The 57,671-nt window shown below is 52.6% G+C and carries 47 protein-coding genes and 1 tRNA gene (1 of these 48 only partly in view); 22 read left to right on the forward strand and 26 right to left on the reverse strand.

Annotated elements, in window-relative coordinates; genetic code table 11:
• Positions 1-491, reverse strand: partial view of an ABC transporter substrate-binding protein gene (locus tag C5Y83_RS25010; RefSeq protein WP_105332539.1) — the 5' portion only. 934 nt of this gene lie to the left of the window's left edge; only the first 491 of its 1,425 coding nucleotides appear in the window; it begins with the start codon at positions 489-491; its stop codon lies off the left edge, out of view.
• A gap of 224 nt (positions 492-715) precedes the next feature.
• On the opposite strand from C5Y83_RS25010, the gene C5Y83_RS25015 reads away from it, so the two are divergent.
• Positions 716-1,483 carry an SDR family NAD(P)-dependent oxidoreductase gene (locus tag C5Y83_RS25015; protein WP_105332540.1) on the forward strand — a complete coding sequence of 256 codons (768 nt, stop codon included), beginning with the start codon at positions 716-718 and terminating at the stop codon, positions 1,481-1,483.
• Between the two features lie 13 nt (positions 1,484-1,496).
• On the opposite strand, the gene C5Y83_RS25020 is transcribed toward C5Y83_RS25015, so the two are convergent.
• On the reverse strand, positions 1,497-2,000 hold the full coding sequence (locus C5Y83_RS25020; protein WP_199195130.1) for a TrmH family RNA methyltransferase: 504 nt from the start codon (positions 1,998-2,000) through the stop codon (positions 1,497-1,499).
• A 124-nt stretch (positions 2,001-2,124) separates the two neighbouring features.
• Between C5Y83_RS25020 and C5Y83_RS25025 the strand changes: the two genes are divergently transcribed.
• A complete protein-coding gene (locus C5Y83_RS25025) occupies positions 2,125-2,730 on the forward strand; it encodes a TlpA family protein disulfide reductase (protein WP_105332541.1) in 606 nt (201 codons plus the stop codon).
• Positions 2,731-2,828: 98 nt separating this feature from the next.
• On the opposite strand, the gene C5Y83_RS25030 is transcribed toward C5Y83_RS25025, so the two are convergent.
• Positions 2,829-3,320 (reverse strand): ArsR/SmtB family transcription factor, encoded by a 492-nt coding sequence (locus C5Y83_RS25030; RefSeq protein WP_233207357.1) that lies wholly within the window; start codon positions 3,318-3,320, stop codon positions 2,829-2,831.
• A 498-nt stretch (positions 3,321-3,818) separates the two neighbouring features.
• Between C5Y83_RS25030 and C5Y83_RS25035 the strand changes: the two genes are divergently transcribed.
• Genes C5Y83_RS25035 through C5Y83_RS25055 form a run of 5 tightly spaced genes read left to right on the forward strand, consistent with a single transcriptional unit; the run spans position 3,819 to position 10,045 of the window.
• Positions 3,819-5,816: a peptide ABC transporter substrate-binding protein gene (locus C5Y83_RS25035; RefSeq protein ID WP_105332542.1), complete on the forward strand. Its 1,998-nt coding sequence runs from the start codon at positions 3,819-3,821 to the stop codon at positions 5,814-5,816.
• The gene (locus C5Y83_RS25040) at positions 5,813-6,736 is read left to right on the forward strand and encodes an ABC transporter permease (protein WP_105332543.1); all 924 of its coding nucleotides are present in this window, start codon (positions 5,813-5,815) and stop codon (positions 6,734-6,736) included. Before C5Y83_RS25035 ends, C5Y83_RS25040 begins: the two co-directional genes overlap by 4 nt.
• Positions 6,737-6,760: 24 nt before the next feature.
• Positions 6,761-7,936 carry an ABC transporter permease gene (locus tag C5Y83_RS25045; protein ID WP_233207358.1) on the forward strand — a complete coding sequence of 392 codons (1,176 nt, stop codon included), beginning with the start codon at positions 6,761-6,763 and terminating at the stop codon, positions 7,934-7,936.
• A gap of 8 nt (positions 7,937-7,944) precedes the next feature.
• Positions 7,945-9,003, forward strand: coding sequence for an ABC transporter ATP-binding protein (locus C5Y83_RS25050; RefSeq protein ID WP_105332544.1), 1,059 nt, complete (start codon positions 7,945-7,947; stop codon positions 9,001-9,003).
• A gap of 22 nt (positions 9,004-9,025) precedes the next feature.
• Positions 9,026-10,045, forward strand: coding sequence for an ABC transporter ATP-binding protein (locus tag C5Y83_RS25055; protein WP_105332545.1), 1,020 nt, complete (start codon positions 9,026-9,028; stop codon positions 10,043-10,045).
• Between the two features lie 45 nt (positions 10,046-10,090).
• Here C5Y83_RS25055 and C5Y83_RS25060 read toward each other — a convergent pair whose 3' ends face one another.
• The 8 genes from C5Y83_RS25060 to C5Y83_RS25095 form a co-directional block, all read right to left on the reverse strand.
• Entirely contained in the window at positions 10,091-10,612 is a 522-nt protein-coding gene (locus tag C5Y83_RS25060; protein WP_105332546.1) for a hypothetical protein, read from the reverse strand.
• A gap of 51 nt (positions 10,613-10,663) precedes the next feature.
• Positions 10,664-11,038, reverse strand: a complete 375-nt coding sequence (locus C5Y83_RS25065; protein WP_105332547.1) for a hypothetical protein — start codon at positions 11,036-11,038, stop codon at positions 10,664-10,666.
• Positions 11,038-12,393 carry a M20 family metallopeptidase gene (locus tag C5Y83_RS25070; protein ID WP_105332548.1) on the reverse strand — a complete coding sequence of 452 codons (1,356 nt, stop codon included), beginning with the start codon at positions 12,391-12,393 and terminating at the stop codon, positions 11,038-11,040. Before C5Y83_RS25070 ends, C5Y83_RS25065 begins: the two co-directional genes overlap by 1 nt.
• Positions 12,394-12,529: 136 nt before the next feature.
• Positions 12,530-13,165, reverse strand: a complete 636-nt coding sequence (gene rdgB, locus C5Y83_RS25075; RefSeq protein WP_105332549.1) for an RdgB/HAM1 family non-canonical purine NTP pyrophosphatase — start codon at positions 13,163-13,165, stop codon at positions 12,530-12,532.
• A gap of 132 nt (positions 13,166-13,297) precedes the next feature.
• Complete coding sequence (locus C5Y83_RS25080) at positions 13,298-14,422, reverse strand: hypothetical protein (protein ID WP_105332550.1); 1,125 nt, start codon at positions 14,420-14,422, stop codon at positions 13,298-13,300.
• A gap of 164 nt (positions 14,423-14,586) precedes the next feature.
• Positions 14,587-15,543, reverse strand: a complete 957-nt coding sequence (locus C5Y83_RS25085) for a chemotaxis protein (protein WP_105332551.1) — start codon at positions 15,541-15,543, stop codon at positions 14,587-14,589.
• Positions 15,544-15,672: 129 nt separating this feature from the next.
• Positions 15,673-16,962, reverse strand: a complete 1,290-nt coding sequence (gene mtaB, locus C5Y83_RS25090) for a tRNA (N(6)-L-threonylcarbamoyladenosine(37)-C(2))-methylthiotransferase MtaB (protein WP_105332552.1) — start codon at positions 16,960-16,962, stop codon at positions 15,673-15,675.
• An 81-nt stretch (positions 16,963-17,043) separates the two neighbouring features.
• Entirely contained in the window at positions 17,044-17,403 is a 360-nt protein-coding gene (locus C5Y83_RS25095; protein WP_105332553.1) for an ATP-dependent Clp protease adaptor ClpS, read from the reverse strand.
• Positions 17,404-17,591: 188 nt separating this feature from the next.
• Between C5Y83_RS25095 and C5Y83_RS25100 the strand changes: the two genes are divergently transcribed.
• Together C5Y83_RS25100 and serS are read left to right on the forward strand one after the other, a co-directional pair.
• Positions 17,592-18,962, forward strand: a complete 1,371-nt coding sequence (locus C5Y83_RS25100) for a dipeptidase (RefSeq protein WP_105332554.1) — start codon at positions 17,592-17,594, stop codon at positions 18,960-18,962.
• 24 nt (positions 18,963-18,986) lie between these two features.
• Entirely contained in the window at positions 18,987-20,267 is a 1,281-nt protein-coding gene (gene serS / locus C5Y83_RS25105; RefSeq protein ID WP_105332555.1) for a serine--tRNA ligase, read from the forward strand.
• Between the two features lie 78 nt (positions 20,268-20,345).
• On the opposite strand, the gene glmM is transcribed toward serS, so the two are convergent.
• Positions 20,346-21,689 (reverse strand): phosphoglucosamine mutase, encoded by a 1,344-nt coding sequence (gene glmM / locus C5Y83_RS25110; RefSeq protein WP_105332556.1) that lies wholly within the window; start codon positions 21,687-21,689, stop codon positions 20,346-20,348.
• 212 nt (positions 21,690-21,901) lie between these two features.
• On the opposite strand from glmM, the gene C5Y83_RS25115 reads away from it, so the two are divergent.
• Positions 21,902-23,719: a phospho-sugar mutase gene (locus C5Y83_RS25115; protein WP_199195131.1), complete on the forward strand. Its 1,818-nt coding sequence runs from the start codon at positions 21,902-21,904 to the stop codon at positions 23,717-23,719.
• A gap of 105 nt (positions 23,720-23,824) precedes the next feature.
• On the opposite strand, the gene C5Y83_RS25120 is transcribed toward C5Y83_RS25115, so the two are convergent.
• From C5Y83_RS25120 to C5Y83_RS25135, 4 genes are all read right to left on the reverse strand, one after another.
• Positions 23,825-25,399: a sulfatase gene (locus C5Y83_RS25120; RefSeq protein WP_105332558.1), complete on the reverse strand. Its 1,575-nt coding sequence runs from the start codon at positions 25,397-25,399 to the stop codon at positions 23,825-23,827.
• 282 nt (positions 25,400-25,681) lie between these two features.
• Positions 25,682-27,355, reverse strand: coding sequence for a TolC family protein (locus C5Y83_RS25125; RefSeq protein WP_158262509.1), 1,674 nt, complete (start codon positions 27,353-27,355; stop codon positions 25,682-25,684).
• The gene (locus tag C5Y83_RS25130) at positions 27,259-28,623 is read right to left on the reverse strand and encodes an HlyD family secretion protein (RefSeq protein WP_158262510.1); all 1,365 of its coding nucleotides are present in this window, start codon (positions 28,621-28,623) and stop codon (positions 27,259-27,261) included. Before C5Y83_RS25130 ends, C5Y83_RS25125 begins: the two co-directional genes overlap by 97 nt.
• Before the next feature lie 31 nt (positions 28,624-28,654).
• Positions 28,655-30,820 carry a peptidase domain-containing ABC transporter gene (locus tag C5Y83_RS25135; protein WP_105332561.1) on the reverse strand — a complete coding sequence of 722 codons (2,166 nt, stop codon included), beginning with the start codon at positions 30,818-30,820 and terminating at the stop codon, positions 28,655-28,657.
• A gap of 388 nt (positions 30,821-31,208) precedes the next feature.
• Between C5Y83_RS25135 and C5Y83_RS25145 the strand changes: the two genes are divergently transcribed.
• The 5 genes from C5Y83_RS25145 (at position 31,209) to C5Y83_RS25165 (ending at position 38,243) form a co-directional block, all read left to right on the forward strand.
• Entirely contained in the window at positions 31,209-32,090 is an 882-nt protein-coding gene (locus C5Y83_RS25145) for a DUF1028 domain-containing protein (RefSeq protein ID WP_199195132.1), read from the forward strand.
• A 278-nt stretch (positions 32,091-32,368) separates the two neighbouring features.
• Positions 32,369-33,670 (forward strand): PotD/PotF family extracellular solute-binding protein, encoded by a 1,302-nt coding sequence (locus C5Y83_RS25150; RefSeq protein ID WP_233207359.1) that lies wholly within the window; start codon positions 32,369-32,371, stop codon positions 33,668-33,670.
• Between the two features lie 23 nt (positions 33,671-33,693).
• Positions 33,694-36,096, forward strand: coding sequence for an ATP-binding protein (locus tag C5Y83_RS25155; protein WP_158262511.1), 2,403 nt, complete (start codon positions 33,694-33,696; stop codon positions 36,094-36,096).
• A 288-nt stretch (positions 36,097-36,384) separates the two neighbouring features.
• Positions 36,385-36,774, forward strand: coding sequence for a RidA family protein (locus C5Y83_RS25160; protein WP_105332564.1), 390 nt, complete (start codon positions 36,385-36,387; stop codon positions 36,772-36,774).
• The gene (locus tag C5Y83_RS25165) at positions 36,771-38,243 is read left to right on the forward strand and encodes a sodium:solute symporter family protein (RefSeq protein WP_105332565.1); all 1,473 of its coding nucleotides are present in this window, start codon (positions 36,771-36,773) and stop codon (positions 38,241-38,243) included. The genes C5Y83_RS25160 and C5Y83_RS25165 overlap by 4 nt, the downstream gene beginning before the upstream one ends.
• A 61-nt stretch (positions 38,244-38,304) precedes the next feature.
• Here the strand turns inward: C5Y83_RS25165 and C5Y83_RS25170 are convergent, their stop codons facing one another.
• On the reverse strand, positions 38,305-38,691 hold the full coding sequence (locus C5Y83_RS25170) for a nuclear transport factor 2 family protein (protein ID WP_105332566.1): 387 nt from the start codon (positions 38,689-38,691) through the stop codon (positions 38,305-38,307).
• A gap of 345 nt (positions 38,692-39,036) precedes the next feature.
• On the opposite strand from C5Y83_RS25170, the gene C5Y83_RS25180 reads away from it, so the two are divergent.
• Positions 39,037-40,125, forward strand: coding sequence for a sialate O-acetylesterase (locus C5Y83_RS25180; protein ID WP_199195133.1), 1,089 nt, complete (start codon positions 39,037-39,039; stop codon positions 40,123-40,125).
• Positions 40,126-40,155: 30 nt separating this feature from the next.
• Here C5Y83_RS25180 and C5Y83_RS25185 read toward each other — a convergent pair whose 3' ends face one another.
• Complete coding sequence (locus C5Y83_RS25185) at positions 40,156-41,229, reverse strand: redoxin domain-containing protein (RefSeq protein WP_158262512.1); 1,074 nt, start codon at positions 41,227-41,229, stop codon at positions 40,156-40,158.
• A gap of 452 nt (positions 41,230-41,681) precedes the next feature.
• On the opposite strand from C5Y83_RS25185, the gene C5Y83_RS25190 reads away from it, so the two are divergent.
• From C5Y83_RS25190 to C5Y83_RS25200, 3 genes are all read left to right on the forward strand, one after another.
• Entirely contained in the window at positions 41,682-43,076 is a 1,395-nt protein-coding gene (locus tag C5Y83_RS25190) for a hypothetical protein (protein WP_105332569.1), read from the forward strand.
• Between the two features lie 288 nt (positions 43,077-43,364).
• Complete coding sequence (gene msrB, locus C5Y83_RS25195; protein ID WP_105332570.1) at positions 43,365-44,588, forward strand: peptide-methionine (R)-S-oxide reductase MsrB; 1,224 nt, start codon at positions 43,365-43,367, stop codon at positions 44,586-44,588.
• 48 nt (positions 44,589-44,636) lie between these two features.
• Positions 44,637-45,446, forward strand: coding sequence for a copper homeostasis protein CutC (locus C5Y83_RS25200; protein ID WP_105332571.1), 810 nt, complete (start codon positions 44,637-44,639; stop codon positions 45,444-45,446).
• A 74-nt stretch (positions 45,447-45,520) separates the two neighbouring features.
• On the opposite strand, the gene C5Y83_RS25205 is transcribed toward C5Y83_RS25200, so the two are convergent.
• The 5 genes from C5Y83_RS25205 to C5Y83_RS25225 all read right to left on the reverse strand — a co-directional run bounded on the left by C5Y83_RS25205 (position 45,521) and on the right by C5Y83_RS25225 (position 48,959).
• Positions 45,521-46,312, reverse strand: a complete 792-nt coding sequence (locus C5Y83_RS25205; RefSeq protein ID WP_158262513.1) for an EAL domain-containing protein — start codon at positions 46,310-46,312, stop codon at positions 45,521-45,523.
• Between the two features lie 791 nt (positions 46,313-47,103).
• Positions 47,104-47,176: transfer RNA gene (locus tag C5Y83_RS25210), tRNA-Asn, on the reverse strand.
• 148 nt (positions 47,177-47,324) lie between these two features.
• Complete coding sequence (locus C5Y83_RS25215) at positions 47,325-47,750, reverse strand: ATP-binding protein (protein ID WP_105332573.1); 426 nt, start codon at positions 47,748-47,750, stop codon at positions 47,325-47,327.
• Positions 47,751-47,912: 162 nt separating this feature from the next.
• A complete protein-coding gene (locus tag C5Y83_RS25220) occupies positions 47,913-48,272 on the reverse strand; it encodes an STAS domain-containing protein (RefSeq protein WP_105332574.1) in 360 nt (119 codons plus the stop codon).
• Between the two features lie 270 nt (positions 48,273-48,542).
• Positions 48,543-48,959 carry a hypothetical protein gene (locus C5Y83_RS25225; protein ID WP_105332575.1) on the reverse strand — a complete coding sequence of 139 codons (417 nt, stop codon included), beginning with the start codon at positions 48,957-48,959 and terminating at the stop codon, positions 48,543-48,545.
• A 263-nt stretch (positions 48,960-49,222) separates the two neighbouring features.
• Here C5Y83_RS25225 and C5Y83_RS25235 point away from each other — a divergent pair, with 263 nt between their 5' ends.
• Positions 49,223-50,155, forward strand: a complete 933-nt coding sequence (locus C5Y83_RS25235) for a hypothetical protein (RefSeq protein WP_105332577.1) — start codon at positions 49,223-49,225, stop codon at positions 50,153-50,155.
• Positions 50,156-50,523: 368 nt separating this feature from the next.
• On the opposite strand, the gene C5Y83_RS25240 is transcribed toward C5Y83_RS25235, so the two are convergent.
• Both C5Y83_RS25240 and C5Y83_RS25245 read right to left on the reverse strand, forming a co-directional pair.
• The gene (locus C5Y83_RS25240) at positions 50,524-50,922 is read right to left on the reverse strand and encodes a hypothetical protein (protein ID WP_105332578.1); all 399 of its coding nucleotides are present in this window, start codon (positions 50,920-50,922) and stop codon (positions 50,524-50,526) included.
• 448 nt (positions 50,923-51,370) lie between these two features.
• Positions 51,371-51,673, reverse strand: a complete 303-nt coding sequence (locus C5Y83_RS25245) for a hypothetical protein (protein ID WP_105332579.1) — start codon at positions 51,671-51,673, stop codon at positions 51,371-51,373.
• A gap of 305 nt (positions 51,674-51,978) precedes the next feature.
• Here C5Y83_RS25245 and C5Y83_RS25250 point away from each other — a divergent pair, with 305 nt between their 5' ends.
• The gene (locus C5Y83_RS25250) at positions 51,979-52,374 is read left to right on the forward strand and encodes a response regulator (RefSeq protein WP_105332580.1); all 396 of its coding nucleotides are present in this window, start codon (positions 51,979-51,981) and stop codon (positions 52,372-52,374) included.
• A gap of 205 nt (positions 52,375-52,579) precedes the next feature.
• Positions 52,580-56,419 carry an MFS transporter gene (locus C5Y83_RS25255; protein ID WP_105332581.1) on the forward strand — a complete coding sequence of 1,280 codons (3,840 nt, stop codon included), beginning with the start codon at positions 52,580-52,582 and terminating at the stop codon, positions 56,417-56,419.
• A gap of 68 nt (positions 56,420-56,487) precedes the next feature.
• Here the strand turns inward: C5Y83_RS25255 and C5Y83_RS25260 are convergent, their stop codons facing one another.
• Positions 56,488-57,552: a hypothetical protein gene (locus C5Y83_RS25260; RefSeq protein ID WP_105332582.1), complete on the reverse strand. Its 1,065-nt coding sequence runs from the start codon at positions 57,550-57,552 to the stop codon at positions 56,488-56,490.
• Positions 57,553-57,671: the final 119 nt, after the last annotated feature.

Raw genomic sequence — 57,671 nt, forward strand, 5'->3', positions numbered from 1 at the left:
GTCCAGGTCTTGGGAACTTCAAGATTCAGTTGCTTAAGTAGATCGGTGCGGGCCATCAGCATCAGTACGGGGCTACCGAACGGCAACGCGTAAGTCTTTTCGCCCCAGTGAATCTCAGTTTGGCGAATTCCCTGTACGACATCGTCCAGATCGAGATCCTCTGACGACAAGATCGAGGATGGGACGGGAGTGAGCCAAGATCGCTCGATTAGTTCTCCCATCATCGCCGGAGGATAGATCAGAATGTCCTTCGTTTGTCGCTTCTGATCAAGAAACGTAGCGCGGGGAACCGTCTCAACCGTGATGGCCTCTTCTATGCGTGCTGAGAGCTCGAGACGAATTCGCTCCGCCAAGGCTTCGTCTTCGACAACCGCAATCGAGAGTGGGGGAGTTTCGATCTTCGGTCGATCTGACTTGTTGGTCTGCTTGCTGTTACAGCCAGTAAAGATCAAACCGAAGAGAAGCAGAATTAGCGTTTGGCGACTAGTCATGAGGCTCACGTGGAAGACGCTCGAGAAGGATTAGTATGGCTCGATGGAACCCGCATGGTAGTCGGATAAAGGGTATGCGACAATTAGCAAACGCGAGGTAGTAGGGCTGAGTTGGCAAGAAAACAATTCGCTCGAACCAACTTGCTTGTCGGTGCGTAGAACATGTTTGGTTCTACGCCGAAGACTCTTCGTTTCTGGCCGATGATTCAGCGAAAGTGGCGGATATGCGTTTTCAAGACAAGGTGGCAATCGTCACTGGTGGAGCCAAGGGGATTGGGGCTGGTTGCGTCAAAATTCTGAGTAAGGAGGGAGGAAACGTCGCGATTCTCGACATCGACTCCCAAGCATCTGAGCAACTATGTCACGAAATCAACGAACAAGGTCGCGGACGCGCCTTCTTTATCCCGTGTGATATTTCCAACCGAGAGCAGTTGAAGGGGGCCATCGATGAGGCTGCCAATCAATGGGGACGCCTCGATTGCCTGGTCAACAACGCCGGGATTCATCCGCCCGCGACAACCCTGGAAGCGACCACACCAGAACTCTTGCACAAGGTGTTTCAGGTGAACTTCGACAGTACGTTCTTCGCTTGCCAGTTCGCGCTCCCTCACTTGAAGAAATCTCGCGGCACAATCGTTAACATGAGTTCGATGACCGCTGTGCTGGGACAAAAGCACTCGACGGCCTATGCTGCCAGTAAGGGAGCACAGCTTAGCTTCACTAAGGCATTGGCGATTGAACTTGGCCCCGATGGGATCCGCGTGAACGCCGTCCTGCCGAGCAATGTCGACACGCCGTTGATGCGTGAGTGGGCCAACACACTGGAAGATCCAGACTCGGCCTTGCAGCAAATTGCCGATCTTCAGGTCTTTGGGCGAATGGCGTCGATCGAAGAAATCGGCCGTGTCGTCTTATTTCTCGCGACCGAAGACTCTAGCTTTGTCACAGGGCAGGGGATCGAAGTCGAAGGCGGAGCAAGCCTCGATTACTGATCCCTTACTGAGCTTAACCCTCAGGGAACTGTCGACAAAACTCGTAGAGCGCCATACAAGTGGCTGTGGCGACGTTATAGCTGTATGGCATGCCATACACGGGAATCTCGACAACTGCATCCAGCAGCGATAAGACATCTTCGGTGATGCCGAGGCGTTCGTTGCCGATTACCAGGACCGTTTTTTTTACGAAGCTGAAATGGTGCAGGTTCTGCGAGTTGGTCGTCTGTTCCAATCCGACCAGGGTGTAACCTTCCCTCTTCAGGTCTTTCAGCACTGGCGGCAAGCTGCGGTGACGCGAGATCGGCAGCTTTTCGGCACCATCACGGGCGATCTTGGGATCAATCTTTACATTGCCGCACATCACCACTTTGCTGACGGCACAGCACGATGCGGCTCGGACGATGCGCGACAGATTTACGTTGCTTCGCATGGGGCAACAGGCCACGATCAGTTCACGCGGTTCGTCCAAGGCCGATAGGGGCTTGTGACGCAGATGTTCGAAATCAGATTCCATGGGGCGTGGTTCGTTCCGGCTGACCGACTTGATCGGCCCTGCCTGACTGCGATACAAAATAGGAAAGAAATAGCAATCTCGTATCGTAATACGTGATCTTCCAATAGGAAAAGGCGGTCCCCTGATGAATATGCGCTGGTTAGCAGTCGGTCTCTTGCTTCTTTTTGGGGGCTGCACCGATAGCTCGGAGACCGATACCGCAGTGCCGGCTCCGGAAATTGAACTGACTCCGGAAACGGAATCCACGGAAGTCACGACTAAAGTGATGGATTACTCGGGGATTCAGATGCTGATCGAGTCATACCGAGGAAAGGTTGTGGTCGTCGATATCTGGTCGACCCAGTGCCCACCTTGCATCAAAGAACTGCCTGGCTTGGTCGCTTTGGACAAAGCTTATTCTGGTAAGGATGTGAAGTGTATCACCGTCAGTCTCGATTACGGTGGTCTCCCGGACGAAACGCCTGAGCAGTACCAAGATCCCGATGGCGTGCTCATGAAGATTTTGACCGGTATCGGCGTCACGTGCGATAACGTGATCGCGGCGGATGACTCCGAAGCGATGCTCAACAAGCTCGAGTTGCTCGCTCCACCGGCTGTTTATGTTTACGGACGCGATGGCAAACTGGCGAAACGCTTCGATAACGAAGGAGAAGGGGTGACGGAAGAGACCGCGTTTACCTACGAAGACATCAAGCCTTTAGTTGCCAAGTTGGTTGAACAGAAGAATTAGCAACTTCGGCTTGAGCAAGAAAAAAAAACGAAGGCCGTCCCAGGACACGAATGGACGGCCTTCATGCGAGCCTCGTAATCGAGGTGGAGGAATTCGGATTAGTGGATCGCAACAACCGGCGATTCGTGTTCCACTTCCAGGCGAATCGAGGCCTCGCCAAAATCGATTTTGTCTTCTTCGAGGCCTGGTACCTGACGGAACAATACTTCGGCGAAGCGACCGAACTGTTCCGGCATAACACGATAGAAATTATTCTTTCCGTCGCGTCGCGATTCGATCAAACCACACGTCTTGAGCAATGCTAAGTGGTGGCTTACTGCAGGCTGGCTTTGATCGAGAAGATCACACAGCGAGCGAACATTCAGTTCGCCTGCCTGCATCAAGTAGCTGAGGATCTTCAGCCGAGTTTCGTCGGCCAACAATTTGAAGATTTGAACGAGTTGACGAGCAACGTCTTCGTTCAGGGATTCGTAAGGGGAAACTTCCTTACCTGCTAGAGCAGGTTCGGAAACGTGGCCGGAACTATCGTTATCACGATAGTACCCATTGGACAGCGTGTGCCCATTGGCTGGAGTAGCCAAGAACATCATGGCAGTTCTTCTCCGTGATAGTAATGCTTGGGGCCCCTACCTGAAAAGTTGAGTCTAACTGGCCCTCAAAAAAGGATAAGTCCGACACTACGGAGATAGCTTACGCGGCCGAATGCATACCCCCGAGGTTGGCGAGAGAGGCCGACACGGAGAAAAGCAAGTTCCAACGAAGACGCGTTAAGTTACATCGAGTGACGTCGAGCGAATCCCAGTTTCAGGAGATCCAAGCGCTAAAGGCTCTTCCAAAACTGAGCCTCGCCCCAACCTACGATTGCCGGTGCGAAGCGGTTCGCTCATTTTTGGAGTATCGAACAATTCGTTCGCTACTGCAACGTTTTCCCTGAGAAGAGGGGTGCGAATTGCGCACTTGGGGCGTGTGGCTTGATTCGGATCAGCATATCGTCACATCTTGCGGAATTTGATACGATCAGTCCTGCAAGCGATGATAGAACTTTGCCAATGTTCCGCGGCCCGCCCAATTGAGCGAGAAAGCATCGGATGAAACTGACATTAAGAGGTCTATTCCCTTACCTGTTCCCCTTGTTTTTCGTCGTTGCGCTCTTTTTTGCCTTGCAGATGGGGTCTTTGCCCCCCGCTGATTTCACCTTCTCCAACGGTACCGAGCCGCAGACCGTCGATCCAGCAAAGAGTACTGGAGCCCCGGAAGGACGGATCATTGATGCCATCTTCGAGGGGCTCTATCGCAAGATGCCCGATCCCACCAATCCGAACGATTTGGTGCCGATGCCTGCGATGGCAAAGTCGAGCGATGTTTCCGATGATCTGAAAACTTACACGTTTCACATGCGCGAAGGTGCCGAGTGGACCAACGGCGAGCCAGTGACGGCTTACGATTGGCTGTTCTCATGGCAGCGATTTCTGCATCCGGAATCGGGCACACAGTACGCGTACCAACTCTGGTACATCAAGAATGCGAAGAAATACACCACCGGCGAGATCGAAGTCGGTGATCGTGTCGAAGTCGAACTAGCCGATCGCGACGATCCTGCTCAGATGTATCCCACAGGAACGATCTTGGCAGGTGTTTTGAAAAACATCGATACCCATAAAGATGAACGCAAGCTCGAAGTTGAAGGGGATGAAGTCGAGACCGACCTCGAATTCAAAGTTTACACGGTTGATTGTGTCCCCACCAAAGATGGCGTGCCGCAGTGGGACGGGCCGGTTACCACACGAGTCTTCTACCAATCTGGGATTCCCGCACACTTCCTTAAGAAGCATCCCAAAGCCGAACAAGCGATGCATATCTTGCTGAACTTCAGCGAAGTGGGGGTCAAGGCTCCGGATGAGAATACACTTGTTGTCGAACTTGAATCACCAACCCCGTACTTCTTAGAACTGGTCTCCTTCTATCCGATGCACGCGGTGAACCGGACCTGCATCGAAACATATGGATATCCGAATTGGACGAAGCCTGAAAATATCGTCACTTGCGGACCGTATCAAATGAAGGAACGTCGGATTCGGGACCGAATTCGATTGGTCAAAAATCCGACCTATTGGAACGCCGAGGATGTTCACTTGGAAACGATCGATGCGTTGGCCGTTCAGTCCGATACCACGCAACTGAATATGTATATGAGCGGTCAGATGGATTGGGCAACGGTCGTGCCGAACTCGGTTCTCGATGAACTCAAAGAGCGGGACAAAGAGAAGCTGGAGAATCCCAAGCGAAAAGAAGAAACGAATGAACTGCTGATCGCTCCGATGTTGTCGACGTACTTCTATCGCGTAAACACAACGCGACCGCCCCTCGACAATCCCAAAGTGCGTCAGGCACTGAACCTGGCGATCAATAAGCAAGAGATCGTTGACTTCGTGACACGAGGTGGCCAGGTCCCAGCTGGCTCGTTGGTTCCGCCAGGAATTACCGGTTACGAAGGGCCTCCGACCGAGGAATACAATCCGAAAAAGGCTCGCAAGCTACTGGAAGAAGCCGGGTTCCCCGATGGAAAAGGAATGCGGCCCATTCAGATCTTATACAACACTTCGGAAGGTCATAAGAGCATCGCCGAAGTGATTCAGCAGCAATGGAAACGCAATCTGCATATCAACGTTCAGCTTCGTAACGTCGAATGGGGCGTCTATCTGACGACCGTGCGCGAGCTTGATTACGACGTCGCCCGAGCGGGGTGGATCGGTGACTATCCTGATCCGAATACGTTCCTCGACATGTTCGTCACCGGTGGTGAGAACAACGAGACTGGGTGGAGTAACAAAAAGTATGACTCGCTGATCGAAGAAGCGCGAAGCGAGGCCGATCCGGTTACGCGGTTTCAAATTCTTCGCGAGGCGGAAGATATCCTCGTCGAAGAAATGCCGATTCTACCGATCTACTTTTATGTGTCGATCAATATGGTGCGTCCTTACGTGAAAAACTTCCATCCCAATCTGCAGGACATTCACCCGTTGCAGGTGTTGGAAATCGATCAAGAACTGCGCGAGAAAGTTCGTGAGTGGGAGGGCTTGGAATGATCCGCTTTCTAGGTAAGCGGCTAATGTGGATGATCATCACAATGTGGGTCGTCTTCACGGTCAGCTTTTTTTTAATGTGGACCGTTTCGCCAGAAGGGGCGTTGCTCAGCGAACGCCAACTGCCCGAAGCGATTAAGCGGAACCTCGAAGAGTACTACGATCTTGATAAGCCGCTTGGCGTCCGCTATGTCAAGACAATGACGAATTATGCTCAGCTCGATCCCGGACCGAGCATGAAGCTGATCGATAAGTCGGTGCTCGATATTCTGAAAGAAGGTTTACCGATTTCGATTTCGCTAGGGCTCTTGGGCCTTTGCTTTGCAATGTTGATCGGCTTTTCGACCGGTATTGTCTCAGCATTGCGGCGTCAGTCCTTGATCGACGTGACGTTCCGCATGATCGCAACGTTGGGGATCGCGATTCCAAATTTTGTATTGGCAGGCTTCGCCATCATTATTCTCGTGTTCGGCTTGAACTTGTTTCCAGCCGCAGGATGGGGACGCCCGATCGACTTGGTGTTGCCTTCGTTGTGTTTGGCCGCTCCATTCGCTGCCTACATCTCGCGACTTACGCGGACTGGCATGCTGGAAGTACTCGGGCAAGATTACATTCGAACCGCTTATGCGAAAGGATTGATGCCGGCCACGGTGGTGATGAAGCACGCGTTCCGTGGAGCGATCTTGCCGGTGGTCTCGTACTTGGGGCCGGCTACGGCAGGCATTCTGACGGGATCGCTCGTTTTAGAACGAATCTTCTTTATCCCTGGGTTGGGAAGTCACTTCATCGAAGCCGTGCAGCAGAAAGATCACCCAGTGAGTCTGGCAGTGGTGATGATCTATACGTTTCTGTTGTTCTCGATGAACACGCTTGTTGATCTTTCCTACGGACTGATTGATCCTCGGGTCAAATTGGATAAGTAACATTCTCACGCGAAGGCCAAAGCCTTGGATTCCTTAGATAAGAACGATCCCTATGCTGCGGCATTGCCGCCCATCGACAAGTATCGGGAAATGTACTACGAAGCAAAAAGCATTCGTGGTATTTCGTTATGGCAAGATGCGTGGCGCCGATTGCGACGCGACTGGGTCTCGATGACCGCGCTCAGCTTTCTCGTGTTGCTGGCTCTCGCGGCGATCTTCACGCCGCTGATTCCCTTGCAATCACCGATCCACCAAGATCTCGCCAATCGCTTTGCTTTGCCGCCAGAGTTTCATTCGACCACAACGGAAGTCGACGAGACGACCGGTGATAAAACGACGGTTCCGGTGACGCTTGGTCTAGCAGGCATAACAGGTGAAGAATTCGATCGAAAGGTCGATCAGCTTTGGGCCGAGCCAACCTCGTTCGACCTCCTGCTCCTAAACACGCGCTTGGTAGTTTTTGGCGATTGGTGTTTGCCCAGCCTCTGTGGTACTGACCTTTTGGGACGCGATCTCCTTTCACGTTTGTTCTACGGAGCACGGATCTCTTTGATCGTCGGACTGGTAGCCACACTGGTCTCGTTAATTATCGGGGTGAGTTACGGTGCGATTGCCGGCTATGCCGGCGGTTGGGTCGACGACTTCATGATGCGAATCGTCGATATCATGTATTCGGTACCGTTCATCTTTCTGGTGCTATTCCTCATCACGATCCTCAGTGAAGATGATGTAAAAACATGGCTGGAAGCCCGTGGAATCAGCCGGATCGTGATTCTGTATATCGTTATCGGTGCCGTCTACTGGCTGACCATGGCACGCGTGGTTCGCGGACAAATCATCAGTTTGAAGAACGAGCAATTCGTGGATGCGGCACGTACGATTGGGGCGAGCGGTTTACGGATTGTCTTCCTGCACTTGGTGCCCAATGTGATGAGTATCGTGATCGTTTATCTGACGCTTACCATTCCAGCGGTGATGCTGTTCGAGGCGTTTCTGTCGTTCCTCGGGCTTGGCGTTGAGGCACCTGCGGTCAGCTGGGGGGTGCTCGCTGAAGAAGGGCAACGCGTTATTACTCCTGTGAAGATTTACTGGTGGCTGGTTGTGTTCCCTGCACTGGCCTTGGCATCGACGCTCTACTCCTTGAACTTTCTCGGTGACGGTTTGCGAGATGCCCTCGACCCGCGCATGAAGAACCGATGAGGTAATTGATGGCTGCAGATACAGTGAGTGCCACCACCCAAGACAGTGCTTCCGCCAAGGGGCGGAAGCTGCTGGAAGTTCGCGACTTGGCGGTCGAATTCCGTACCGAGGAAGGGGACGTCAAGGCGGTCCGCGGCGTGAACTTCGACCTGCGTGCTGGCGAAACGCTTGGAATCGTCGGTGAATCGGGATCGGGTAAATCGGTCACCAACCTCGCAATGCTGGGGCTGATCCCGCAACCGCCTGGACGAATCACTGCCGGCTCGGCAATGTATGGCGGATACGACTTGTTACGGATGTCGGATCGCGAGTTGTCTCGTATTCGGGGCAATCGGATTGCGATGATCTTTCAAGATCCGATGACAACGCTGAATCCGTTCCTGACGATCGACGAGCAGTTGACCGAAGTGACTCGGAAGCACTTGGGGCTGTCGTACAAAGATGCTCTCGACCGCGCGATCGAGATGTTGGAAAAAGTCGGTATCCCGGGGGCAACTCGCCGCGTGTTTAACTACCCGCACGAGTTTTCAGGTGGGATGCGACAACGCGTGGTCATCGCCATGGCATTGTCTTGCGATCCGGAGATCTTGATCGCGGACGAACCGACAACGGCGCTCGACGTGACGATACAGGCGCAGATCTTGGAACTGATGCAGCAGTTGCAGGAGGAGCATAATACCGCAATCGTCATGATCACGCACGATCTTGGCGTAATCGCGAATATGGCAACCGACGTGCTGGTGATGTACGCCGGACGTAAGGTCGAACAGGCTAAGGTGCATGATCTATTCACTGATCCACGCCATCCCTACACGCTGGGGCTTTTGAATTCGATCCCACGCATCGACGAACATGTGGGGGCTCAGCTTACGCCAGTGCATGGCCAACCACCAGACATGAGTCAGCCGGTTGTTGGGTGTGCATTCTATCCGCGGTGCCCATATCGCATCGATAAATGTCTGGCAGTGGATCCACCTTTGGTCCAAGTTGACTCCGGCACATTGCACGCCTGCATCCGTGATGTGACGCAAATAGATAAGCCGACTTCCCAGGTAATTCCCTCTTAACGTCGAACGAACTGACAGCAAGATGCCGCAATCCGAGCAAGATTCTCCCGTTCTCAGTGTCCGCAATTTGAAAGTCCACTTCCCGGTTCGCCGTGGCGGTTGGTTTTCGTCGCAGACCGAACTGGTGCGCGCCGTTGATGGGGTCTCGTTTGATGTGAAACCAGGCGAAACCTTCGGGCTCGTTGGTGAAAGTGGTTGCGGTAAGTCGACCACGGCCAGGGCCATCATGCATTTGGTTAAGCCGACCGACGGCGAGGTTTATCTCGACGGGAACCGGCTCGATAATCTTTCTGCAGATAGTATGAGGCGATATCGCAGCGACCTGCAGATGATCTTCCAAGACCCCTATGCGTCGCTCAATCCACGTATGACTGTGGGAAATATCATCGGCGAACCTCTTTCGATTTTCGGGCTGAAGTCTGGTATCGATAAGAAGCTAGAGGTGATGCGATTGATGGACGTAGTCGGGCTGAACCCTCGCTACGTGAATCGTTATCCTCATGAGTTTTCTGGTGGTCAACGTCAGCGTATCGGTATCGCCCGCGCCTTGGCGGCTCGCCCGAAGGTGATCATTTGCGACGAGCCCATTTCTGCGCTCGACGTTTCGATTCAGGCCCAGGTTATTAATCTGCTGATGGATCTGCAGCAGAAGCTGGGCGTCGCCTACGTCTTCATCGCGCACGACCTTTCGGTGGTTCGCCATATCTCGCACCGGATTGGCGTGATGTACCTCGGCCGGATTGTGGAACTATCCGAGTCTCAGGAACTGTTCAAGCACCCGCTACATCCGTACACGCAGGCCTTGTTGTCGGCGATTCCAGTTCCCGATCCAAAGATCGAACGTAAGCGAGAGCGTATCGTTCTTCAGGGGGAAGTCCCTTCGCCCGACAAGTTCTACCCTGGCTGCGCATTCGCGGATCGATGTCCTATCGCCAATCCGGAAGTCTGCACCGCGAGTCGGCCACCTTTAGAGGGCGAACCACATCCGGCCGCTTGCTTCTATGCTGGAGAAATGGCAGAAACCGGGACAACGAACGTTTAGGATCTGGTTGCTTCTTGCTAGGAAGCGACCGTGACCTGGTATTCGTTAAGCTGAGTGCTTTGAGTCGGCTGGCTGCTTTGGTTGCGAAGATTCGTCCTGCATTCGCACAATCGACGAACCGGTCCGAAGGCGCCGTGATTCCATATAGAAATGGACGATCGTCTCCAAATCGCTTTTCATCCCGCGACATGACAGGTCAATCGATGCGAAACCGGCCAGCGGTGAATCGTCGTGGGTCAGATATAAAATGACACCATGCGAATGCGTTTCGTAACGGGCGATTTCACGCCAAGGTGTTTTTCGTGTCCCGGCAAATGTCGTTTGAATGATGCCGCGCGGCCCGAGATCGATTCGAACGGGAATGAACAGCTTCCATGTCGCGATCAGGCACATGATCACCACACCAAGCGAAATCCACACGCTGACCGTTCCTGAGTAAGTCAGCAGGATGAGCACCAACAGAAGGATCAAGATCGCCACCTGGGCGATATGATCGTCCCGGATCGGTAGCCGAACCAGGGACAGTTCTGGCGACTGGGTCTCGAATTCCCGACTCGAAGGGGACATGCGTCGCCGATCCAAGGCGCCTGCCAGGCAGGGCCAACTTAGGTGTCAAAATCAATGGGGTGCATCATCTGGGGGTGACGCAGGAAACTGATTGGAGGTTCGAATCGCGCCTGCAGCCATGACTCCCACGCTCCAGTATAGGATACTCAGAAAAACGATCGCCCAGGTCACGACTGTCAGAAAGTTCTCAGAAAAGAGGATCTTAATCGGAGGTTCTGCGCTGCGTTTAGGGGGGCTTGGTTCCGAAGGGTCTTCGGCCTTCTTCTTTTGGTGAAGTGCTTCACGTAACTCGTTCCAGTTTTCGGTTTCCTGGGGGGTATCGTACGTTGCTACCACCCAGAACCTCGCCTGAAAGAGCCCCCAAACCGTTAAGCCGACAAGGATCGCATAAATGGCGGAAAGAGCCAACAGCGTTCGCCGATGCATTATTCGTGATCCGGCTTTCGATCAAAAAGATACAGGAGTGCCGTCGTTGAAGCGGTGACGCCGGTCTCGAGGCATCTTTCAGCATCGGGATAGAAAAGAGGAGAGTGTAGCGAAGGTGGTTTCTGACCCAGTTGCTCGAAGCGGGCAAGACGTTTTGCATCGACCGAGCCCAGGCGAAACATAAAAATTGGTACACCGGCGAGTCCGTATCGGCTGAAGTCTTCGCCTCCCATCGAGGGATCCACCGGTACGACGTTATCCTTGCCGAGCGACTCGTTTAAGGTTTTCACGACTGACCAAGTCAATTTTTCGTCGTTGAACAAGCTCGGAGTTCCTTCCTTGACCGTGATCTCCGGTTTCTCGGCACGAAAGCTTTCAGCCGTGGCGTCAGCCTTACGTTTGATAGCGTCCAGTAGTTGCTGACGGACCTTATCGCCATAACTGCGGACGGTCAGCTGAAGATGACACGTATCGCCGATGACGTTGTGTTTGGTACCACCATGGATCGCTCCTACGGTAATCACCGCTGGATCGGAGGGGGCGACTTCCCGGCTGACAATCGTCTGGAGGTCAACAATCAGTTGAGCGGCTTGAACGATCGGATCGATTGTCATCTGGGGGTACGCCCCATGACCACCTTTCCCTTTGACGATGATGTCGACACTATCAACATTCGCCATCGCATAGCCGCTACGATAACCGACTGTGCCGGTTGGCATGGTGGGATCAACGTGCAGGGCCAGGGCATAGTCAGGCTTAGGAAATCGCTCGAAGAGTTTATCATCGAGCATCATCTTCGCGCCCTCTCCCTTTTCCTCCGCAGGCTGCCCAATAATCATCAGGGTGCCGTGCCAGAGCTCTTTATGCTCGGCCATGAAGCGTGCCACTCCGACGACGTTTGTCATATGAATATCATGTCCGCACGCGTGCATCACACCGGACGCGGTTCCGTCTTCAAGAGTCACTTTCTTTTGCGAGGCGTACACCAACTCGGTCGCTTCCGTCACGGGAAGAGCATCCAAATCAGTACGAAACATGACGGTCGGTCCGTGGCCATTTTTCAGAATGGCGACGATTCCATGACCACCGATATTCGAGGAAACCTCATAGCCTGCTTTCGTTAGAAGGTCGGCTAGCCGCTTGGCAGTTTCCTTCTCGTGGTGAGAAAGCTCCGGATGAGAGTGGAACCATCGATAAACTTCGATCAGAGAATTGGACGAGTCAGCTACCCACTCTTGAATCAATTCATCTTGATCTGTGGCCGTTGCCTTCTGAGCCAATACAGGAGAACTAAGAAGGAAAGTGGCAATGGGTAGCCCAACGAGCACGGCCCATTGGGTAACGAACCTATTCATTTTTGAATCTCTGAGAAATGGAGTATTTGCCACTTGCAGAGCTGGCGGAAAAGACGTTATCATCCTGCGTAGATTATAGCACGTTCTAATTTTATACGAGCGGATGTCTGCGCTTCATCCAACGGCATCCGCTTATTTATTTCTTGTCTAGAAGCTGGGGGTTCTTTCCCAGCAGTTCATTCAGTTGGGCGACAAATGCACGCGAAGCCTTCGCCCGATGGCTGATGAGCCCCTTTACCGCTGGCCCAAGCTCGCCAAACGTAAGATGGTATTCCCGGATCTTAAATAACGGATCGTAGCCAAATCCGTGGTTTCCATGGCGCTCGGTCGTAATCCGCCCTTGGCATCGATCTTCGGTCTCGAGGACGACGTTACCAGCCGGATCGGACAAGGTAATGTGGCACACGTAATGGGCTCCTCGTTTTTCGTCTGGTAGTCCCTCAAGTTTTTCCAGAAGTAGATCATTGTTCGATTCATCGGTCGCTTCATCGCCAGAGAATCTAGCCGAGTAGATCCCCGGCGCTCCCTTCAGTGCATCAACGCACAAACCGCTGTCTTCCGCCAAAACCCATTGCCCCAAATGAACCGCTTGTTGGCAGGCCTTCTTTGCGGCGTTCTCAGCAAACGACTCGCCGTCCTCAACCACCTCGATAGCCTCGGGATATTGCTTCAGTGTTTGCAGTTCAATACCTAGTGGGGACAATAACTGTTGCAGTTCGTCCCGCTTCTTTTGGTTGTAGGTACCCAATACAATTTGGCGCGTGTGGTTCATCGCTGATCGATCGCTGGAGGAGGCCTGTCGAAAGTTCGGCTTGTCATCCTAGCGAGATTTGCGCGCATAAAAAAGGTTCCACGTCGAACGTGGAACCTCGTGGTTGCTGTTTTCTGATGGTCGTCAGAATGTTTAGCGAGTATTGCCGCGAGCGTAATCGGCCGCAACACTGACGCGGGGTACCTGAACTGGAACTGGCTGCACGTCGAAGGTGATACCAGCCAAGACTTTTGGCTCGAAAGTCGGCAGACCGTTGGCACTTGGTTGGTCCCCGGCACTTCCTTTGTAGCCATCCATGATTCGCTTGACTTGGGGATTGATTTCGATCTTCCCGTCGCGACGTGGCGTTCCCACTGAATCGAAGCTCCCAACGGTCACGATGCTTTCGGAGCGATCGTGGAAGGTGTACGATTCAACGCCTTGCTTGCGAAGTGCAGCGGCGAGCTTCTCCGCCTTTTCAGCAGCCACGGCTAGGCGGCCACCACCGACGATGTTCTTGGCTTCGATTTCTTTGATCTTGTTCTGATCGAGCTCAACGGCACCACGGAAGGTGGCCACTCGGACGGTATACTTCCCGGGGTTGTTCAGTAGGTTGTACGGCGTGTCTTTGTTCATATCGACCACCAGCTTGTCAGGCCCCTGAGGACGAAAGAACTCTTCCGGCAGAAGCGGATTACGCGTAACAAACGCGTTGCCCATGGGGCCTTTTTCCTTCTTCTCCTCAGTCAGAATCGCTTCCTTGATCTTTTCTCGCATCGTTTTGATGACATCCGACTTCACGCTATAACCGGTTTGGAAGACTTTCGGTTCAGCGGTCTTCAGCTTGTTCAATGTGCTTTCCACGCCGCTGGCATTGACTGAGTCGTAATTGCCAACCATGACGGCATAGCTGGTGAAGCTTGTGTCGTTCATGTATCGCATCTTCTTGGGACCGCCGTAGCGATCGTACCCCTTACCGACGACGGTATCGGAGAAGTCGTACTTTTGCTCAAAAACGTAGGCTTCCAGGCCGTAGTCTTTGCGAAGCTCCATCACCAGATTCTTAGCATCGTTGGCGGCGCCTGGGCCGGAGAAACTGCTGGCCATGATCATCCAGGGGCCATTGGCTTCTGCTAATTCGTACGTCTTATTGACGTCAGCTTCGACCTTCCGGAATGGAATCAGGCTGGCCCATGGTGGAGCGGCCACGGTCGTCGAACCGAGGGCGGCAATCAGGCCAAACGCCACGGCAAGTCGTAGATTGGTGCGGACAAACATCCTTGCTTGATCCCCTCAAAAGACAATAAATGCATCGACTCCGACCGCCAGATGGATCGGGAAATGTCGGGGAACAGTAGCAAGTCCCCCTCGGTCGACACAAGGCGTATCTTGAGAGAATTCCCAGGAATTTCTCGGAATGGTGGCCGCAGTGCTAGCGTCGTTTAGACACCAACCAACTCGTTCATTCCAAGGAGTTGGCGAGCTGTGCTGACCAATTCCGCGTAACGAGGCTTAGAAACCTGAGCATCGACACCAACCTGGGCGCCCTTTTTCTGATTGTCTTTAGAGACCAGGGAAGAGAAGATCAGGATCGGCAACTGTCCCAAGACTGGGTGCATGCGTACATGCTTCGCCAAGCTGAAACCATCCATGCGTGGCATTTCGATGTCAGTGATGACAATGCCAACGCGGTCACGAATGTCTTCGGTTGTTTGGGCCTCGGCGACTTTTTCCAAGTATTCCCAAGCTGCCAGACCGTCCACGAATCCGTGGATATTGCTGAAGCCGGCGTCTTGGAGGTGATCGCGGATCATTTCCGATATCATGCGAGAATCTTCAGCAAACACGATCGGAACGTCCGGAGCTTCAATTTTCACAATCTGCGCTGCATCGGCGGCCTGCTGTTCGGTGATACCCGCCACTTCGGCGCCGATCGACTCGAAGTCGAGAATCTGGACCAACTTCCCATCGATTAACACTACGCTGGTAATTGGGGCATTCATGCCCAAAGTGTTTGGTAACGGACGGGTCGCTTTCCAGCTAACGCGGTAGATGCGATGGACACGATGAACGCGGAATGCGAGAGGACGCTGATTGAATTCGAGCAGTAGTAGGCAGTCGTTGTCTTTGGCTTGAGCTTCTTCCACGTCACCATACAGGAAGTGGGCCAAATCAATTAGCGTGACCACGTCCTGGCGAATTCGAACGACGCCTTCGATGGAAGCATGTCCTTCCGGTAGGCGAGTGACGTTGCTGATTCCGAGAACTTCCTTCACCTTCGCAACGTTCACGCCGAACGTTTGCCCTGCCACCTCAAAGACGAGGATCTCTGCCTCGTTGGTGCCTGCTTCCAGGAGGATGCCCGTATTAATGCCCAGTTTGGATGACTGTGTCGTCATGATCGTACCGCTTGCAGAGCTAGAGGGATTGTCCTAAGGGAATGGGGCTAACATCTACCCTTTTTTCGGTGTGCTAGCAACTCTAGGCCAACAATTCTGCACTGCGGCAAGGCATGACGAATAAAGTGATTAAATCGATGGAACAAGTGATCCGAACACGCGATCCGATTCCGCTCGATCAATCTTCACTTGGTAACGTTGGCCGATTTCGACCTGACTTCGGTCACAGAAGACCTGGGCATATCGGCAAGAGGTGCCAGTGGCTAACTGTGGATTGTCGCGATCTTCCGCTTCGATTAGGACATCCAAAGTATCCCCGACCAGGCTGCGATAGTAAATCTCGCGAGTGCGATCTTCCACGGCCGCCAGACGAGCGCGTCGATCGGCTTTCAAGTCGCCGGGAATCTGTTCCGGCATTTCGGCGGCTGGCGTTCCTCGACGCGGGCTGAACGGGAAGATGTGGATTTTCGAGAACCCAACCGTCTCCGAGACCTGGCAAGTTTCCTGGAACTCTTCCTCGGTTTCGCCTGGAAATCCGACAATGATGTCGGTCGAAATCGAAGGCTTATCTAGCGAATCTTGGAGCAGTTTGCAGCGGTCGATGAACCGCTGACTCCCCCAGCGACGTCGCATCCGGCGCAGGACGGCATCCGATCCGCTTTGCATCGAGATATGTAAGTGAGGGCATATTTTTTCCGGAAACCTTCCCATCACTTCGATCAGCTCACGGGTGACCTCGGTTGCTTCGATACTTGAAAGGCGAATTCGGAAATCAGCATCGATCTGCGAAAGCATCTCCATCAGCTGGGCTAAGCGGACCCAATCGGCTTTCGGCTTCCCCTTGTTCAGGTCGACGCCGTAATGCCCTAAGTGGATCCCGGTTAGCACGATCTCACGAAAACCGTTCTCGGCGAGTCGGCGAACTTCATTCACGATCTCGCCAGATGGGCGGCTGTACATTTCTGGACGAACATACGGGATAATGCAGAAGCTGCATCGTAGCAGGCAGCCATCTTGGACTTTGACGTAGGCTCGATGCCGATCGCCGAAGCGAGAAATGCCATCGGGAATGTCGATAACACCCATCCGCCCCAATAAATCAGGAATCTCCCGTTTATCGGTGACCACTTCGGACACGTTGGGAAGTTGTTTCAATTCGTCCGGCGCGCGTGTGGCATAACAGCCCATCACGACGATGCGGGAGTTAGGATTATCTTTCGCCAGTCGCCGAATTGCTTGGCGGCTTTTCGAGTCCCCTTCATTCGTGACCGTGCAAGTATTGACCACGCAAACATCGGCTGATTCCGCAGTGTCCGCGTCTCGATATCCGCCGCGCACCAAGCCTTCACGAACGAGTTCGGTTTCGTATTGATTGACCTTGCACCCCAGGGTGAGGGTCTTCAGCTTGAGATCGCTCATCGGCAGATACTATTGGAGGCTGCCCGCGTGAAGGTGGGCAGCCCTTTAATAAGAGAGGGGAATGGAAAGCAATCCCCGATTTTAACACTCAGGCTCGATCGTGGAAGACATCGAACCGCGGCAGCGAGCGATCAATTCGTCCTTACCGTAGGCGTGAATTTGCTCCCGTTTGAGTTCGGCATGTTCTTTGGTGGTAGTAAGGCAAATCGCGCGACCATCGGCATCAACCGTCTTGGCGATTTGGAATCCCTTTTCCACTGGGTGCCCGAATAGTTCGTGCATCATCAAGATGACGTACTCATACGTGTGGTCGTCATCGTTCCACAGCACGACATGGTAGCGCGGTTGACGCTTCGGTTTTGGCTTCTTCTTGGGGGCTGACTTGGTCGAAACAACCGTTGCTTCCCCAGGTTCGGCTACAGACGTATTTGAATCGCCCACTGGTACTTTCTCAATGTTCCACGTGACTCATTTGCTTGTCGAGATCGACCGAATTGACCCCGACAAGTGCTGGGTGGAATGTCCAATTCCTGCGTGTCGTATTATATTGTACGGCTTTGCCGGTCGGAAGGTAATTTCGGCGTTTCAGGTGGCAAACCACCCGCCCCCAGATGCCAATTGGATAAAACATGCCGGATCTGAAAACTTTTCTAGAAGACAATCGCCAAGCATTCATTGAATCGCTCAAAGAATTGCTCCGAATTCCTAGTGTTAGCACCGACAGCCGACATAAAGACGACGTGAAGCAAGCTGCCGACTGGGTGGCCGATCGTTTTCGGGAACTCGAATTCGAGACGCAAGTTGTTCCAACAGAAGGGCATCCGATCGTATTTGCCCAAAGCCCCCCCGTTCCCGGCAAACCTGTCGCTTTGGTCTATGGTCATTACGACGTCCAACCGCCAGAGCCGCTCGAGCTATGGAAGACGCCTCCTTTCGAGCCGACCGAACGAGACGGAAACATTGTTGCTCGGGGGGCAACGGATGACAAAGGGCAGATGCTAACCCACGTTCTCGGGGCAATGGCGTGGATGAAGTCGGTTGGCGAGTTGCCGATCCAAGTTAAGTTCCTGATTGAAGGGGAAGAGGAAATTGGCAGTGCCAGTCTGCCTCCATTCATTCAAGAGAACAAAGAGTTGCTCGCTAACGATGTGGTGGTGATCAGCGATTGCTCACAATTCGCCCCGGGTCAGCCGGCGATTACCTATGGTCTTAAAGGCATTGCCTACTTCGAGTTGAAGTTGACCGGTCCAAATCGCGATCTGCACAGCGGGACGTTTGGCGGCAGTGTGCGGAACCCGGCGAACACGCTCTGCGCGATGCTCGGTTCCCTCGTCGATCAGCACGGATGGATTCATATCCCTGGATTCTATGATGACGTGCTACCAATGACCGGCGACGAACGGGAAAATTTTGCTGAGTTGCCATTCGATGAAGAGAAATTCAAGGAGCAGCTTGGCATTGATCAAGTTCATGGCGAAGAAGGCTACACCACGCTCGAACGTCGCTGGGCTCGCCCGACCTTGGATATCAATGGTTTAACCAGCGGGTACCAAGGAGAAGGAGCCAAGACGGTTCTGCCAGGCGTCGCCTCGGCTAAGTTCAGTTGCCGCTTGGTTCCCGATCAAGATCCTCACAAGATCGCCGAATCGTTGCGTGAACATCTCACCAAGATTTGTCCTCCTGGTATCAAGATGGAGCTAAAAGCCCATCATGGATCCCCTGGGTTTGTGGTTTCGACCGATAGCCCTTACATTCACGCAGCAAAGGCGGCGATTGAAAAGGGCTTCGGCAACGCTCCCGTTTTGATTCGAGAAGGGGGCTCAATCCCAATCTGTGCCGAGTTCGCGAAAGAGCTCGATTGCGATGTGTTGCTGTTGGGATGGGGTCTGGATGACGATAACACCCACAGTCCTAACGAGAAGTTCAATCTCGGGGATTTCCAACGCGGCATTGAAGCCAGCGCCCAGTTGTGGGCAGAACTCGCCAAAATCACCAAGTAGGATTCAACCTAAAAGACCTCACCCATGCTCGACCGGAAGTTTGTTGTTGATAACGTAGAACTCGTCAAAAAGAACTGCATCGACCGCGGTGTTACTGCGGATGTTGAGCAGGTCGTGACGCTAGAAACCGCCCGAAAGGCAAAGCTTCAGGAAGCCGAGGAGTTCAATCGCCAGGCTAACGAGATCAACAAGAGCATCGGCAAGGCCTCGGCAGAAGAACGTCCAAAAATCATCGCGGAAGGAAAGCGGCTCCGCGAGCTTAAGGATGCCGCTTCGACCGAAGTTGACCAATTGGAAGAGCAGATCTCCGACATTCTTCGGCTGATTCCGAACCTGACGCATCCTGATGCACCGATTGGCGAGGATGACAAAAGCAACCTGGAACTCAAACGGGGCACTACCGAGCCCCGCAAGTTTGAATTTCCTGTGCTCGATCATGTGGAGCTAGGCGAGAAGCTTGACTTGATCGACTTCGAAGCGGGAGCGCAAGTTGCGGGCGCGGGCTTCTATTATTTGAAGAACGAAGCGGTCCTCTTGGAATTGGCCCTGCAACAGTACGTGCTAAGCGTGTTGATCAAGGAAGGTTTTGTTCCAACGATCACGCCTGACATGGCTCGGACTGAAATTCTTCACGGGGTTGGCTTCATTCCGCGCGGACCAGAAACGCAGATCTACAGCATCGAAAACACCGACCTTAACCTGGTCGCGACCGCCGAAATCACGTTAGGCGGGATGTATGCGGGCAAGGTCCTCGAAGCGGAAGACTTGCCGCAACTATTCTGCGGGATCAGCCACTGTTACCGGACCGAAGCCGGCGCTGCCGGTCGTGCGTCGCGTGGCTTGTATCGTGTGCATCAATTCACCAAGGTCGAGATGTTCGCATTCACGCTGCCGGAAGACAGTGAAGCGACGCTCAACAAGTTCTGTGATTTGGAATGCCGCATCTTCGACGGCCTGAAGATTCCTTATCGTGTGGTCGACACGGCCACCGGCGATCTCGGTGGTCCCGCTTATCGCAAGTTCGACCTGGAAGCCTGGATGCCAGGCCGCGGCGAAGCAGGCGAATTCGGCGAAGTGACCAGCACTTCAAACTGCACCGATTATCAGGCCCGTCGTCTAAACATTCGCTACAAGGTGAAGGGAGAAAAGGGAACCCATTTCGCCCACACACTTAACGGAACGGCCATCGCCCTGAGCCGAGGCTTGATCGCTGTGATCGAAAACTACCAACAAGCCGACGGCACGATCGAAGTGCCGGAAGTTCTTCGTCCCTACATGGGAATAGACAAAATCGGCCCGCGGTAGGCCTACTCAGCGAACGAACGTGTTTCTAGGCAGCGGATTCGCAATTTGGTCGTACTCCGCTGCGAAAAGGCTGTGAAGCTAGATCCCACGTAGTGTCCGCGTCGCGGCGATGCACATGTCTTCGCTTTCTTCCTGCGATTTCGATTCGGCAATCACCCGAACAATGGGTTCGGTGTTGCTGGCGCGGGCAATCAGCCAGCGATCTTTCCATTTAAAGCGAAGCCCGTCGCCTTCTTGCACTTCGGCGTCTTTGTATTGGTATTTCAGGCGATCAAATCCTTCCGGAAGTTGTTCCGCGTCCATTTCGACTTTGTGCTTTACGATCTCATAGCGGGGCAGGGCGTCGGCTAGCTTGCTGATTGACTTTTTCTTCTTCGTCATCAACTCCAGGATGTTGGCCATTCCAACGAAGCTATCACGGATGTAGCCAACTTGAGGATCAATCGGACCTCCATTTCCTTCGCCGCCGAAGACCGCATCACGAAACATCATTTCCTGCGTCACGTTCGCTTCGCCCACTGCTGAGCGATAAACAGGACATTTGAATTCCGCGGCGACGTCTTCGTTCATTCGGCTCGTAGCGCCGTTGATGACGACGGCCCCTTTCCGCTTGGAAAGAACGTTTTGCAGGCAGAGTGCCACCGTGTACTCTTCGCCAATGTAGCGGCCGTTCTCATCGATCACCGCTAGGCGATCCGCATCTGGATCTTGACAGAAGGCGATTTGAACACGCGTATCGCGAACGCGATCGGCAATCGTCTGCAGATTCTCTGCGGTTGGTTCGGGTGCGTGGAGGAATTCGCCGTTAGGATCACCTCCGAGAACTTCCACCTCGCAGCCCAAAGCCTCCAATAGCTTGACACCAACAATGCTGCCGGAACCACCATTCGAGTCGAGCAGAACTCGGTACTTCTTTTTCTGAATCGGGCCAGGTGTGATCGTCTCGAGCACCTTCTTGATGTGCTCGCTGGTGGTATCCTCGCAAGTTGTTGTTGAGCCGATTTCGTCCCAGGGAGCCCAGGTCGTGGGCTGCTCTTCGTAAGCAGCTTTGATTTGAGCTCCCTTTTCAGCGGAGACAACCCGTCCGTCCGCACCCATCAGCTTCAGGCCATTGTATTCCGGGGGATTGTGGCTGGCCGAGATCTGAATCGCGCCCATACTACGATGTTGTCGCAACAACACACCAACCGTCGGGGTCGCGGCGATTCCGGCGTCGATTACATCGCGTCCTAGCAGATTGATTGTTCCTTTAACGATGTCTCCCAGGGCAGTTCCACTGGGACGGCCGTCACGCGACAGCAGAATGCTTCCTTCCGGCAATTGCTCCACAAACGCGGCAACGTAGCGGCTGATGGTATCGGGTGAGAGGCTTAATCCTAAAATTCCGCGCAATCCGGAAACGCTGATGATCGGGTCTTGCATCGTTGTCTTGTGGGTTCGGCTTAGGTTGCTGGGATCCAGTATCAATCGAGCTTCAATACTATAAAACAAATTGTGCCGTTCTGCCGTGATCGTTTTGATCGGTACTTCGCGAAAGTAAAGAAATCACAACACGGTCGTTGGCCTAATTGATGATCGCCGGGGTGTTGCCTTAAAATCGGGCAATTCCGGCAGTCTTTCCTATGGGGACAACTATGAGCGGCAGTAATATCGATACGAAATCACTTCTGGAGCAGGTCCAGCAAGCCACCGCGGACGGTAAGATCACGGCCACCGCCGCAGAGAACATCGAGATCTGGCTCACCGAAGATCGCTATGCCCGCTATGCCGAGCAGGTCGCCGAGCACATTACCTCTGGTAAGTGGAAAGAACTGGACGACGCCTTCTGGACGATTATCCCCTTCGGTACGGGGGGGCGTCGTGGCAAGATGTATCCTATCGGGTCGAACGCGATCAACGAACGAACGATCGGCGAAAGTGCCCAAGGCTTGGCGGAATACGTCAAGGAAACTGTTAGTGGTGATCTTTCATGTGCGATTGCCTACGACACCCGCCACCGATCGCGCGAGTTCGCAGAACTGTGTGCTCGTATTTTGGTTTCCAACGGCTTCACCGTTTACTTCCTGGACGACTATCGCAGCACGCCTGAGCTTTCGTTCCTGGTCCGCTACAAGAAGTGCTCGTGCGGCATCATGGTGACGGCCAGCCACAACCCACCGAGCGATAACGCCGTCAAGGTTTACTGGTCGACCGGTGGTCAAGTGATGCCACCTCACGACAAACAGATCATCGACCGCGTGATGAACGTGCAAGAGATCCCGTTGGGCGTTGAATTCGATTCGGCCGTAGCGGACGGTAAAGTCGTGATCTGCACCGCGGAAACGGATGATGCGTTCATCAACGCCGTGAAACAGCAGAAGTTTGATGGGCCTCGCGATTTGAAGATTCTATACTCGCCACTTCACGGGGTAGGGGCTTCGGCTGTGATGCCTGCTTTGGCCGCGGACAACTTCACGGATGTCTCGATCTTTGGTCCACACAAGGAACCAAGTGGCGATTTCCCGAACGTTCCTGGACATGTTTCGAATCCAGAAAATCCTGCCGTATTTGATGCCATCATCGAGCAAGCCAAGACCGACGGCAGCGAACTGATTCTAGCAACCGACCCGGACTGCGATCGCGTTGGTTGTGCCGCCCCCAAGACAATGGACGTCACTGGCGAGTGGGGCACGTTTACCGGTAACCAAATTGGCGTACTTCTGGCCGATCACGTTCTTTCCGAACGAAAGAAAGGTGGTGGACTAACGCCGGAACATTACGTCGTGAAGACGTTGGTTACCACCGAAATGGTTCGCCGTATTGCCGACAGCTACAACGTCCGTACTTGCGGCAATCTTCAGGTTGGCTTCAAGTGGATCGGTGGCACGATGGATGCTGAAGGCCCCGATAAGTTCCTGTTTGGTTGCGAAGAGTCGCACGGCTACCTGGTCGGGCAGTATGCTCGTGACAAGGATGCTGCGGTTGCTGCGATGTTACTCGCAGAACTCGCTGCCAACTGCAAGAAGGAAGGCAAGTCGCTGCATGAGAAACTAGAATCGCTGTGGTGGCAACATGGCTACCACGCCGAACGTCTTCTCAACCAGAAAATGCCTGGCAGTGAAGGGATGGCCAACATGCAGAAGTTGATGGCCAAGTTCCGTGAAACTCCACCGGAATCGGTCGGTGGTTTGAAGTTGACGGCCGTTCGTGATTACCAGAACGACGTGATTAAGACGCCTGACGGAAAGAGCTCGCCACTCAACGGACCAAAGGGGAACATGGTGATCCTCGACCTGGAAGACGACAACTACGTGGCCGTTCGTCCCTCCGGTACCGAGCCGAAAGTCAAATTCTACATGTTCAGCTACGTGCCGGCCGAGCAGCTTTCGCTTTTAGAGGCGGCCCAGGAAGAGATGGAAGCCCGACTTGATGCCTTCGAGAAGGATCTGGTCGCCTTCGCGGATAGCATTTAACGTTTGATGCTTAGCATTCTCCGATTTAATCGAGAAAGCCCCTTCCTCGAAGTCCGAGGAAGGGGCTTTTTGTTATTCGAACGTTCTTTTCGCTTCGATCGCATCCTAATTCGTACCGGCTGCTTTTGGCAGCGGAGGAGCATCGTAGAATTCGCGAAGGCGAAAATATTCTTTGGTAAGCGAATCCCGAATCTCTTTTGCGGCAGGATCTTCGTAGATACTGACCATCTCTTGGGGATCTTTTTCGAGATCGAACATATTCCACTCGTTGCTTACGGGAAAGTGGATGAGCTTGTAGCGGTCGGTTCGAACGCCGAAGTGTTGTGGTACCGCATGTTCGCCTAGTTCGTAGTAGGCGTAATAAAGCGAATCACGCCAATCGACGTCTTCTCCTTTTAGGATTGGAACAAGCGAACGTCCTTGAATCTCCGCGGGAATATCTTCGCCGGCTGCTTCCAAGAGTGTCGGGGCGTAATCGATGTTCTGCACCATTTGTTCTGGTTCCGAATTCGGCTTGGTCACACCCGGCCAGCGGACAATCAGTGGCATTTGGAAAGACTCCTCAAACATCCAGCGTTTGTCATACCAGCCATGTTCGCCGAGGTAGAAGCCTTGGTCGGAAGAGTAGATCACGATGGTGTTTTCGGCCAAGTCATTATCGTCAAGATATTTGAGCATCCGCCCGACACTTTCATCTACCGCTTTCACGGCACCCAAGTAGTCCCGCATGTAACGACGGTACTTCCAGCGAACGAGATCTTTGTGGGTAAGTTTTCCCTCCTGGAACTCCTTGAGGAACGCCTGATTCTGTGGACCGAAGTGAGCGTCCCAGGCTGCCTTTTGCTCGGCATTCATTCGGTTGTATTCTGGAGTGCCGTATCGATCAGGGGCTGGTAGCACAACATCACCTCGTTCATCCTTACGAACCTTCAGATCGTACGCCCAATCCATGTAGCGATCGATTTCCATTTCGTTGGTTGCGAGTGTCTTGCTGCGGTTCGCGTAGTCGTCAAACAGAGTGTCAGGCTCTGGGATCTCAACGCTGTCGAACGCATCGAGATGCCGCAGTGGCGGCGCGAAGGTTCGATGCGGCGCTTTATGTTGGCACATCAGGAAGAATGGTTTTGACTTATCTCGCCCGTCAAGCCAATCGATCGACTTGTCAGTAATCAGGTCAGTTACGTAACCATCGAAGCGTTTGGTGGTACCGTCTTGCTGGATGAACGCCGGATTGTAATAGTTTCCCTGGCCAGGCAAGACTTCCCAGTGATCGAATCCTTGTGGATCGGTCATCAAGTGCCATTTGCCGATGATTGCCGTGTTATATCCTGCCGCGTGAAGAGCTTTCGACAATGTCCACTGAGACTGATCGAAACCCTTGCCCGTGTTTCGCATGAATCCGTTCTTGTGGCTATGTTTGCCAGTCAGAATTGTGGCTCGCGAGGGGCCGCAGATGGAATTCGCGCAGAATGAATTGCGAAACAACATTCCTTCCTGGGCAAGTCGGTCAATGTTCGGTGTCGGTGCGACATCGGCAAGATTGCTACCGTATGCTGAGATCGCATTGATGGCGTGATCGTCTGAGAAAAGAAACAGGATGTTGGGGCGTTTTGCCGAATCTTCCGCACGCGCCGTGGCACAGCAGAGTAACGCGAGGATTACGATGGACGATCGAAACATTCGTAGTAGCTACCTATCGTTGAAGAGTTTGGCGGGAAGAATAAACAGGGGAAAGCGAGAGTATTCCAAGAGCGAGCAAGTCGAGGAAGCAGTTCCCGCGGTGGACTTATTCTAATCAAGATTGCATCCATCCGCTCACGCGATTTTGATTTAGGCGGGGTGCTGTCCCCGCCTGGCGAGCGATGTTTGGAGCTGAATTTGGCTGCGGAAATCTAGATACCGCAGATGCCACCATTATGGCCAAGCTGACGACAGGAAGTTTTTGGTATTCGGAAAACTTTCTTACGGGGTGATGCTCAATGCTGCTCGGTAGTCGGCTACCGCTTTGAAGAAGTCCGCTTTGGCAGAGATTTCAATCAGTCGGGCATTAGTGGTCGCTTGCTCGTAAATATTGAGTTCGACCAAGTCGATGTCTCCGGCATTAAATTGAATGCGGGCTAACTTCATGGCCTCGTCTGCTAACGCAACCGTTTGCTCTGCGCGCTTGATTCGCTCCTTTGAGTTCAACAAGGCCGAGATCGAATCTTGTACCGCCGCCACGGTTTTCTCAGCCGTGTATTGCCGCTTCAAAGAAACTTGTTGTAGTTTGGCCTGGGTCGAGGTGATCTTACCGAAAGCGGCACGTCGTTGCAGAGGGACTTCACCGAATAGTCCGACCTCTAGCTCAAACGGTGTCTTATCCCCAGTGGAACTGGTCGGGTCGCCAATATCCTTCGAGGCGTAGAGTTGTGCGTCGAGTTTGGGCAAGACAGAGTTTTCTGCTTGCTGTAGGTCGATACGGAGTTGACGGATTTGCCATTGAAGATCAGCTAATAAAGGCGATGCGGCAATTGCAGCGTCTGTGGCATCGGCTAAGTCTTCCTCCGAGGGGAGATCTTGTGGAGGAAAATCGTGTGGCAATAACGAATCGTGTGGCAATAGCGGTTCACCAGCTTCGTCGCGGAAAAAGAGCGAGAGCTTGATCGCAGCACTTTGCAGTTTCCGTTCCGCCTCGATCAGTTTCGTCTCTCGGGAAGCGATGAGCTGCTCGTTGTTGATTCGCGTAATCGATTTCAAGTCGCCCAGTTCGATCCGTTTCTGAATGTTCTGAACACGTTCGAGTGCGAGCGACAGTAGGCCTCTTTCAGCTTCGCGTGCCTGACCAGCAGCGACCCAATCCCAGTAGTAGACGGCAGCGATCTGCGAGAATTCGATCAGCTGAGCGCGAATCTCAGGTTCAACCCGCTGCTGTTCCAATTGCGACTTGAACAGCATGGCCCGACGCTGGTCGATGGCGCGATCCTTGAGCAGAGGAATCCCCACACCAGCCGCGAATTCACCACCACCGTTGGTCTTTCTCTCTCCATACCAGACGGGAAAGTTGCCGTCGCCGAGTCGGTATCCACCATACAAATATCCGCCAGAGAACAATGGCTGCTCCATGGAAACAGCTTGTCGATAAGTTTGGTAGAATCCTTCGGGCCTCGAGATCGTCGAGCCCTTTAATTTGAGGTCGAAGTCGCCCCACGCAGATATATTTTGTCCAGCAGCCACATCGCGGCTGAGATAGGCACTGGAAAGCAACGGGTACGATGCTTGAACAGCCCGCTGAACATCGAGCATGCTAAGTGGTTGAGGTTGGATTTCCTCCAAAGGAACCGTCTGCAGCATCGGCGCGGCTTCGGTCGGCGGCTGCAATTCTTCATCGTAGGCTACGGTTTCCAGCATTGCTGGAGCCGTGGCATCCGAGTGTTGCTGAGCCGCAACTTGCTTGGGGACATGCTCGATGTATTCCGGAGTCGTCCGGGAAGACGACTGGCAGCCAAACAAGAAGTGGGCGGAAACGAGCATCGTCAATAAAGGGACGATGCCTAACCGACCTACTTTGGCAACTTGATCTTCGGCTTCGTAGCATCCTTGCTGTTGGCCTTCTCGCTGCCAGCGGCCGTTGGGGGGAATCCGTTCAATTGTCGCCATATCTCGTAGCCTAGAGGAACCTGATTCAACATTACCCAGCCGTTCGCTTGTACACCCTGCCTCAGATAACGGTCCGAGGGCCATGATGAATCGGCATCTGGTAAAACCAATACCCGGAAGTTTCCTTTTCCGTCGTCTGTTGCGTCGACACTTGCGACCTGGCCACCAAACGTGCCCACGGCTACAGAAGGCCAGCCAGCAAATTGAACTGCGGGCCATCCCTCGAACTGTAGCCGCACATGATCTGCGGTGTGAACTAACGGAACATCATTACCGGAGACCCAAAGTTCAACGGCCCGCTGAGTGGTCTCAGGGACAATGGTGAACAAGGGATCTCCTTCCTTTAGCATCTGCCCACGTTCAAAAACGGTCACTCGATACAAGGTTCCGTCCCTTGGAGCTCTAATTTTCAAACGCTGTAACTCCGAGAGCTTGATTTGAATGTCTCGACGTTCTTTATTCGCGGTGGCGACTTGCCCCAGCGCTTCTTGTTGCATTGCTTTCGCATAGTCGACCTTGGTTTGCGCCTCACGTTCCTTTTGGATACGTTCTTTACGCTTTGCTTCCAATTCGCCTAGTGCTGCTTCTACTTCTAACTGGGCCGACAGTAAGTCGGAGTCCGCTACGTTGAGGTCCTTCTGCAGCTTCTCCAATTCCTTTTCCGATTGCAGCCCGTTCTCAAACAGCTTCTTTTGCCGTTCGAGATTAAGCTGCGCTTGTAATTTCTTGGCCTCGTATCCTTGGACCAGTTTTCGCTTGGCATCCCATTTCGCTTCGGCCGCCTCGATCAATTGATCTGCGCCAGAAACAGCAGCCGATTTTGCTTCCGTAAAATCAACCACGTTCCGTCCATACACTTCTGCCTTTACTTCAGCCGTGGCAACCTTGGCGTCTAAGTCCCGGATTGATGCTTCCAATTGGCTAACTAAGTCGGCGGCACCTGGTTCCATTTCTAGAATCAGATCCCCTCTCTTCACTTGCGATCCTTCCCGCAATTCGGGAGAGATCATTGAGACAACTCCTTTGGTCGGTGCTGTCACCGTCTGCTGGCGTTCCTGGGGAGCGTAAGCGACCACTTGGCCTGCTCCTCGTGCCGACTGCTGCCAGGGAACGAATATCATCGCAACAATGCTCAGTAGTAGCAGGACGAGGAGCATGTTTGCTAATCGCCATACCCAACGTGAAGATTGCACCAGCTTGAGTGCTGGCAAGCTATCATCCCGTAATTTCGCTCTGACCTGAGTATTCATTAAACCCGTTTTGTTCATCGGAATTCCTCCGCAAACGCCGTTAGAACGTTTAGGCATCCGGAGTGATTGTTTGCTGATTCTTGGGGTAAAGTGTGACTTGACGTTCACACAATTCGCTGATGTGATCTTTTGTGGTGGCGACGACTAAGGTCCAGTTCTTTTCTGCTTGAAGCTGATTGAGCAATCGCTTGGTCATCGGGTCGGATAATCCATCGAGAATGCCGTCGATTAGAAGCATTCTTGGGCGGCCAACGATTGCTCTGGCAAGCATCAATCGTTTGGCTTGGCTACGCGACAAACGATGGCCATGTGTCTGGACGATCGTATTCAGGCCATCTGGCAAATCCTGCAGTTCATCCAGTAGTTCGACGGCTACCAAGGCATCGCGGACATCGGTGGCGTTGATGTGGGGGCGATTGAGGTGAATGTTTTCCAGGATCGTTCCATGGAAGATCGCAACTTCGCCGGCCAGGGCAATATGCTCGCGGAGCGAATCGGGACGAAGCTCGCGAATATCGATATCGTCTAATTCAATTCCACCTCGCGATGGACTGCGAAGGCCACATAGGAGACTTAATAAGGTCGATTTGCCAGAGCCGGAGCCTCCGCAAATCGCCGTTGAGACACCAGGGTCAATCTCGAGTGAAAAGTCGGAAAAGAGCGGCCGATCATTTTGCGAGAGAGTAACACCGCGGACTCGCATCCCAGCTGGTGTACCTTCGCGGAGATGAAACAGACGATCATGCTGCTCGGTTCCCAGATCGAAAAGCTGACCAAGCTTATCGATGGATGCTAAGAGATCGTAAAAGCTTTCCAGATGTTTTCCTAACTTGGCGAATGAGCCAAGAATCATCATGACGATCAGTTCTGCGGCGACCAACTGGCCAAGCGTCATTTCGCCGGAAACGACCAGCCAACCTCCGAGACCAAGCAAAGCCGTGGCTGCGACGGCCTGTAAGCCGAGCACAAAAAGAATTTGTCGCAGCACGACTTTAAAGTGGGATCGGCGTGCCTCCAGCCAGTGAACCGCCAAGTCGTCGGCACGTTCGAGAGCAAATGTCTGACCGCCGTTCAATTTGAACGCAGTCGTATGCCGGGCAAGTTCCTGGAGCCAAGCGGCTACGGCGTATTTTGCTTTCGATTCTTTGATTGCTGTCTTGACCGCGTTCCGACCGAGCCCGAATACCGCCAAAGCGATCAACATCAACAAGACGACGTCGAATCCAAGAAAGAAGGGATGGTAGAACGCGATAACTGCCATCCCGATGATCGTTTGCAATACAATTGCAACACCATCAAGAAGTAAGGTCGAAGTTGATTTCTGAACAGTAACGACATCGAAGAACCGATTGGTCAGTTCCGGCCCATGTTGATTGTTAAATTCGTCGTGTTGCACGCGCGGTAAACGGAACGCCAAGTCTTCTACCACACGAATGAAGATTCGACGTTGTAATACTTCCGCGACGAACACAATCAGCGCTCGCATCGCAGCAGCAAATACGAGGAAGGTGAAAAGTAGAAGGGCCAGCACGATTACCGGTTGTAGGTAACGGCCGAAAGCGACCGTATTAACCAGCACCTCGACAGCCACCGGCGTCGCCAACGCGAGCAATCCGACAATGGCCGAGAAAATCAGCAGGATCCAAAGATCGCGTCGCTCGGGAAGAAACAACGAAATCAGGCGATTGAATGGCTTTTGGCCTCCTTGCGATGAGGGGACGTTCGCAGGTCGACCTGATGCTTGGCAGCCTAATGCCGGTTGCCCGATGATCCAGCGACACTTCGCGTCTGGTCCGCCAAGGAGAAGCTCTTTTCGCAGACCCGAAAGTGAGATCCAACGCTTCTTATCTGAAAGCGGTTCAAGTACTTCGACCTTGCTGCCCTTCGCAGCGACAAGGATCGACCATTGCGTCTCGCCAGTGTCATCGTCTGCTCCGAGTGCGACCGGCGTTCCTTCGCGTACGAAGGATAGTATTGGATCGATATTGGAGTCGAGCGTTCGTACCTTGAGGTTGATGCTTTCCCCAACTTCAACCAACCGACGCCCCCAGGCAGTACACCCCTCTCCCGGAATGGCATGTTCCGATTCGTGAAGTAATCGACGGGCCTGACCGCGATCGAACGAAACGCGAGCAGACGCGGCAAACTGTGCCAAGACACAGACCGCTCCGTCGAGCGAAGTGTTGCCAGTATTACCGACGGTGCCTAAGGTCATTGTCGTTTTGCGTTATGGATGCTGGAATTGATGTTCGCGATAACATTGCTTAAACCGTACGTCTCGCTAATCGTTAATTGTCGACCTCAACGGTAATTTTGGAAAATAGAAAAGATGAAAGGCCCTCATAGAATTTATCTATAAGCGCGCCTGCGGGACCCTACTTACCGATAAAAACAGCCTTTCTGATGGCTGCATCATCTCCCTTGAGGCCAATAACTCAGCGAAAATAAGTGCGCCATTTTTTGGACGCCATTACGGCAAAATGAGAAACCGAAAACTTTACGCTGGCAAGATGAACGTGGTTCGCTTTGTCGCCAGCGACACCTTTGAGGACAGCTGAGTCGGTTGAGTCGTGCATTTGTCGGTGGTAAAGGCGATGGCTATCATGGCAAATAGCCCCTGGTATGTAGCTCTCGCAGCACGTATTTGCTTATCGCTTACCAATTCATCGTCACTCGTCGGGGAATATCGCACCGTGAAAACACGCTTCGTCATATCCGGGTTGGTCGTATTCGTTCTCGTATTCGTGCTGTACGTGATCCGATATCGTGGCATTGAGCTTCACCCGGCGAACGCCGAATCTTCATCCATGCCCGAGGTGAACACTTTTTCGATTGTCGCCTACGATCCTGAAACAGGTGATCTTGGGATCGCAGTCGCCAGTAAAGTTCTGGGTGTCGGTTGCATTGTGCCTTGGGGGCAAGCGGGCGTTGGAGCGATCGCGACCCAATCGCAAGCCAATACTTCCTACGGGCCTGAAGGATTAGCTTCGCTAAGACAAAAATCGGCGGAAGAAGTCTTGGAATTGCTAACCAGTCAGGACGAAGACCGAGCCAATCGACAGGTTGGTATCGTAGACGCGAATGGCAATGTGGCTAGTTTTACGGGGGAGAAATGTCACGATTGGGCCGGGCACATTGTCGGAGAGCACTTTGCCGTGCAAGGTAACCTATTGGCTGGTGAAGAGGTGGTCCAGGAAATGGCCGCCAAATATCGTGATGCGAGTCAAAGCGAAACGGGCGAATTAGCCGACTGGCTAATGGCGGCACTGATGGCCGGCGACGATGCTGGTGGGGACAAGCGAGGAAAGCAATCGGCGGCACTAATGATCTATCGCGCGAACGCAGGCTACGGCGGCAACGACCGGTATATCGATCTTCGAGTTGATGATCATGCCGAGCCCGTGAAGGAACTTGCCAGGCTTCTGGAAGTGCACAAGAAATTCTTCGCAGGGGCCCATCGAAGGGTTAATCGAGAACAGCAATAGGCCTAGTCGTTATCGGCCCAAAATGAGCTTGGCATTCCCGAATCCCTTAAGGTCGTTCTGAAGATCTGTACCTCTTGGTTTGGCGTGGTCTTCGGAAAGCCGCAGCAGAGCGTGATCCCTCTTTTCTCGGCGAATTCTTAAAAGCCAGTCGCTAGGTGTGCGCTAATCTCGTGGATTTGAGCAGTGCCCATCGGAATCCTGGCGTTCCGCAACCCATATTAGTTTATGGCACCCCATGCCGACCGGGCGAAACATTTTCAATCATGCAGGGGCACTTCGTGGAGAACGTACGAAAAGACAGCCCGCCACCTTCAAGGCACGCAATTAGCCGACGACAATTCGTACGGCAAACGTCTGCTGTTGCGCTCGGCTTGACCTATCTCAACTCGCCGCCAGCCGTCCATGCCAAACAGAAGACAACACTACGGGTATTGGGAACCGACGTCACTCTCCAGGAAGACATCCGTCGTAAGGCTGAAAAGGACTTAGGCATTCGCATCGTGTTTGAACCACGCGGAAGTGCTGGTGTACTTCAAAAGGCTTCGACACGCCCCGAGTCATTCGATGTTTACGAACAGTGGTCGAACAGTATCAACGTCCTGTGGCAAGCAAATGCGATTCAGCCAATCGAGAAGTCGCGAATCCGCCGCTGGGAAGAGATCAATTCTCTGACGAAGACGGGACGCCTGTTTCCAAAGATGAAAATAGGGGCAGGAGATGCTCCTCACCGAATCTTACACGTCCAAGGCGATGGAACCCTTGGCGAGGAAGCAACGGAAGGACTCAGCTTTCTTCCCTACGTCCATAATGTCGACTCGTTTGGATACAACACCTCGATCATTCCGCAAGGTATCCCCTACGAAACGGAGAGTTGGGGATGGCTACTCGACGACGCCTATCGGGGCCAAGTCGGTCTTGTGAATGAACCGGCCATCGGTATCTTCGATGCGGCCTTGGCAGCCCGCGCAAACGGTTTGGTCGACTTCAACGATCTCGGCAATCTTACGCGTTCAGAAATTGATGACCTGTTTACCGTATTAATCGACTTCAAACGAAGAGATCATTTCAACGGTATTTGGAACTCGGTACCTCAATCGGTCGAGTACATGCGGTCGGGGCGAGTTGTCATTGAAAGCATGTTTTCTCCCGCCGTTTCAACACTGAATGGAATGGGCATTCCTGTTACCTATGCCGCACCGAAGGAAGGCTATCGAGGTTGGCATGGAGTCTTGTGTCTGTCCAGCAAGACAACGGGGCATACTCGAGACGCAGCCTACGCGTATATGAATTGGTGGCTGGAAGGGTGGGCAGGAGCGTACATGGCACGTCAAGGCTATTATATTTCCGTTCCCGAACGGGCTCGGCAATATTTGACGTCGCGGGAATGGGATTACTGGTATGAGGGCAAACAAGCAAGAACCGATTTGCCGGGGGCCAATGGAAGTATCGCGGTCAAGGAAGGAAGCTACCGAACAGGCGGATCGTATTGGGAACGTCTGGGGAATGTCGCGGTATGGAATACGGTTATGGATTCCTACGAATATAGCCTCGTTCGATGGTACGAGCTGTTAACAGCTTGATCGAAGGCCCAAGGAATCCAGCTATGAACACGCAGCGCAATACTCACCGAGCGAAGGGCCTTAGTGTTAGCGCTAAGATATCGCTCGGTTTTCTCATTGTGTTGCTATTGCATGTTTCGATCGCCGCGCTGAGTCATTATGGCATGGCGAAGTCACAAAGCGATTTGAAAACTTACAGCGAACTGTTCCGAGAAGTTGAACAACTGCATGAAATCGATCAAACGGTCGGATCGCTACAACAGAATGTGATGCTCTTTGCGTTTACTGGCTACGAAGGGCCGGAACGCCGTGCCCAAGAATTGCAGGATAAGTTAGGTCAAATCATTTCTGAGGCAACAACGTTCAAGTACCTTGATAATCGCGATGACATTTATGCGATGCAGCAACATCTTAGTACCCATCGAGAGATTCTTGCGGCGGTTGAAGTCGATCGAGCTAAGCGGCGCAAACTCGTGAATGATGTGCTACAACGCCATGCTAATGAATTTCAAGTCGGCATTCTGGCATTGCTTGAAAATCCTTCGACTAGAATCATGGCCGAGGAAGCAGATGCGGCCTTCACGACGGCGCAACTCAACCTGCTTAAATACGTGAACACGCCAGACTCGACTTACTTTCGAGAAGCCAAGTCACAGCTTTCACTTACAAAGTCACATTTGGAGCAAATTGAAACGCTTGATGGCTTAGATTCACAAAAGGCGGTCGAGCAAACAATCGTCGCGATCAACTTATACGAGAATGCCGCTATTCAGATGGTTCAGGCGACTCGTGGCTACTTACATCTGGTGAATGTCGTTTTGGCTGGCGAATCGGTCGAATTTCGGCGTCTGGCGCGAGAGATTAGGAGTAATCAGATAGAACACGTTCGTGTACTCGCCGAAACCATGATGAATGACAATCGACACTTTCAATATGCAAGCAATGTATTCTCGATCATTACGATCGTTCTAGGAATCGTGGCGGCGTGGCTGATTGGAAGGAACGTAGTGCCCCCGTTGAATGCGATTGCGTCGACATTTGATCGCCTTACAAGTGGGGAGAAGATTAATGCCATTCCTGCGCTCGATCGACATGACGAGCTAGGGAGACTGGCCATGGCCGCCCAAGTGTTCAGAAACAAAGCCGCTGAAACGGAGCGTTTGCTCGATGTCGCCGAAAACGCTCGGGAAGAGCTCAACTTCGTAAACGATGAGTTGGCTAAGCAGAGCGAATTGGCACGACGGATGGCCGAGGACGCAACGGCAGCCACCGCTGCCAAGAGCGAATTCCTGGCAAACATGAGCCACGAGATTCGCACCCCGATGACTGCCATTTTGGGATTTGCGGAGACGGTCGCTGATGATACGAAGGACGAAGAGACGAAACAAGCGATTGAAACGATCCAACGCAACGGGCATCATCTACTTTCGATTATCAACGACATCTTAGATCTGTCGAAAGTTGAATCTGGCAAGATGACGGTTGAATCCATTTCAACGTGTCCCTACACGTTGATCACGGATGTCATTTCGTTAGTCAAGGTTAAAGCGGACGGGGCCGGGCTACAAATAACGTCGAACTTCATCGGTAAGATTCCCAAAGAGATTTCGACCGATCCGACACGTCTGCGTCAGATTCTAATCAATGTGCTTGGGAACGCGATCAAGTTTACCGAGGTCGGTGGCGTAACATTGCGATCGGAATTCGTCCAAGAGGGCGATCGCGCCATGATGCAGTTTGACGTGATCGACACCGGAATTGGGATGTCGGATCACCAGATTTCAAATTTATTCCAGCCTTTCACTCAGGCCGATTCTTCCACAACGAGAAGGTTCGGTGGAACGGGACTTGGTTTAACCATCAGTAAACGTTTGGCCAATATGTTAGGTGGTGATCTGACGATTACCTACTCTCGCATGGGAGAAGGTAGTGCCTTTCGGCTGACGATCGATGCGGGAGCAATCGAAGATATCGAATACCACGATTCAAGCACTTTGCGGTCGTTGATGAAGACGAAGTCGCCCGATTCTAAAAGTGCCCATCGTCTGCATGGCGTTCGACTCTTGTTGGCAGAGGATGGTCCCGATAATCAACGTTTGCTGAAGCACATCCTGAGCAAGGCTGGGGCTGAAGTTGATATTGTTGACAATGGCCAGTTGGCGGCTGAGCGGGCCATGCAAGCGTGGCGACATGGGACACCATACGACTGCATACTGATGGATATGCAAATGCCTATTAAGGATGGTTACGAGGCGACGAGAGAGTTGAGGCGTCTCGGGTATAACGCTCCAATTCTCGCCTTGACCGCGCATGCAATGAGTAGCGACGAGAAGAAGTGTAAAAGTGTTGGATGCGATGGATTCTTGACGAAACCAATCGATCGAAAGCTGCTCTTAACAACCGTTCGACATTGGACGAATGCCGCAGAATATCGAGAGCTCTCTTAGCTGATGGGCAATTCGTTACGGGGCATTCGCCATGCTTCAGTTGCCGCGTGAGCGGTACTGAGGTTTCCTGCCGACTTCTCAAGCTTCTTTATCGCACTGCTTGCGTCCGGCTAGGATTTATGTGATCAAAGATATCTCACAGCCGCGAACTTGGTCATTACGGTCTTGATAGGCTGCCCTATCGGCTCGCGATCAAACGATGATCACATCGTTGAGACACGAACGCCGATGTCTTTTCCCATTCCCCTTCGTTCCCACCGCATAGAATCGCTAAGGAAGGATCGCTTGATGAGTATTATTCGTTACGGCACCCAAAAGTCGGGTGCGGGTGGCCAATCACTTCCCTTTGCTCGAGCTGTTCAAGCCGATGGTTGGCTGCACGTTTCGGGGCAGGTTGCGATGGAAAACGGAGAGATCATCGATGGTGGGATCATTCCACAGGCCCATAAGGCCATTGGGAATATGCTCGCCATCGTCACGGAAGCGGGTTACAGCAAAGAGGACATCGTCCGCTGCGGTGTCTGGCTCGACGATCCACGCGACTTCTGGTCGTTCAACAAAGTGTATGCGGAGTACTTCGGTGGCGAGCATGCGCCAGCTCGCGCCTGTGTGCAGGCCATGATGATGGTCGACTGCAAGATTGAGATCGACTGCATCTGCTACCGGAAGCCGACATGAGTCCGACACTATTTCTGGTAGTTTTCCTGCTATACATTTTAGCGATGATTGGCCTCAGCGTCTGGATTTCACGCTGGCAGAAGTCGGGCGAAGATTTTCTGCTGGGTAATCGTTCGATTCCTCTCCTGTTGGTACTAGGAACGACCATCGCCACGATGGTCGGAACGGGCTCAAGCATCGGAGCCGTAGGGCAGGGGTATGCTCACGGATGGCGTGGAGCGATGTTTGGCGTCGGGGGGGGCCTAGGAATGTTGCTATTGGGCAAACTATTTGCCAACGTTCGCACGCACAACTTCATGACCATGTCCGAGGAGATCTCGTTTTACTACGGAGCGAATCGATGGATCAAAGGGCTTGTCGCGATTTCGATGCTGTTGGCCTCCATCGGTTGGCTGGGGGCTCATATCCTCGGCGGCAGTTATTATCTGGAATATGTAGGTAAGGTTGACCCCGTTGCGGCCAAAGCCATTCTCGCATTCGGCTTTGGCACTTACGTGGTGATTGGTGGTTACGTGGCAGTTGTCTGGACTGACACGATTCAGGCAATTGTTTTGTTTGTCGGTTTTCTTTTGATGACCGTATTCGCAGTGCAGCAGATCGGCGGTCCATCTAAGATTAGCAGTTTGAATCACAGCAGTTTTGAATTTTTGCAAGGTCCGCAGTTACTGCCATCGATTTCGCTGGCGGTGGCCATTTTGATCGGCGTCTTGGGAACGCCTTCCTATCGACAAAGGATTTACTCCGCTGATAGTCCCGCGACAGTCAAGAAGAGTTTCTATTGGAGCGGTATGCTTTATCTGGTGTTTTGTTTGCTGCCGGCTTTAATTGGGATTTGCGTTTATCAGCTAAACCCAAACCTTGAGAATCAAGATCACGCGTTTCTGTATATGGCAAACGAGTTGATGCCCATGGCGATTGGCATGATTTTTCTGATCGCTGGGCTAAGCGCGACGATGTCTTCTGCGAGTTCCGATGCCATCGCCGCGGTGGCGATTCTGTTTCGCGATGTGTATGTCATGTTTACGGGCAAAATGCCCAATCGAGATCGAATGGTTCGCAGTTCACGCTGGGGACTAATTGCGATTATGGTGGCAGCATTCGCGATTACCTTGCCAGCTGAGAATATTATTCGCTACATCAAAGATATGATCTCCTTCATCATGAGTGGCTTAGTCGTCAGCACGCTAATGGGCAAATACTGGCGTCGTGCCACTTGGCAAGGAGGTATCGCAGCGATTCTTGGCGGTGGAATCTGTACTGTGGTCTTTAAGTTCAATCCCGGGTTGGATGCATTTTGGGGCGGACCGGTAATCCTATCAGTCGTCTGCGCTGGCGTGGCCGGAGTATTGGTAAGTGTGGTTACACCTGCGAGTAGGGTTACTGATTCCGAGGCATTGCGAATCCTGGCGACGGAGAGACGCGCGATGGAGTCGCATGACGAACCAATTGACGAGGATTTGTTGTCGTGACGAGAGCTTAGGGGATGGCAAATTCGATCCCCACGACCCTATTTCGGCTAAATCGTGCCTGCTAGAACATACCATTGAGGTGCGCGGCTTCGTCCGGAACGGTTTGCAGAACATCCCAGTGCTCGACGACTTTCCCGTTATCGTCCAGGCGAAATATGTCGATCCCTGCCCAATCGGAATCGCCAGGCCAAGTTTGATGGCAGTGTAAGACGACAAAGTCGCCTTCGGCGATCACACGCACAAAACGGACATGTTTACCGGGATATTCGAGGGCCATCTTCTCGAAATATGCGATGAATGCCTGTTTGCCATCTCCGACCATCGGATTGTGCTGAGTGTAGGTATTCCCAACGTACTTCTCGACCGCCTCTGCGGGACGGCATTGGTTGAACATGGTGTGATAAAACGCTTGAACATTTCGCTTGTTTCTTTCTTCGCGCTCACCCATGGTGCACCTGGTAAGTTTTTGGGAATCATCATTAATGAATTGCTACGCTTTGGTTGATGCCGACGGCGGCTCTTCTGTTGCATTGTTTTTCATATTCGACCGTTCGTATCGGAATATCGTGTCAATTCGTTGGTACGCAGTTCGGCAAAAACACTTAGCTAAGCATGCAAATCGAATCGTGCGAACGAATTGCCAAATGATTCGAATTCGCTTCGAATAGTTCTCTTGGTCGTCAAAACGGATTATTGATCAGTTAAGCTAGAGATGATCACGGAACGAGTCATCTTATGCTTTCCGCTCCGGATTGCCTCATCAAATCTTGTATGCCCCAATCAGAGCATTCCCATGCACATTGCCTATCGATTTACGTTCAGTCTGCTGGTTTTTCTGCTGCCGAGTCTCCTGTTAGCTGATATATCGCCGGCCGCTGAGACATCGGAGACACTGCCAGATCCTGATGGCAAAGGTGCCGACATGAGTCGACCAGTGCAGGTCTACATCTTGCTTGGTCAATCCAACATGTTGGGTGCCGGTAAGATTGGACCGGCCAGTCAGGAAGGAACGCTCGAACATGCTGTGCAAGCGAAGGAAAAATATCCCTACTTGATCGATGAAAATGGAAACTGGACAGAACGTAGGGATGTCCGAAATGTTCGCGTCATGGCAAGCGGCACCAAACCAATGAAGGTCTTTCACAACGAATGGATGACGGTAAAAGGCCGAACGATAGGACCAGAGCTAGGCATCGGGCATTGTCTCGGCCATGCCACGGATGCTCCGGTTCTGATCCTGAAAAGTTGCATTGGCAATCGATCTTTGGGTTGGGATCTCTTGCCTCCGGGAAGCGAAGGGTATGAGTTTTATGACAAGGGTAAGACTTGGGTCTACGCAGGTTACAAGCAATCACCCATGCGCTGGGAGAAGGGGACCGAGCCGAAATCGATCAACTGGTACGCCGGTATGCAGTACGACGGAGATATCGCTAACGCAAAGCAGGTTCTGGCCGGACTTCCAAAGTATTACCCAAATGCGAAAAGCTACGAGATTGCCGGTTTCTTTTTCTGGCAAGGCGATAAGGATCGCTATGACGCCGGACTGGCCAGTCACTACGAAGCGAACCTCGTTCACTTCATCGATCAGCTACGTAAAGACTTCGACGCTCCAAATGCCAAGTTTGTATGCGCAACGCTTGGACAGACCGTCAAGGGATCGCAAGGCAACGAAGGCTTAATCCTCGATGCGCAATTGGCCATCGATGGAACAAGTAGCAAATATCCGAAGTTTAAAGGGAATGTGGCAACCGTTTACACCCAGCCTCTTTGCCATGGCGGCGCATCGAACAACCACTATGGAGGCAATGCCGAAACTTACATGGACGTTGGCGAGGCGATGGGGCGAGCCATGCTGAAATTACAGCGATCTGAGATGAAGTGAGCCGATTCAACGCATTAGCATCGCTGCCGCCTATTCTGCGAGAAGCTCTTCAATCTTCTGCCGCATGTGAAGTTCGCCGTCGTTACCCTTCCATTTTAGTTCGCCCGCCCAGTGTTCTCGGAAGTAGCCCTGCTTGTCGATGAGATAGACACTGGGCCACATTGAATTCCCCCAAGCATTCCAATTGACCTTTTTGTCATCAATAAGCACTGGGAAGTCGAACTTCGCTTCGGCAGCTTTGCGGCGTACGGAATCGCTATTGCGCTCGGCGCTGGTTTCGGGAGTATGGATGCCAACGATGACAACATCTTTGTCTTTAAATCGCTCGCTCCACTCAAGATACCAGGGGTAGTTGCGAATGCAGTTGATGCAGCCAAAAGCGTAAAAATGGACGACAACCACCTTGCCGCGAAGTTCCTTCAGTGAGAGTAGCGAGGAATTGATCCACTCACCTTCAGCACCAAAGTCAGGGGCTCGAATGTGCGGCTGGTTGTCTTTCAGGCCACGGAATGGTTCGCCGATCACATTCCGCAACGCAGTTCGTTGCACGGGTGTCAGGACAGCGACGAGCTTCTTTTGCTGGTCTTCGAGAAGCTTGACGTACTCTTGCTGGACGGCTTGACGGTCTTTCCCTTCGTCGTTCATCTCTTTGCGAAGTTCGACAACCGCCTCTTGCGTGTCGGCATCGATCTTCTCGAGTTTCGTCTTCTGAGTCGCCGAGTAGTTGAGTCGGTTGGCGACCTCTTCGTGCAGCAACGCGTCATTCCCCATTCGCTGTAAGACGAGCTGTTTGAAACGGGTTTGCTGTTTCGGCTCGAGCAGACTCTGCATCTTCTCACGGGCTTCTGCGACAAGCGTTGTTGCGGTGGAAAGGGCTTCTTCACGAGATCGGTTTCTCAGCGGAAGAAAGCGAAGGTCAAGGTCGTCTCTCACAGCATGAAATTGCTGCTCCTGGGCCGGGCTTAAATCCAATTCGGCAACGGCAGATGGCTGATGCAGAAGAATCCAGAACGGGTCGTTCCATGGTTCCGTATCCGCAGCACGTACCTCGACTTGTGCTGCCCAAGAAAGACAGATGATAGAAAACAGAATTGCGCGACGCATGATTCGCCTCGAGGACTTGAGGAATGAGAGTCTGCTTTTAATGCCACACGTGAATTGAGGGATGCCTACCGGACCATGTCCATATTTTAACGAAGAGGGTGATCGCATCTCTAACTCTACCGACTATTCCCGAGAGATTAGCAGGAATTAAAAAGGCTCGATGTAAAGCAGATCACACTGCTGCGACTTGAAGCCAAAGAAGTTCCATGTTCGCTTCTCTTGGTGAGCCATTTCACGGTAGGGCGAAGTGTGGACGTCTATCCTGATCCGTGGAAAGCCGATGAAATGAAATCGGAGTCGTTTCTACCTTCATTTGGACAGAAAATGCAGCGAGTTCTTGATTGCGGAATTGTTCACCTTGTACATTGGGATTCCAAACTCCCCACCTTGGAACTTCGCCCCACACCGTTCCAGCTGACTCCTTCCGTTCTCTTAAGCTGATGGACAATCGCATGGCTATCGATCGACGGCACTTCTTGGAAACCACTTTGTCGGCAGGAATTGCCGGGCTACTCGCCCCTTGTTTGGCGCGAGGAGAATCGGCGCCCTCATTGAAGATCGCTCCGTTTCGATTCCAAGTGACCCCTCCCGAAGGACATCCGCTGTGCGGCGGTTGGATCACGCCGGTGGTTGCCGTTGAAGATGATCTGGAAGCCATCGGTTTCGTGCTGACTGGAGCTGGAGAACCAATCGTCATCTGTGCGGTTGATTGGACGGGCCTCCTCAATGAAGCCCATTTGCAGTGGCGAGAAACAATCGCGAAAGCTGCCGGGACAACTCCTGATCGCGTCGCCGTGCAATGCGTTCATCAACACGATGCCCCGTTTGTTTGCCTAGAGGGAGAACGTGTTGCCAGTCAACACGCGGGACTTCCTCATTTAGTGCAACTCGATTTCTTCCAGGAGTGTTTGACGAACGCTGCGGAAGCCGTTACCAAAGCAATGCAAAATTTACAGCCAGTAACTCACCTTGCCACCGGTCAGGCAAAGGTTGAGAAAGTCGCCAGCAATCGGCGCATTGTCAATTCAGCTGGCGAGCTTGTTGATTGGCGAGGTAGTTCCAGCAAAACGCCCAGGCACTGGGAGATTCCAGAGGGATTAATCGACCCGTGGATGAAAACGGTTGCCTTCATGCAAGGCGATAAGAAGCTGGTGTCATGCCATTACTATGCAACGCACCCCATGAGCCACTATGGAAAGGGGCAAGTGAGTAGCGATTTCGTCGGTCTGGCACGTAAACGCCGACAAGCCGAGGATCCAGGTTGCACCCACATTTACTTCACTGGTTGCTCAGGTAACGTCGCCGCTGGAAAGTATAATGATGCCTCTCCGGAAGCACGTGTGCGTTTAACAGATCGCATCTACGCCGCCCTTGTCGAGAGCGAATCGCGATTGAAGATCGAACCGATCTCGAGTGCCCAGTGGCAAACCGCCGAGGTTCAAATTCCTCCGTCGGAGTCGCTGAACGAAGAGGAGTTGCTCGCGATCGTCGCCGACCCAAAGGCCTCGAACGCAGATCGAAATCGTTCCGCCATGAAAATCGGATGGCTTCGTCGTTGCGAACGAGGGACCCCGATCGTCCTCAGTTCGCTGCATGTGAATCAAACCTCGCTGCTCCATTTGCCAGCAGAGTCGTTCATCGAGTACCAGCTGCAGGCCCAGGAACTCGCTCCGGACCGATTCGTGGCCACCGCTGCTTACGGCGACGGAGGCCCTTGGTACATTCCAACCGCCGAGTCTTACCCTCAAGGAGGCTATGAAGTGCGCGTCGCGTTCAGTTCACCCAAGGTCGATGAAATACTCACCGAGAGCTCAAAGCGAATTTTGAATGCTTCCAAGATAATTTGAGATCTTGCGTAAGTTCTTCAGTGGCCAGTGATTACGTGCTTGACTCGCGTGGTTTCGTTAATGTTTGAGTGTTCCTGCCGGTACTTCCGATGAGCGTGCTGTTCGCTCTTTAGGCGTCAGGCCGATACTTTGCTGTCTGATGAAGTGTTGAAAGAGATGGAGAACAACCGCTGCGGTATCGAACTTTCCATTTGATTTCCTACCGCTAAAATAATCAGATGTCGCGCAGTGGCGGTGACGGACGCGGCAGCGGTTGCAATTCTTTGAATTGATCTTGGGGGCAACGTCATGCGAAGGATCCTTTCCCTTACCACAGCTACTCTAGCGGGACTCCTGCTCACGATCGCTTCGTTCGGCTACCGTCCTCTTATGGCAGACGAAACGAATCTTGAAGCGAGCGATGCTGCTTTGCCTGCGACCACGATGACCGCGAAAGCGATGTTTGCTGGTGGTTGTTTCTGGTCGGTCGAATCGGATATGGAAAAGGTATCCGGGGTTCTGGATGTAATCACGGGGTACGCTGGCGGTCAGTCGAATAATCCGACCTATCAAACTTACGCGTTTGGCGGCCACCGTGAAGTCATTCTCATTACCTACGATCCTCAGAAGATTACCTACGCCGGGCTCATCGAGCACCTGATCAAGCATATCGATCCTACCGATGCCCAAGGTTCCTTCCTCGATCGTGGAGTGCAGTATAGTCCCGCGATTTTTGTACAAACGGATCGGGAGAAACAGACGGCTGAGGCTGTATTGTCTCAGATCTCCGAGATGAAGGTCTACGAGAATCCTCTAGCCGTCGCTATTTTGCCTCCTGCCTATTTTTGGCCAGCAGAAGCCTATCACCAGGACTACGCGGCACATCACCCTGCGTCGTACAAGAGCTACCGCTTCCGCTCTGGCCGTGATTCCTTCATTCGGAAGCACTGGGGAAAGAAGGCAGACGAACTGCAACTAGCGGACATCGTTCCAGCGACCTCCTCAGAGGAATTATCGACGAATGAGTCGACGAGTGTTGCTGCCTCGCAAGCCCCAGAAAAGCCGTGGGAATCATTCGAAAAACCGGATCCGAAGGAACTTCGCGCCAAGCTCACACGAATGCAGTACGCAGTCACTCAAAGCTATAAGACCGAGCCCGAGTTCCGAAATGCTTACTGGGACAATCACGAAGAGGGAATCTACGTCGATATCGTTTCGGGGGAACCGCTGTTCTCGTCCACCGATAAGTTTGATTCTGGAACAGGCTGGCCTTCCTTTACAAAGCCGCTAGAACCGGAGCACTTTGTATCCCACGTCGACTATGACAAAGGGTATCCACGCCTCGCACTTCGGTCAAAGTACGGCGAATGCCATCTGGGACACGTATTCAACGACGGTCCCGTCGCGACCGGAGGAATGCGGTTTTGCATGAACTCCGCGGCACTGAAGTTTATTCCCAAAGATGAACTTGAAGAGGCTGGTTATGGCGAATACCTTAAGCTATTCGCCCCAATGCCCACAAATGCAAAATAGTCTTAACTCGGCAATGGTCGGGGGCGGCTTACTATTTGAACCGCTAACGTGATTGTTAGTTTCTCTTTCGCGATAGTTGCGGAACCTTACCCCCTGTTAGCTGCTTACTTGAACAATCATACAAGAATCTTGCTGGAAGTCTGTGTCGCCTCGGTCGACGATGCGGTTGCCGCGTTTCGTGGAGGAGCCGATCGACTTGAACTTAACTTCGCAATCGAGCTTGGTGGCTTGACGCCCAGTGTTGGGCTTCTTGAAGAAGTCAAACGTGCCGTAAGCATTCCAGTGGTCGCGATGGTTCGGCCGAAGCCGGGAGGATTCCACTACTCGGCGGCCGATCTTCGATTGATGATGCGAGACGCCGAGATGCTACTGGCTGCTGGTGCCGACGGAATCGTTTCGGGCGCGTTGAAAGAGGACGGAACGATCGAGGACACATATTGGGGCTCGCTTAAGAGGAAATCCGAATCTCGTGAACTGATATTTCACCGAGCGTTTGATGTTGTGTCCGACCAGCGATCGCTCCTTAAGGCATTGATCGATCTAGATACCACTCGTGTGCTGACGTCTGGTGGCCGCGATACTGCATGGGAAGGGCGCGAGCAGATTGCCAAACTGAATGAGCATTTTGGCAAACAGATCGAACTGCTTCCTGGCTCAGGGATTTCGTCTGAGAATGCTGTGGACGTTGTGCTGGCGACCGGATGTACTCAAATCCATGGTTCTTTCAGCCGATTACAGACGGGCCAGTTTACGGGATGGCTAAGAAACGAAAACCGTCGGGCGACCAGTCAGCAATTAGTCGCTGCCACAAGAGCAGCCCTCGATTCGCGGGAACGTATGATCGATTCCTTAGGCTAATCGTTAAACAAGTGAACTCGGTTGCGAATGTCACGCGTCCTAAGGGCGGATGGCTAACCGAGGAGCAGACCCATTCACTTCGACGTTGCGCCAGCCAATTCCATGCTCGAGCTATCAGTGTTCGAAATCACCTTGTTTTCAAAACGGGATGGTTGTGGTCGACCTAACAGGTATCCCTGGAAGAGATCGACCCCCAGCGATTTCATCAGCTTGAACTGCTCTTCCGTTTCAATCCCTTCGGCCAGGCATAGTCTTCCACACTCTTTCGCGATCGCTGCCAAGGCTCCACAAATTGCTTTGTGGATCGGAGAATTGACGGCGGAGCGAACAAGGCTCATGTCGATTTTGATCAGGTCTGGGTTAAGATCGGCCAACATATTCAAGCCTGCAAACCCTTCGCCCACATCATCCAACGCGACACGAAATCCTTTTTCTCGATAGTAGAGGAGCACATTGGTTAAATGCTCTCGGTCATCCACGGCTTCTGTTTCCACCACCTCGAAAACAATTCGGTCGGGCTCAATTCCTGCCGACTTGGCTGCGGCGATCGTCGATTTCAAACAAAAAGCAGGCTCATAAATCGCGGTTGGCAAGAAGTTGATAAGGATCGAAGCCTCATCGGGTAATACTTTTTTGGCATTCCGAATGTGGGTCTCTCGGCAAACTCGATCGAGCATAAATGTCAGTCGCTCTTGGGTTGCCCAGGCAATCAACTCGGCAGGGTAAACGAGTTGACCGTCACTTCCCACGCCACGCATGAGGCACTCGTAACCCCACACCGTTTTTCCATCACTTTGAAAGACAGGCTGAAAATGAGTCGTGATACGTCGCGCTCGTAGCAACTCAACGAGCGGAGTCGCATTCAACGGTGCAAACTCTTCTAGCGGAATGAATTGCTCGCTAGGAAGAATTTCACAAGTCGCACTCTGGGAACAACAGCCAGAAGTGGGGGCCGCATTTTCCCAGCGTGCTGAGATCGATCCAATAAAGGCCGGTTCGAGAACTGCGCGGAGGAAATTAACGACGTCATTCACTATCAAGTAGCGAGAGTTTCCCCCAACTAACACCGAGAATTCGTTGCCGTCGTCGCATTGCTTCCAGTTTCGCAGCTCTGCAAACTGAAGAAGGTGCCCTTCCCAATCTACATTGGTTTCAAATCTTAAACGGATGCGACGTTCATCAGTTCGGCAAGCGCAAGTCACTAGATTTCTCACGAATAAGTGGTCTCGAAATCATTATGGAGGATTCCAGCACTTTGATTCCTCCAAATCGATCGACTCAAGTGTTGCTTATCACTTGGCTGACAAGCCTAAATTGTCGGAAATTCCCAGCACATCAATACCCATTACCCATATGCCTACGTCACAAACCGACCGTAACGCGGTCTTGGGCTGACAAAGAACTTTCCCTTGGTTTAATCAGAAGAATCAGCCTAATCGTCAATTCAAGTCGGCGCACTGAATCAGAAATGTCTACAGCTGAAATCCGAATGCGACAATCGGATTCACTTCCATCTTCAAAGGGCGTTGTCTCACACGGAACCGGTGAAACCAGAGACTACGTTGGACAGGAGCACAAACGAAAAAAGCCGAGAACTTGCACTCTCGGCGTTTCACGTTTACTGGTCTGTCAGCGGAGATTCCGCGTGAAAGAAAGGCTCCCCCGGCAGGACTCGAACCTGCGACAGGGCGGTTAACAGCCGCCTGCTCTACCAACTGAGCTACAGGGGATCAGAAGTGTCTAAGTTTACTTTTTTCCTTCGCCCTTACAAGGGCACCTCAAACGAAAGTTTAGGGTGTCGGTTGCTTGCAAGGTGCGGTTGTATCGAGCAGGACAGGCCGCGGCGGAAACTGGTTCGCTGAAAAGACTTAATTTCGTCTAGTTGGACCGAGTTTTGGTCATTCGTACCGAGTTGCCTTGCTCGTTGTATTGGACATCGGTCATGTAGGCCTTGATAAGCATGACCCCACGGCCTGAGGGGATGTCCAGGTTTTCGTCTAGCGTCGGATCTGGCACCGCTTCTGGATTGAAGCCAGGACCCTCATCCGTGATGTGGATCAAAACTTCTTCTTTGCCCACCCGTATATCGACATGAACCGACTTGTTCGGATCTTGTTTGTTGCCATGCTTGATCGCGTTGACGATCGCTTCCTCCGCAGCCAGATGGATTCCAAAGGAGTCGTGCGAGGCCCATTCCGCTTTTTCAAGTTGGGTTAGCAGCTCTTTGATCAGGCGCTGGCCTTCCGCCGTGTCGCTAGGGATTGTCTCCACGTAGGACCATAGCCAGTTATTGTCGTCGCCCATAACTAAGCGCAATCAAAATGGGAGGAGTGTTACGGGAAAAGGCAATCAGGTTTGCCTGGAACCTGATTGAAGAACTGCTGGCCACCTGGCATCGCGCCACACGACGGATGATAGCAATAGTGTAGCGATAAAAGGTGATATACGAAAACGCCAGCCGCCCAATTAGCCGCGAAATGCTGCCAAAGCGTCTGGAACGTCGTCTTTAATATCAAAAAGCTTGTTCAGTCGCGTGATTGCAAACACTTCCATGATTTCAGGACGGATGTTGCTCATCTTGAGCGTGCCGTCTTTCTGTTTAACGTGCTTGTCCAGACTGATCAGCTTGCCGAGCGCCGAGCTGGAAAGGAATTCGACATGCGAGAAGTTCAACAGAATTGTACGCTTGCCATCGACCTCGACTAGGTCGCTAAACTCTTGTCCGATCTCTTGGATCTGGATGTCATCGAGGATCTTCCGATCCTTGAATTCAACCACCGCGACGCCATCCACGTCCGAGATCTTAAGGCGTTTTTGGTCCGACATTGATTTTGTTCCCTTTACCTGAAGACTTCGCAGAATTCTAACGTAGCGAGATTCACGAACACAAAGGAAAAACGAAGCATTCTGAGAATCTTACAGGCCACTGCAGCGCCAGAATCGTCTCAAACGCTAAACCCTATGATAATTTTCACTTACGCGCTGTCAACGACCTATCGGCTTCCAGGTGGCACGCGGCTGCTAGCTGGCGATCAAATGGCTGCCGATTCGCGGAGAATTTGGTATTTGTCAGAATAATAAGAAAGCGTGTTGTGATTAGTCGTTTCGCTTTCCGTCCAAAATCACGTGCTTCATCAACAAGTAGTTGCTGCCACGGTATTCGGTGATTGTACCGGTCACCACCCAAACGAGTTTGCCCGTCGACGTCTCTTGAGTTTGGACAACGCGTTCCATCATCCGATTCTCCAGGATCTTGAAGACGTGATCCCCTTCCTCGGGGGAGAAGCTGAGTCGATCGCCGATCCACTCAAAGCTGCCAATCTGATCGACGATTTCGGCTCCCTCCCGCAGACGGTTCTTCTTTTGGAACCGTTCTTCCTCCTGGCGTGCCATGTCCGTCTGCCCGGTGTCAGTGTCCTGTGCAGAAACATTCGGTGTTGACGGCGAAACGGCGGCCAATAGGAAGGCCAAACCACATAACAGGCTTACAAAACTGGGCAGCCACTTATTCATGGTCTTGGTTGCTCATAAATCGAGTTCATGGATCCACGGTAAAAGTCTAGGTTGCGATCTAATGCGCTGCCTTCTTTCTTCATCACGTTGCGGAAAATCACGCATGTTGCGAAATCGAAACATGGCAAGATCGCGTTGCATTGTCGTAAATCAATTTTGGGAAAGGAGTTAGTCGCCTTGACTGCCTGGCGTTCAAGCATTGGCATTACGACTGCATCAGGTGGAGGGAGGCAAACCAATCCCCCTCTACTATCAGAATTGCCATGTACGATGCTTTCACTCCCTTCTCTTTTGCGCCCTTTGCTGTGGCTATTCTGTTCGTCCTGAGCGGACTGATGGCGATCGGCTCGAACATGATTCTGGCGCAGGATCTGTCGGCGACCTCCATTGTTGAGTTGACGACTGCTAGTGGACGCACCTTTCGTGGAAGGCTCTCACCGAAGAGCGACTTCGACACCGTGCGGATTACTTCGTCGCGCGGTTCGATTGAATTGACCCGCCCAATTGCGTGGAAGGCGATTCGCGAACTGACCATCAACGAAGAGCCTGCATCGTTCGAGCATCTTAAAACGCTCATTCATCGAGTTCATGAAGCCAACTCGCAAGATGGCCAAGTCCCTGGTTTGATCGAGATTGGCCCGTCCCAATCGATTAGTAACGAACACGAAGTGTCGGTCGAACAGAAAGAGGCAAGCCTGAAGTCGGCACCAGTTGCCTCGCTTGCGGCCTGGGCGACTTACAAGAATTGGGACAGGGATCCAAGCGTTGATGGTTTGGAAGTTACCTTCACGGCTGAGGATACCGAAGGGATGCCAACTTCCGTGCGAGGTTATCTGGAGGCGGAACTCTACGCGTTTCACAATGAAAGCTACTCAGCGGTTCCTCAAGGCCAGGGTTCTCGGTTCGAACGGATTGGTTCCTGGCGAATCTCCTTAAACCAGACGACGGCTCGATACGATTCTCGTGTCGCTCGGCTTCCGTATCAAGGGAACTCCCCTGCCACCGACGGTGGGATCTCTCCGTACGGAATCTTGCTACTACGGCTTGTTGTCCCTGGACAGGGGACTTTCTCAGCAAGCCTGGATGACGTTCGTTTGCGGCCTTACAGTGCGATTCGTGATTCGAATCAACTGACAGGGAATCCTCGGTTCATCCAGGATGAGAATCCGAGGTATCGCCCGTACAACGCCCGTTGATTTTCCGGTGCATCTAGTTCTACCGAGCAAGGGCAGGGCAGTCATCGCCTTTCTAGCTTAGCGTGTCAAAAAAAACGGGCCGACCGCAAATTGGTTGCGGCCGGCCCTCGGTTGCCCCGAGCTGAACGTGGGACAGATACGCGCAGCAACGGGGTTTCCGTATCGTTATGAACTCCGTAATCCTGACGTGATGACAACTCGTCAAATAGACTTATTTCACGTTGAAATGGGCATGATTTTACGTTGGAGGGGTACTGCAAGGCGAAGTAATGGAAGAACGTGAGTGGCGACGATACGGCAGCTAAATCTTGTTATGGCTGCCAGAGCGTTGACTCACTGAAGTTCGGAACTTCCGTGGTGGGTTTGCGTCAGCTGACGGCTTCAAGGTCCCGTTCAAAGAGTTCTTCGACGGGGTATTCAAGAACTGAATCAGGAAGGTCGTGAAGCTCGATGAGCTTTCGCGAAAGGAACTGGATGGCGCTAGTCGCCGAGAGCATATCTTGCATCGCAAGCGGACGTTCCATGGCTAGGAATGTCCGTACTCGTCCGAGGACAAGATCTACGAATTCAAATTCGCGCAGATACTTGTTTCGCAGATGGGGTAACGATTCCAGCACGGCGCATGTGTGGTCTTTCAGCGCACGGAATCTGGCTTGAACGATGAGAAAAGCTTCGCCCGGTTCTACGATTTCGGAATCCGAAAAATCATGGAGTTCGAGCGCATGGAAAAGTGACTTAATTGCCCCAAGCTGGGTTGTTGTTGGCATTAGTCATGGCAACTTTCTCTGTCCCAAAAATGTGAGAAAATCAATGATCTAACGAATTTAGCTTTGGCTACGATTCAGGGGTGGGCGCGTTTTATCCTCTAAGTTTTTTGCGAAGACACACTCAATAGAGTGGGTTTGTAGCAGATCTTACTATCAGTAGCGACCACCCCGGATGGTTATTTTCTGACATGGGATGAGCTGAGTTCACTCTGCTTGATGGAGCTACGGAACAAGTCGCGGCGACAAATTAATGAAAGAGGCCAATCCTGCTTCGACCGCGGCATTAGTGGGGCCCCCTTCCAGGGAGAATGGCATTTAACCACACTCTGGTTAGGGGAACTTATTTGGCAAACTGCACGACATGTGGATCGTCAAGCAGTAGGCTCAACTGGCGTTTTCCCGGTGCAAATTCAGGGCCTAACATACCCAGGAACTTAGATAGAATCGGCTAACCAGGCTTCGGCATTGCCAGGCTGTGAAGGACCAAAACGCCCCCCATTGAGATCAGTGCCCAGCCCATCCATTGCGGCGGTTTGATGGTTCGCTTTTGGGCAACCTGAGTTTGCTCGGCCGCGGCGGCGACAAACGCTGTTGGAACATCGCTCGGTTCCGCAGGTTTTGCAGCGAAACGCTTTGCAAGAAACTGGCTGGCTTCACTGGTCAGCGTCACCGAGTCGATAAGGCGAAACTGGATCCCCAGCGCCAACAGGACAATTCCAATCATGAAGTACTGGTTGCGATTGATTTCCACGGGTCCGCTCCGCTGAACTTAACGTTCTTGTCTCACAGGATGTAACAATCCGTCTCTGTTTAATTTCGTGAAGTCGCAGGGGGGCGAACGAGCCTTTTCAAAAGATCGACCTCTGCAATTGTGGTGACGATTGCAACGGAAATGGGGATGAAATCGAATCAGACGATCAATCGGAGCAGATTTTGGTGGGGCTGTGAGAAATCGCGTTCGATACCGTTACCACGCGTTTGCTGCGACCTACTTATAAAAGGAGCACAAACTCCCGCGTCTTACCTGACACGGTTTTCACCGAAAGAAGTCTTGCCATGAACACATCTGATTCTTCCCGTGGTCGAGCCCTGGTCTGCGATGATTCTCTCTTGATGCGCAAACTGGTGATTGATTCGCTCACAGAAGATGGGTGGACGATCGTCGGTGAAGCGCAAAACGGTAAAGAAGCCGTGGAAATGTACAAGTCGCTGACGCCTGATGTCGTGACGATGGACATTGTCATGCCAGAACATGACGGTATTTATGGCCTGGAGCACATCATTGAGCATGATCCGGAGGCCAAAGTTGTCGTCGTCAGCGCATTAAATCAGACTTCCTTAGTTGCTGAAGCCGTCCGAAAAGGGGCTCAAGACTTCATCGTGAAGCCTTTCTTGCCGGAACATCTCCAAGAGACCATGCGACGTTTGGTTGATGCCAATCTTCCCGCATAACTAGTGGCCACTAGCTGTCGAATCCGCCTGCTGACACGAATTCCGGGATTCTTGCCCCCTGATCTGCCGCATATTCGTGATAATTCCGCGTAGAAAAGCGTTGGCAAAATCATGCCATCAGCTATCTTGTGGCGTTGGTTAAACGCCCCAAATCGGCTAGTCTTACGGAATTGCAACCAAGGCAAGCAGCGCGCGGAATAGACGTATGGCCCCTGGCGTCCACGAGCCCACCATCCGAGAACAAGACGACGAACGGACTACCCTTTCGTCGCTAAGTTTCATTGGCCTTGTTTTGACGCAGTTCTTCGGCGCCGCCAACGACAATATTTTCCGTTGGTTTGTGATCGGGATCGGTAAGGAACGTTATCCCGAAGATGTTGGGGCTATTCTCATGGCAGGGACCGCCTGCATGGTGGCACCTTATCTGATTTTCGCTCCGCATGCCGCTTACTTTGCCGACCGTTTTAGCAAGCGATCGGTGATCGTATCGTGCAAAGTGGCCGAAGTCGTCATCATGATCATCGGGCTCGGCCTCGCGTTGACCGGACAGCTTGAATGGATGTTAAGTGTCGTCTTCATGCTTGGGGCCCAAAGTGCGATGTACGGTCCCGCCAAGCTGGGGGCCATTCCCGAAATACTCAAGACCAAGCATATCTCGTCCGCGAATGGAATCATCGGCCTAGCAACCGTGGTCGCCACGGCACTGGGCACGATCGTCGGTAACCTTCTTAGCGACTATACCCATCAAGGCACAACCCATTTGTGGGCAGCTGGCCTCATCATGGTCGGTTTCGCACTGGTCGGTATCGTGACCAGCATGTGGATTCAGCGACTTCCGGTGAATCAGCCTGACATGAAGTTCCCTTGGAATCCGTTCAAGAACGTCCTGAAAGATTTGAAGGTCTTACGAGCCAATCAGGCAATTTTCTACGTAGCCGTGGGAAGTGCGTTCTTCTGGACATTGGCGGCATTGGCCCAGTTGAACATCGATCAGTTCGCTTCGGAAAGTGGTGCGACCAATCAAACCGATGTTGGGCCACTTCTCGCTGTGCTTGTCGTCGGAACCGCGGTAGGGTGCGTGCTTGCCGGGTACTGGTCGCAAGGTCACGTTGAAATGGGGATTCTCCCGCTCGGGGCGACCGGTTTGGCGATATGTTCGTTCTTCTTATTCCTCACGCCTGAAAACATCGTCAACGAGGCGGGCCAGCAGAATTTCGTTTTCTTCTTTGCCAGCTTGTTGTTGTTCCTTATGGGGCTCTCGGCTGGTCTGTTCGAGGTTCCCTTAGCGGCATTCCTTCAGCATCGAGCTCCGGCCGAGAAACGGGGGACCATTCTCGCCGCGACGAATTTCCTCACGTTCGGTGGGATTCTATTCATCTCGGTCGTCTTCTGGGGATTGACCGAGCGTGTTTACGAAGGAAGTGTTGAAAACATCGGGCAGATCGCCAAGTTGGAGATCAGTCCAGAGTTCAAGTCGACGGTCGACAAGGAAGCAACTCAGCTCAAAGCTGATTTACAGAAGGATCCAGAAGCTACCGTCGAACCGGATGCTATCGCGAAGTCTCTTTCGTCAAGCGAGGAAGAGCAGAAGTATGCATTCGCTTCGCTTTTACTGACCCAACTTCAAGTCGCGTTTGCCGACGAAAAACCGCCGGAAAAGAGCAAGCTGATCGATCGGTATCCAGACGATAAACGCCTTGTCGGTCAGGTCTTTCTGCAGGCGACGAAACTTCCGATCCTAAGTTCGCGTCAGATCTTTTTGCTGTGTAGCGCGGTTACGATTCCCATTCTATTTTACATTCTTTATCTCCTGCCTCAGAACTCGCTCCGGTTTCTGGTATGGTTGGCGAGCGAAACCTTCTACCGCATTCGTGTTCACGATCGCGAAAATCTGCCAGCCGAAGGGGGCGCTTTGCTCGTGTCGAATCACGTTTCGTGGCTCGACGGTGTGCTGTTGATGCTGACTAGTAGCCGACCGGTCCGCATGTTGGTTTGGGGTGGCAATTTCAAGAGCGAATGGTTCCGCCGGTTCGTTGAATACCATGGGGCGATCCTGATCGATCGAGGGCCGAAAGGCATTCAACGGGCGCTTCAGGCGGGACGTGAGGCAATCGAGAATGGGGAGCTCGTTTGCGTCTTTGCCGAAGGCGGAATTACACGCAGTGGACAGATTCAAGGTTTCCGACCGGGCCTGCTTAAGATGGTCGAAGGTACGTCGGCTCCCGTGGTGCCGGTGTTTATTGACGAACTTTGGGGTAGTGTCTTCACGTTCAGTGATGGGCGGTTCTTCTGGAAGATGCCGCGAAGTTTGCAAATCCCGATTTCGATTCACTTTGGCGAACCGATCGATCCTCCCCACGGCATTCACCAGATTCGTCAGGCCGTTCAAGAGCTCGGGGCGATCGCGTTCAAGCGTCGTGTCGACCGCGTAATTCCACCAGCGAAGACCATGCTTCGCATCTGTAAGAGCCGATTGTTCAGTTCAAAGGTTGCGGACTCGACGGGGGTCGACTTGTCTGGCGGTATCTTCCTGACACGAATCCTGGTGCTTCGTCGTCTGTTGAATCGGCACATCCTCAAGCGGCGAAAAGAGGAGCAATATGTCGGTGTCCTGCTACCTCCATCGGTTGCTGGAGCCGCGGTGAACGGGGCATTGGCGCTCGATCGACGTGTCGCCGTTAACTTGAATTACACCACCAGCAACGAGGTGATGAACTACTGCATTAAAAAGTGTGGTATTCAATCGGTGCTGACCAGCCGGAAGTTTATGGACAAGTTCGACTGGGACCTCGATTGCGAAGTCGTATACCTGGAAGATTTGGCCAGCAAGCCAACCGCGTGGGATAAGATCAGCTGCCTGTTCACCGCTTTCGTGACACCAAGTTGGATCTTAGACCGCGTCTATGGGCTGAATAAGATCGGCCCGAACGACACGCTTACCGTTATCTTCACGTCAGGATCGACCGGCGTGCCGAAAGGGGTTCAGCTGACCCACGCAAACGTGTCGTCCAATGTGCAAGCTATCCAGCAGATGATTCACCTCAATCGCAGCGACGTGATCATTGGCATTCTTCCGTTCTTCCATTCCTTTGGATACACGGTCACGCTGTGGACGCTGTTTGGAATCGACGTCAAGCTGGCCTACCACTTCAGCCCGCTTGAACCGAAGGTGATCGGTAATCTAACCAAGAAGCATAAAGGCACCGCCATTCTGGTGACGCCTACATTCCTACGGAGCTATCTGCGACGCGTCGACAAGGAAGCATTCGCGACCCTCGAAATTGTGGTCGCTGGCGCCGAGAAGTTACCGGGCGATCTTAGCGATGCCTTCGAGGAGAAGTTTGGCGTCCGGCCCGTGGAGGGTTATGGTACGACCGAATTGTCTCCGTTGGTTGCCGTGAATATTCCCCCAGCCCGATCGATTGATAATTTCCAAATCGATCGGAAGGAAGGAACTGTTGGTCGGCCGATTCCCAACGTCGCCGCTCGAATCGTAGATCTCGACACGGGAGAGCCGAAGGGAGTCAACGAAGCCGGCATGCTCTACATCACAGGTCCGAATGTGATGAAGGGTTATTTTGACATGCCGAAAGAGACCAGCGAAGTGTTGCAGGATGGCTGGTATAAGACGGGCGACGTCGCACTCATTGACGAAGATGGTTTCCTGAAAATCACTGGTCGCGTGAGCCGCTTCTCGAAGATCGGCGGCGAGATGATCCCGCACGTACGCATTGAGGAAGCCATCGAATCGATTATCGGCCCACGAGATAATGAGGAAGAAGAAGGTCTCACTGTGGCCGTCACTGCCGTGGATCACCCGACGAAGGGAGAACGCATTGTCGTCCTTCACACACGACTCGATCAGACGCCAGAGGAAATCTGCCAACGGTTAAAACAGTCGGGATTGCCGAACCTATTCATACCTTCGGTCGATAGCTTTGTTCAGGTCGACAAGATCCCGATTCTCGGTACCGGAAAGCTCGATCTGAGGGAGCTCAAGGAATTGGCCAAGTCGCACTTCTCTCCGAACGGAACAACGGCGTAGCAGCCTTTTGAATTTCTCAGATCGGCTACGTCATTGAGACTATCGCTGGGCGAGCACTTTCGAAGTTCCTAGCGTCGCAGTTCTGCGTGACGCTTGCGAGGAACCGGGGCATAAGCTGCCACAGGGGTTCCTTCCTCGGATGTGGGCTTTATTCGATTGACCGCGAGCGGCTTGGCATCGCCTGGTGCAAACTGTTCCAGTACCGCCGGTTCTCGGGCAGGAGCTGATGCCAACGGTACCGGTTCGCTGGTATCTTCCTGCGACATTTGTTGCTGAAGATTTCGCTCGGCGATTACCTTTCGCTGGTAAACGCGACCGACCACATCGCCGAATTGTTCTCGTACGGTCGGCTCGACCTTGTTCAACTTCGCGATCAGATTCTGCATACCAGCCACGTTGCTTTCGGCATTCTTCGAGATTTTGCCAATGAACGAGGAGGTCTCGGCAAAGTTGTAATCTGCGGTCTTGCCGATCAGCGGATGCAAAGTTCGAGCTAGGAAATCGGCTCCGCGGCTTTCGAACTTCACGAATACATCCAAGCGATTCGAGATGTATGCCTTGCCATTAGCCGCTTTGGTGAAGCCTGATTTCAGTACCAACACGCACTGCGCCGTGATCTTCTTAGGGGCCAAAGGACCTTCGTAGTACCCTTCAGCAAAGAAGACGTTCGTGTCATTGTCTGCGTAGATTATGTCAACATTACTTACCGTGCCTGCCCCATCATTGGCATGGAATTTGGCAGGGCCAATTCGTTGAACCTGGACCGTGGTGATTCCCATCAACTCCCAGATGCTGACCACGACTTCGGGATAGGATACCAGGAACGCGTAAAGTTCAGGATCACAATCGATCACTTGAACCGGCAGTCGCCGGAAGATGCTAGGGTCTTTGACCACATCGGTAACCCGGTTCTGGTCGTGCGGACGCAAGTTATTGAATGGAATCTGACGCAGTGCATCTTGGCGTTCTTCGCGGCTGAAGCTAACTAAGGTTGCTTCTGGTTCTTCTGCCTGCACATAGCAGCTCGTCGGTAACGCAAGCCATGCCAACATCACCAGCGCAGCTAAGGAAGCAACGCGTCGGTAAAGAGAGGGAAGCGGCGTAATTGCGGATAGAGATCGAATAATCGGCATGCAAGCATTCCCCCTTGGCTTCGCGATGGCTAGATTGCCTTACCCTTAATTCGGACAAATCGCTATGATCGCCACAATCATTCTGAGATTCCCCTGGCGAACCGTGTGCTAGCAGAGCG

The sequence above is a fragment of the Blastopirellula marina genome (assembly GCF_002967765.1).
GTDB lineage: Bacteria > Planctomycetota > Planctomycetia > Pirellulales > Pirellulaceae > Bremerella > Bremerella marina_A.

Coding starts and splice junctions, on each gene's coding strand:
- C5Y83_RS25080 (WP_105332550.1), bottom strand. CDS start 14,422: ATGTTTGTCCGCACCAATCTACGACTTGCCGTGGCGTTTGGCCTGATT.
- C5Y83_RS25115 (WP_199195131.1), top strand. CDS start 21,902: ATGAGCGGCAGTAATATCGATACGAAATCACTTCTGGAGCAGGTCCAG.
- C5Y83_RS25100 (WP_105332554.1), top strand. CDS start 17,592: ATGCCGGATCTGAAAACTTTTCTAGAAGACAATCGCCAAGCATTCATT.
- C5Y83_RS25015 (WP_105332540.1), top strand. CDS start 716: ATGCGTTTTCAAGACAAGGTGGCAATCGTCACTGGTGGAGCCAAGGGG.
- C5Y83_RS25250 (WP_105332580.1), top strand. CDS start 51,979: ATGAACACATCTGATTCTTCCCGTGGTCGAGCCCTGGTCTGCGATGAT.
- C5Y83_RS25240 (WP_105332578.1), bottom strand. CDS start 50,922: ATGCCAACAACAACCCAGCTTGGGGCAATTAAGTCACTTTTCCATGCG.
- C5Y83_RS25235 (WP_105332577.1), top strand. CDS start 49,223: ATGTACGATGCTTTCACTCCCTTCTCTTTTGCGCCCTTTGCTGTGGCT.
- C5Y83_RS25215 (WP_105332573.1), bottom strand. CDS start 47,750: ATGGGCGACGACAATAACTGGCTATGGTCCTACGTGGAGACAATCCCT.
- C5Y83_RS25155 (WP_158262511.1), top strand. CDS start 33,694: ATGAACACGCAGCGCAATACTCACCGAGCGAAGGGCCTTAGTGTTAGC.
- C5Y83_RS25225 (WP_105332575.1), bottom strand. CDS start 48,959: ATGAATAAGTGGCTGCCCAGTTTTGTAAGCCTGTTATGTGGTTTGGCC.
- C5Y83_RS25020 (WP_199195130.1), bottom strand. CDS start 2,000: ATGGAATCTGATTTCGAACATCTGCGTCACAAGCCCCTATCGGCCTTG.
- glmM (WP_105332556.1), bottom strand. CDS start 21,689: ATGCAAGACCCGATCATCAGCGTTTCCGGATTGCGCGGAATTTTAGGA.
- C5Y83_RS25260 (WP_105332582.1), bottom strand. CDS start 57,552: ATGCCGATTATTCGATCTCTATCCGCAATTACGCCGCTTCCCTCTCTT.
- C5Y83_RS25145 (WP_199195132.1), top strand. CDS start 31,209: ATGGCAAATAGCCCCTGGTATGTAGCTCTCGCAGCACGTATTTGCTTA.
- C5Y83_RS25185 (WP_158262512.1), bottom strand. CDS start 41,229: ATGCGTCGCGCAATTCTGTTTTCTATCATCTGTCTTTCTTGGGCAGCA.
- C5Y83_RS25170 (WP_105332566.1), bottom strand. CDS start 38,691: ATGGGTGAGCGCGAAGAAAGAAACAAGCGAAATGTTCAAGCGTTTTAT.
- C5Y83_RS25255 (WP_105332581.1), top strand. CDS start 52,580: ATGGCCCCTGGCGTCCACGAGCCCACCATCCGAGAACAAGACGACGAA.
- mtaB (WP_105332552.1), bottom strand. CDS start 16,962: ATGAGCGATCTCAAGCTGAAGACCCTCACCCTGGGGTGCAAGGTCAAT.
- rdgB (WP_105332549.1), bottom strand. CDS start 13,165: ATGAACCACACGCGCCAAATTGTATTGGGTACCTACAACCAAAAGAAG.
- C5Y83_RS25135 (WP_105332561.1), bottom strand. CDS start 30,820: ATGACCTTAGGCACCGTCGGTAATACTGGCAACACTTCGCTCGACGGA.
- C5Y83_RS25040 (WP_105332543.1), top strand. CDS start 5,813: ATGATCCGCTTTCTAGGTAAGCGGCTAATGTGGATGATCATCACAATG.
- C5Y83_RS25085 (WP_105332551.1), bottom strand. CDS start 15,543: ATGACGACACAGTCATCCAAACTGGGCATTAATACGGGCATCCTCCTG.
- C5Y83_RS25165 (WP_105332565.1), top strand. CDS start 36,771: ATGAGTCCGACACTATTTCTGGTAGTTTTCCTGCTATACATTTTAGCG.
- C5Y83_RS25180 (WP_199195133.1), top strand. CDS start 39,037: ATGCACATTGCCTATCGATTTACGTTCAGTCTGCTGGTTTTTCTGCTG.
- C5Y83_RS25060 (WP_105332546.1), bottom strand. CDS start 10,612: ATGTCCCCTTCGAGTCGGGAATTCGAGACCCAGTCGCCAGAACTGTCC.
- C5Y83_RS25035 (WP_105332542.1), top strand. CDS start 3,819: ATGAAACTGACATTAAGAGGTCTATTCCCTTACCTGTTCCCCTTGTTT.
- C5Y83_RS25190 (WP_105332569.1), top strand. CDS start 41,682: ATGGCTATCGATCGACGGCACTTCTTGGAAACCACTTTGTCGGCAGGA.
- C5Y83_RS25160 (WP_105332564.1), top strand. CDS start 36,385: ATGAGTATTATTCGTTACGGCACCCAAAAGTCGGGTGCGGGTGGCCAA.
- C5Y83_RS25025 (WP_105332541.1), top strand. CDS start 2,125: ATGAATATGCGCTGGTTAGCAGTCGGTCTCTTGCTTCTTTTTGGGGGC.
- C5Y83_RS25120 (WP_105332558.1), bottom strand. CDS start 25,399: ATGTTTCGATCGTCCATCGTAATCCTCGCGTTACTCTGCTGTGCCACG.
- C5Y83_RS25050 (WP_105332544.1), top strand. CDS start 7,945: ATGGCTGCAGATACAGTGAGTGCCACCACCCAAGACAGTGCTTCCGCC.
- serS (WP_105332555.1), top strand. CDS start 18,987: ATGCTCGACCGGAAGTTTGTTGTTGATAACGTAGAACTCGTCAAAAAG.
- msrB (WP_105332570.1), top strand. CDS start 43,365: ATGCGAAGGATCCTTTCCCTTACCACAGCTACTCTAGCGGGACTCCTG.
- C5Y83_RS25125 (WP_158262509.1), bottom strand. CDS start 27,355: ATGGCGACAATTGAACGGATTCCCCCCAACGGCCGCTGGCAGCGAGAA.
- C5Y83_RS25130 (WP_158262510.1), bottom strand. CDS start 28,623: ATGAACAAAACGGGTTTAATGAATACTCAGGTCAGAGCGAAATTACGG.
- C5Y83_RS25030 (WP_233207357.1), bottom strand. CDS start 3,320: ATGATGTTCTTGGCTACTCCAGCCAATGGGCACACGCTGTCCAATGGG.
- C5Y83_RS25220 (WP_105332574.1), bottom strand. CDS start 48,272: ATGTCGGACCAAAAACGCCTTAAGATCTCGGACGTGGATGGCGTCGCG.
- C5Y83_RS25070 (WP_105332548.1), bottom strand. CDS start 12,393: ATGAATAGGTTCGTTACCCAATGGGCCGTGCTCGTTGGGCTACCCATT.
- C5Y83_RS25055 (WP_105332545.1), top strand. CDS start 9,026: ATGCCGCAATCCGAGCAAGATTCTCCCGTTCTCAGTGTCCGCAATTTG.
- C5Y83_RS25065 (WP_105332547.1), bottom strand. CDS start 11,038: ATGCATCGGCGAACGCTGTTGGCTCTTTCCGCCATTTATGCGATCCTT.